This is a genomic window from Flavobacterium sp., from assembly GCF_050696275.1.
Taxonomy (GTDB): domain Bacteria; phylum Bacteroidota; class Bacteroidia; order Flavobacteriales; family Flavobacteriaceae; genus Flavobacterium.
Genome location: NZ_JBOGUT010000004.1, coordinates 57,672 through 102,656 on the forward strand (window position 1 = coordinate 57,672; position 44,985 = coordinate 102,656).

Consider the following 44,985-nt stretch of genomic DNA (forward strand, 5'->3'; position numbering starts at 1 on the left):
TATCTTTGACCCGAGCACTAACGAACTGACGAAGTAATTTTTAAACGTAAAATGAAATACATAAAATACATACTTGCCTTAACGATTCTTTTCACCTTTAGCGGCTGTTCTGTGTACAACTTTACCGGAACGGGAAAAATTGATGCAAAAACTTTTCAGGTTAATTATTTCCAAAATGTTTCGGAATTAATAGAACCGGGTATTGACCGTGATTTTACCTTACGATTACAGGATTTAATTCAAAATCAAACCAATTTGAGTTTAACCAACAACAATGGAGATTTGGTTTATGAAGGTGAAATTGTAGACTACAGGGTTTCCCCAATGACGGCAACTGCAGAATTAACAGCAGCGCAAAGCAGATTGATGGTCACTGTAAATTTACGTTTTTCGAATAAAAGCAAACCTGAAGAAAATTTTGAGAAGCGCTTTTCATTTTACGACGATTTTTCAGGCACCAGCTTACCTTCCGGTGCGCAATTAAAAAAATCGCTTGACCTTATTTTTGAACGTATTACTCAGGATATTTTCAGTGAAACTCTAGCCAAGTGGTAAAACAATCTTGAGTACGATTATTTACTGATTATCATCTGACCGAATAAAATAGAAATTACACAATTCAATTTAAATGACTGTTGCCGAATATACATATTTACTTAACAAACCTGATGCGGTACATGACAAACAGGTAAGTGATCTGGAAAAGATTCTGGATGATTTTCCGTACTTTCAAAGTGCCAGAAGCCTGCATTTGAAAGGTTTGTTCAATCAGGACAGCTTTAAATACAATCAGGCATTAAAAAGTACAGCCAGTTACACGACTGACCGAACTGTTTTATTTGATTTTATTACTTCAAAAGGTTTCAACAGCATTCAGAAAAAAGAATTCGAAGAAAAAGAAGCTCAACTACTGAATATTCAGGTAGCAGATGACGATGCAGTTTCCGAAACAGCAAGCCCTATTTTGGAAAACACACTCGAAAAATCAATTATTTCTTCTATAAATGAAGCTGCACAACATGAAGGAGAAAAAATAATAATTGAAAAAAAGGAAGAAGAATCCAACTCTGGTTTAGAAACATCTCTTGTTTCTGAAAATATTTCTGAAAATCCGGTTATTTCATCTGAAAACGAGGAAGAACAGAATGAGGAAGAAGCAATAATTCCGGAAGTAATTGCCTTCGAAACAGAAAGTGTAGAAGAAAAACTGGAAATAGGAAAACCGATTCCATTTGAAAATTCCGAAACACATTCTTTTCAGGAATGGCTCCAATTAGCCAAAGCAAAACCGATTGCCCGTGAAGAAAATGAGGAAGAAGAAAAAAAAGAAGATACTAATTTAGCTTCAAAATTAGAAATAATAGACAAATTTATAGAAGCAAATCCTAAAATTTCACCTGTAAAATCGGATGCTACAGCGCCTAGTTTCACTATCAAAACCGAAGACACATCTTACTTAATGACGGAGACTTTGGCCAAAGTATATCTGGAACAAAAAAAATACAACAAAGCAATTCAAGCATATGAAATATTAATTTTGAAATATCCAGAAAAAATTACTTTCTTTGCAGACCGAATTTCAGACATTAAAGCGTTACAACAAAATAATAATAATTAGACAATGAGCACATTCACAATTTTTCTAGTGTTAATCACTATAGTTTGTTTTTTATTAATCGTAGTTATCATGGTTCAAAATCCTAAAGGAGGAGGTTTATCTTCAACTTTCGGAAGTTCTCAAATGATGGGTGGTGTACAGAAAACGACAGACTTTTTAGATAAGAGTACTTGGTATTTGGCAGGTGCATTAATCGCATTAATCTTATTATCAAGCTTAAGTTTTACAGGAACTTCAAGCGACACAGGCTCTAAAATCATAGACGAAAGCGCTACAGCTGCGCCAATCCCTGTTGCGCCACAAGCCGCACCTGCAACTGCTCCTGCTGCTACTGAAGCTCCTGCAAAAGAAGAAGCTAAAAAATAATTTTATTTGAAATTCAAAACCAGATGCCAGCATGACAACGCTGGCATTTTTTATAAGAAAAAATGTCAGTTTTAAAGACTTGGCATAATTTCTGAAAACAAGAAAATATCAATTATATAATAACATAAATACATACAATTATGGCATTAAACATTAAACCGCTTGCAGACCGTGTTATAGTGGAGCCAGTTGCGGCAGAAACACAAACGGCTTCAGGGATTTTTATTCCGGATACAGCAAAAGAAAAACCGCAAAAAGGAAAAGTGGTTGCTATAGGAAACGGCAAAAAAGACGAACCTCTTACTGTAAAAGTTGGAGATACCGTTCTTTATGGAAAATATGCTGGTTCTGAATTAAAATTTGAAGGCAAGGATTACTTAATTATGCGTGAAGAAGATATTTTAGCAATAATATAACAGTTTGAAGCTATAGTAAGCAAAAAATTCAAATTAACGAATTACAAATAAACACAGAAATGGCAAAAGATATAAAATTTGATATAGAAGCACGTGACGGATTAAAACGTGGTGTGGATGCATTGGCAAATGCCGTAAAAGTAACGCTAGGTCCAAAAGGACGTAATGTAATTATTGGAAAATCATTTGGCGCACCAAATGTGACTAAAGACGGTGTTACTGTAGCAAAAGAGATAGAATTGAAAGACCCGTTAGAAAATATGGGGGCACAAATGGTAAAAGAAGTTGCTTCTAAAACCAATGATTTAGCTGGAGACGGAACAACAACAGCTACCGTTTTAGCACAAGCTATCGTAAAAGAAGGTTTAAAAAACGTGGCCGCCGGAGCCAATCCAATGGATTTGAAACGAGGAATCGACAAAGCGGTAGAAGCTATTGTAGCAGATTTAGGCAAACAAGCAAAAGTAGTAGGAAGTGATTCCGAAAAAATCAAGCAGATTGCATCTATATCAGCTAACAATGACGACGTAATTGGCGATTTGATTGCTGTTGCTTTCGGTAAAGTAGGCAGAGAAGGTGTTATCACCGTAGAAGAAGCTAAAGGAACTGACACTTATGTTGATGTAGTAGAAGGAATGCAGTTTGACAGAGGTTATTTATCTCCATACTTCGTTACTAATACTGAAAAAATGGAAGTTGAATTAGAAAGACCTTACATTTTATTATACGACAAAAAAGTATCTTCATTAAAAGAATTATTACCTATTCTGGAACCGGTAGCACAATCAGGAAAACCATTATTGATAATTGCCGAAGATGTTGACGGAGAAGCACTTTCAACCCTAGTAGTTAACAAATTACGTGGTGCCTTAAAAATCGCAGCGGTAAAAGCGCCTGGTTTTGGAGACAGAAGAAAAGCTATGTTGGAAGACATTGCTATTTTGACTGGCGGAACCGTAATTTCTGAAGAAAGCGGATACAATCTTGAAAATGCCACTTTGGAAATGCTGGGAACTTCAGAAAAAGTAACTATCGACAAAGACAATACAACCATTGTAAACGGTGCTGGTGAAGCGGAAATGATTAAAAATCGTGTGAACCAGATTAAAGCTCAAATGGAAAGCTCTACTTCAGAGTACGATAAAGAAAAATTACAGGAGCGTTTGGCTAAATTAGCCGGAGGTGTTGCTGTTCTTTATGTAGGTGCAGCTTCGGAAGTAGAAATGAAAGAGAAAAAAGACCGTGTTGATGATGCTTTACACGCTACACGCGCAGCTGTTGAAGAAGGAATCGTTGCCGGAGGTGGAGTTGCTTTACTACGTGCTAAAAAAGCGCTGGACAAAATTAAAACGGACAATGCTGATGAAGCAACAGGAGTCCACATCGTTTCCCGCGCTATTGAAGCTCCATTAAGAACTATTGTTGAAAACGCAGGCCTTGAAGGTTCTGTTATTGTAGCAAAAGTTGCAGAAGGCAAAGACAATTTCGGATACAATGCAAAAACTGACGAATATGTAGACATGCTAAAAGCCGGAATTATCGATCCTAAGAAAGTAACCCGTGTAGCCCTTGAAAATGCTGCTTCAGTATCAGGAATGATCTTAATAACGGAATGTGCTTTAGTCGAAATTAAAGAAGAAAACGCAGGAGGAATGCCAATGGGCGGAGGAATGCCAGGCATGATGTAATCCTTCTTCCGAATACAATTTTCATAAAAAACCCGATTAGTACATCACTAATCGGGTTTTTATTTTATTCTTTCTTTTTAGAAAAATCAAAACTGGTAACATAAGACAACCTGATTGTTGGGTTGCTCTCCTGCAGCGTATTGGAAAAATTCCAGATATACTGATGGATAAAAGCCAATTGAACCTGATGCTGTTTGTTAAATTGATAACCGGCACCGGCTATAATCCTATTTTGATTTAAAAACGTTTTTCCTGCGTTGCTCCCTACATTCATAAAAACCTCATCTCCCAAAATCACAAAGACAGTAGTTACATTTTCCTTTTTAACCAATGGATAATTAATTAGGAACATATACCGCAGTCGATTTCGGTAATCGTAGCGCCCTATCTCAAAATCATCTCCGGACGGATTCCTGACAGCAACACCTACATACCGCAGTTCGTCACGCAAACGGTGTGTAAACTTCCATGCGCCCGAATGATGCACATAGGTTCCTTGAAGCCATATATGATCCTCAGGTGTCTCTATCCTATTTAAGGAAGGATTTCCGTAGACATAGGTGTTATAGTGGCTGTACCCGATACTTCCTGCAAATGATTTCGTGAATTGATAATCAACAGACGGACGGATAAACCATTGCTGCTTTTCAGAAAATCCTTCGGTATAACGCATTGTTCCTTCCAAAGTCAGGGAAAGTTTTTCGGTCAAAAGATTTTTACCCGAATAATGAAACCAGATGTTCTCATTATGGGTTTTGGTTTGTGAATGCGAAATAACAGGTAAAAAACAAAGAAAAAGAAAGACAATTGCTGTTCTTTTCATCTTATTTTTAATTATTCGATATGTACTCTTTTCTTTAATATTTTCCACAGCACAGGCAACGTAGTGACTGCTACAATTCCAATTACAATATATTCGATATAATGCTTTAAGTCAATCCCGAATTTATCCAGAAAGAAAGCATAAAAATAATGCCCAGCAAAAATCATCGAAAAAGACCATAATGCCGAACCTAAAATATTGTAAAACATGAATTTCTTCTTATCCATGGAAACAATACCGGCAATAACTGGAGCGAAAGTCCTTACAATAGGCAGAAAGCGGGCAAAAACGATAGCTCTGTTCCCGTATTTTTCAAAAAAAGCCTTTGACTGGTATAAATACTTCTTCCGAAACAAAAAGCTGTCTTCTTTGTTAAACAGATAATTTCCGCTTTTGGCACCAACCCAATAACCCACCATATTCCCAAAAATACCCATAAGGGAAACTAATAAGGCGAATACTGTGACGTTCAGAAAATCGCTGCCCAATGAAATTTGACTCATCAAGGTCTCGCTATAAATTCCAGCCAAAAAAAGCAGACTGTCACCTGGCAGGAAAAACCCGGCCAACAAACCTGTTTCGGCAAAGATGATAAACAATACAACGAATAAACCTATCTTGATTCCGCCGAATTCCAATAAAATATAGAATTCCGGATTTAATAACTGCAGCCAATTGAAGTCTTCCATGCTGTAAATATAATCTTTTTATTAAAAAAACGAATGTACTACAATTAGTACATTCGCCCTATTTATTCTGATTAAATTAATCTTAAATATCCAATTGATATACTTCAGGTAAATCCTGATTTGAAGAATAATTTACTTCCAGATCTGTTACATAACCGGAATTCAAACCATAAACCCAACCGTGTAAAGATAATTCCTGTCCGCTTTTCCAAGCGGTTTGCACAATTGATGTTTTAGCCAAATCAGAAACTTGCTCTTTTACATTGATTTCGACGAATTTATTAAAACGTTTGTCTTCATCATGAATATCGTTCAATTCTTTTTTGTTCAAACGATATACGTCTTTAATGTGACGAATCCAGTTGTCAATAATTCCGAAAGATCCGTTGCTCATTGCAGCTTTAACACCACCACAACCGTAGTGTCCGCAAACAATCACGTGCTTTACTTTCAAAACATTGACTGCATAATCCAAAACACTCAGCATATTCATATCACTATGAATTACCATGTTTGCAATATTTCTGTGGACAAAAACTTCTCCCGGTTTTGCTCCTATAATCTCATTAGCAGGAACACGGCTGTCTGAACAACCAATCCATAATAATGGCGGGCTTTGGCCTTGAGATAAATCTTTGAAATAATTTTCGTCAAGAGCTAACTGACTTTCAACCCATTGTTTGTTATTTTCTAATATTTTTTTATAAAAATCACTCATCTTTTTTTATTTTTTAAATTAATTATACCGTCTTATGTTCCACGAAAACGTGTTTTTCTTCTTCTCCGGTATTCACTAAATCATAGGCTTTTTTGAAACCTACTAATTTTACTTTAATATTTTCTTCTTTTGATCGTATCTTTTTAAATTCTTTTATCAAATCTAATACATCATGGGCAATATATACCGTATCAAAGGCATTAATAACCACTTTTGAGTTTTCCGGAATAGAGGCTAATGTCGATTTTATGGCTGCTTTATTTAAGAAAGACACTTCTTGCGCTAAGTCAATATGAATGACATCACCATCCAAAAGCGCTTCTTTCCTGAACGAATAGGCCCGTTGCATATTCCCTTTCAAGATAAAGATAACACTTATTACAATTCCCAAAGCTACTCCTTTTAACAAATCTGTAAAAACAACAGCTAACAGAGTACATATAAAAGGAATAAACTGGTACTTCCCTTTTTCGTAAAAATGCTTGATTATTTTCGGATTGGCCAATTTATAACCCACCAATAATAATATCGCAGCTAATGTTGCTAAAGGAATTCTATTCAACACGAAAGGAATCGCCAAGGCACTAGTCATCAATAAAACACCATGAATAATGGCTGACATTTTAGATTGAGCTCCTGCATTTGCATTTGCCGAAGTTCTGACTACAACCGAAGTCATCGGCAAGCCTCCTAATAAAGAACTTATCAAATTTCCAACCCCTTGCGCTTTCAACTCAACATTGGTATCAGTATACCGCTTATGAACATCCATCCTGTCAGCAGCTTCAATGCAAAGCAATGTTTCAATAGAAGCTACAATAGCAATGGTAGCCGCCACTATCCAGACTTGCTTGTTTCCAATAGCTGTAAAATCCGGCGTTACTAATATATTTCTGAATTCTTCAAAAGTAGTCGGAACTGGTAAAGAAACCAGATGTTCCGCTGAAATTGCCAAAGAACTGCCGGATCTGATAAATAATTCATTGATAATAATTCCAACAATTACGGCAACCAAAGCAGCCGGAACCAACTTCAGGTTTTTCAGGAATTTGATTTTATTCCATACAATTAAAATAATCAGTGAAACTGCCGTGATAATTACCGAACCCAGATTGATATTTCCAACAATAGATGCAATTTCTGTGAATGTGTTTTTACCATCATTTTGCATAAAAGACAAATCGCCTAAGAAATCCTTATCCATACCAAAAGCATGTGGAATCTGTTTTAAGAAGATAATGATACCAATGCCGGCAAGCATACCTTCAATCACGTTTGTTGGAAAATAATTCGAAATACTTCCCGCTTTTATGAATCCTAAAATAATTTGAATGATTCCGGCAATAAAAGCCGCTAATAAAAAAACCCTAAAATCCCCAAAAGCTGTAATAGCAGTAAGAACAATAGCTGTTAAACCTGCTGCAGGACCCGAAACACTTAAATGTGATTTACTTAAAAACCCAACTACAATACCTCCTACAACTCCTGATATTATTCCAGAAAACAATGGCGCGCCAGATGCAAGGGCTATGCCCAGACACAAGGGTAATGCAACCAAAAAAACCACTAATCCAGCTGGAAAATCTGAATTAAGGTTGGCAAAAAGATTTATTTTTTTTGTCATGACCTTGAAAATTTAAAACGATATTTTACTACAGACTTTGGTCTATAGCTTGAATTCTATGTTTTAAACCTGTTCAGGCGGAGGAAGAAAAATAGTAGCATTAGCCACATAGTGTTTTAACAAATAGTAGTCGTGAACTTTTTTGGAAGGCATTTCATCAAAAAGTATATTAAGCTTGTTATTGTGAACAACAAATTCTGACTTTACCTCTTTAATTTGCTTGGAATGAGAATGTTCCTCTTCCTCCGTAATATTATAAGTGAAATTAGTCTTACTCCTTTCATTAATCACACAAACTATGATTGATGAAAATTGGAATAAGATAAAAATCGCCAATACTATTTTGGTCAAAAATTTCATGGTGCGAATTTAAAAAATAAATTTTCTTTCAACGACACATTAACATTCATTTATTAAAAAAAACTCCCCGAAATCAATCAGGGAGTTTACAGTTTTACTTTCTGTCGTATTTGCAGCAACTGTGCAAATTTTCATAATCAGCCTCTGTAGCTTTAACTTCTTTTGTGTCGTGACCTGCTTTGGCAATTGCTTTTTCCACGTCTGACAAAGAGCATTTTTCTTCATTCAGGATCAAACTAAGCTGATGCGTTTCTACATTCCATGAAGCAGATTTCACGCCGGAAACAGTCAATGCCGCTTTCTGAATTCGTCTTTGGCATTGCTCACAATTTCCATTTACCTCAATGGTATGTTTCGCGTTTTTCTTTGCTTGCTGTGCTTGAGCTGAAAAGCCCGTAAAAGCAATCAGCAACATTAAAATTATTGTACTTCTCATCGTTCTGTTATTATTATTCTATTTGTATCAAAATTAATCTATTTTATCTTAAATCGTAATCCGGCATAATACATTTGCCCAAAAATTGGCGCATACACTATAGCACTGTCAAAATTTGTTCCAAAAGGATTGTCAGCTCCTAAAATAGCCTTATCCTGTTTATAATTTCCAAAATTTTCAGCTCCGACATACATTTCGAAGGTGCTTGAAAAAATCTTGGTAACCTGGGCATTCATCACTGCAAAAGAAGGTGAAAATTCAGGCAATCTGTCTTGTGCAGGATTTGATACCGTGTTTGGCAATTGCTGTTTTCCAATCCAGTTTAAAGTATAGTCGAATTTCCATTGACGCTCTTTTTCATCTTTATTGGTTTCAAATTCCAGATTTCCGAAAAACCGGTGTTTTGCCTGCAAAGGCCTTTGAAAACTACCTGAAAGATAATCGGTTTTAATATCGTAATATTTATACGCAGATCTCATATTCAGGTTTTTGATGATTTCCATATTGAATTCAAGCTGAAGGCTATTAGCGAACGAATCTCCTTTCAAATTATAGAAATTGGCTTGCTGTGGGCTTTGGAACAAATCGACCACAATCTGGTTTTGAAAATCAGTTCTGTAGAAATCTACCGAGACATCGGCATTTTTAGAAAAAATATGGAATTTCTGCAAAAAACCAACCCCATAATTCCATGCAATTTCAGGGTCTAAGCCATAAATTTTTCCTCCCGAATCCAGAATAGTAAAATTCCGTGAACTTCCGAAAAGCTGCTGATTTTCGGCAAAAATATTCGCCAGTCGTTTTCCTCTCCCGGCAGAGAAGCGCAAAACACCGTCCTTCCACGGATTGTAGCGTGCATGCAATCGCGGTGTTGCGAAAAAGCCCAGACGATTATGATAATCTAATCTTCCGCCTAAAATGATGCTGAAATTATTAGCATTATCATAGGTATATTCAAAAAAAGCGCCTAACGAATTATCTCTTCGGCTATAATTGGAAACATTGACAAACTCCTGATAATCATCGGAAGTAAAGTTCAAACCCGCAGCAAATTTATTAAGTGTATTGCTGATAATCGAATTAAAAATCAAGTTCGAGTAATAGCTTTGCTGTTTAATATTGTATTGGTTTAAACCAAAATACGAATTCTGGTTGTGGGATGTAAATGCATTTTGAAACCCGATACTCTGGTACGGAATTTCAGGCCAGACATAGCCTATCTTTGAAGAAAAATCGAATCGTTCGGTATTAATTTCAGAGCCCCAGAAATTAGAGGTCAATTTATCCCTATTGGGCAGAAAATCAACCTGACCGGTTTGCTTCTCATCATTCATATATCTGAAATTCAGAAAACTCACCCAGCCTTTTTCAGCATCTGTATATTGCCATCGGTTCATGACATTAATTTGGTTTCCTAACGGATTATCGAGAAAGCCATCCTCATTCATGTCTTTTTTTGAAAAGCGGCCGTTTCCATGCACAAAAAGGCTTGCGGCCCATTTATCCGAAACTTTTTTATTAAGATGTGTATTGATTTCAAAGCGGGAATCAGTAGAACCGTATACATTCAGAAAAAACGGAATATCGTTTACCGGTTTTTTTAATTCTGTATTTATTTGTCCTGAAATGCTTTCATATCCGTTGATAACACTCCCTGCTCCTTTTGTAATCTGGATACTTTCCACCCAGGTTCCAGGCGTAAATGACAATCCATATGCTTGTGAAGCTCCCCGGACGCTGGGGATATTCTCTTCCGTAATTAACAGATAAGGGCTGGTAAGCCCTAACATTTTAATTTGTTTGGTTCCTGTCAGAGCATCGGAAAAATTCACATCGATGGACGGATTGGTTTCAAAACTCTCTGCCAAATTGCAACAGGCAGCTTTCAGTAATTCTTTACTGGTCAAAACCGTTGTATTTGTGGTTTTAAGCAATGATTTTTGAAGTTTTTTTCGCTGTGCTTCAACCTTTACTGTCTGCAAAGTATCCTGAGAAAAGACCGGCAACGAAAATAAAACAACAAAAAACAAAATAGTATTTTTCATTGTGGAATTATTTTAATGTTTAAAATTCGATTTAAGACGATTTAAACAAAAAAATCAGGCATAAAACAGGTATTGGGAATATAATTTGTAAAGCGGCGGAGCGTTACTGTTACAGTAAAATGCTGTTATCTGATTGCTTTTGAAACAAACAGAATCCAAACAGGCAACAGGTTTCCAGTCGAAGGAAGCAAATGGAATTTCTAATTGAAACGAAAAAGTCTTTACAACCGAATTATCTGCTTTCTTTTCCAGCTTTATCTTCTTGTCTTTACAACAAGGCGATTTTTTTTCTGCTTTTCCACAGCAGTCTTTTTCAGAAGCATCTTTTAGCGAAACAAAAGAAACCGATGCAATCTTGTCACCGCAATAATGCACATTGAAAGCCAGACCAACATTGGAAACCAATATCAGCATTGTAAGAAGGATGGCTATGTGCTTATTTATTTTCACATGACAAAGTTAAATAATTCCTTGAATGGCAAAAGCTAATGAATTGTTATTTTTTTTGTGAGCGCATCTGAAAGTAAAAACCGGGGATAAAAAGCAATATAAAAATGGGTTGAATTAAAAACCTTCGGATGTAAAAAAGGGTCATTCTATGGGTTTCATCAAAATAATTCAGACAATAACAAAAACCAATCAGCAGTACTATAAAAAAGAACAGGTACAAGACAGCCGAAAACCTGACCAGGTCCGCATCTTTAAAAACAACATATAAAATAGCCAACGAAATAAGAGTATTCAGAAGATACCTTAAAAACAGGTTCAGGCATAATTTTACAGAATTGATTTCCGGGTAAGCCAACGTACTTTCTGCTTTGAAATAATTCAGAAAGGGATCGTAAAACAATTGGTTTTCAAAAGCCCTGACTAATGCCAGCATTCCAACCAGAAAAATCAGCTGAACTATTTCCTTCTTATTACTTAGCAGTTTTTGAAGCATATTTAGAAAATTTATTAACCCAAAATACCCATAAGATAAAAACTGTTCCGTAAATAATTAATGGAAAAAGCACATCATGCAAAATATGTTCTTTTTCTGGAAATTTATACGTAAGAATTACCAATAGGGCAATTCTGAAAATATTCAGAATATAAACAAACAAACTTCCGCCAAGAATAAAAAACAAAGTAGGTTTCCATTTTCCGGAGAAAGCCACCACAAAAGAAACAAACAGAATAATCACACTTATTGCATTACAGCCTTCAATGACCCGGGCAATGTATTGTTTTTTATAGAATATTTTAAAGTAAAACTGCCTTTTTTCTTCCTGCGTAAACGAATTAGGGTCACTTAGTTTAAGTACCTGTTCGGTTAATCCGGCTACATTGCTTGTTATAGCGTCTGTTTTATTTTCTGCGAAACTGCTCAAATAATACTGATAAACCAATGTCAGTAAGAGATACGTCAGAAAAAACTTTGCCAGAAAGAGCAAAAAAGGTTTATAAAGAGTAAAATAGTTTTTCAAACTTTGATTTTTAACAAATTTATATAAAAATTAAAATCAACATTAAATACTTTTGCATAAAAACAGGAAAGTATGATTTTCGAAACATTAAAACCAAAAGTAATCGAAATTACAAATAGTGAGTCATTTTCAAGTTCAAGAGAAGAAAAACTCGGTAAAATTTGCGAGCTTTTGGAACAGAACATAAGTTATTACACTTGGGTTGGGTTTTATTTTGCCAACCACGAAACAAAAACACTGCATTTAGGGCCTTATGTTGGCGCACCTACAGATCATACTGTAATTCCTTTCGGAAAAGGCATTTGCGGACAGGTAGCTGTTTCCAATGAGAACTTTGTAGTCCCTGATGTTGCTGCACAGGATAATTATATTGCTTGCAGCTTTACTGTAAAATCGGAAATTGTAGTTCCACTTTTTGTGAATGGAGAAAATATTGGCCAAATAGACATTGACTCTAATATCCTTGACCCATTTACAGAAGCTGACGAACGCTTTTTAGAGTTTGTAAATCAGGAAGTTGCAAAACTTTTTTAATGGAATATCAATATTATATTTGCCATTCTAAAAAATAAAATTACCTTTGCACACGAATACGAAAAACGTATTCATACATAATAATCATTTAAAGGATATTAGCATGTACTTAACTAAAGAAGTTAAAGCAGAAATCTTCGCTAAACACGGAGAAGCTACAAACACTGGAAAATCAGAGGCTCAAATCGCTTTGTTCACTTTCAGAATCAACCACTTAACAGAACACTTAAAAAGAAATCGTCACGATTACAACACAGAGCGTTCGTTAGTGAAATTAGTAGGTAAAAGAAGATCACTTCTTGACTACTTAAAAAATACGGAAATCAACAGATACCGTGAGATTATCAAAGTATTGGGTATTAGAAAATAATCAATATAAGAAAGAGGTGCCTACGCGCCTCTTTTTGTTTTTACGCATTTACACAAAAAGTTTGGTTTTTCATTGGGTTTTAGACAACAACTACACACAACAACTACAACACAACTAGAACCCTTTGTTTAACTTAGAGAATTAAATTATGATTCCACAATTATTCGTAGAAAAAATCGATTTAGGTGATGGCAGAAGCATCACAATCGAGACAGGTCGTTTAGCAAAACAAGCTGACGGTTCTGTAGTAGTAAGAATTGGAAAGACTGTAATTTTAGGTACAGTTGTTTCCTCAAGAAAAGCAAGTCCAGGTATCGACTTTTTACCTTTAACGGTAGATTATCGTGAAAAATTTGCTGCAGCAGGTCGTTTTCCTGGTGGTTTCTTCAAAAGAGAAGCTCGTCCGAGTGATAGCGAAGTATTAACTATGAGATTAGTTGACCGTGTTTTGCGTCCGCTTTTCCCGGATGATTACCATGCTGAAGTTCAAGTTATGATTCAATTGATGTCTCATGACGAAGATGTTATGCCAGATGCATTAGCAGGATTAGCAGCTTCGGCAGCGCTTGCATTGTCTGACATTCCTTTTGAAACTTTGATTTCGGAAGCTAGAGTTGGAAGAATTGATGGGAAATTCATCATCAACCCCTCTCGTGCTCAATTAGAATTGTCTGATATCGACATGATGATTGGAGCTTCAACAGATTCTATCGCAATGGTAGAAGGTGAAATGAAAGAAATTTCAGAAAAAGAAATGGTAGAAGCCATTAAATTCGCACACGAACACATTAAAGTACAAATTGCAGCTCAAGAAAGATTGGCTAATGCTTTTGGAAAAAAAGAAGTTCGTACGTACGAAAAAGAAAAATCAGATGACGCTATTTACGCAAAAGTAAAAGAAGCGGCTTATGATAAAATTTACAACATTGCAAAAGTAGGTTCAGCGAAACACGAACGTTCTGCTGCATTTGATGCTGTAAAAGAAGAAGTAAAAGCATTATTTACTGAAGAAGAATTGGCAGAAAACGGAGATTTAGTTTCTAAATATTTCTACAAAACCAATAAAGAAGCAGTTCGTAATGTAACTTTAGATTTAGGAACTCGTTTAGACGGAAGAAAAACTACAGAAATCAGACCAATTTGGTGTGAAGTAGATTATTTACCATCAGTTCACGGTTCTGCATTGTTTACTCGTGGAGAAACTCAAGCATTGGCAACAGCAACTTTAGGAACTTCCAGAGAAGCAAACCAAATTGATTCACCATCTGAACAAGGAGAAGAAAAATTCTATTTACACTATAATTTTCCACCATTTTCAACAGGAGAAGCTCGTCCGTTAAGAGGAACTTCAAGAAGAGAAGTTGGTCACGGAAACTTGGCGCAAAGAGCATTGAAAAACATGATTCCTGCTGAAAATCCTTATACCATCAGAATCGTTTCTGAAGTATTGGAATCTAATGGTTCGTCTTCTATGGCAACAGTTTGTGCTGGAACATTAGCATTAATGGATGCTGGAGTTCAAATGATACGCCCAGTTTCTGGAATTGCCATGGGATTAATTACAGATGGAGATCGTTTTGCAGTTTTATCTGATATTTTAGGTGATGAAGATCATTTAGGAGATATGGATTTCAAAGTAACTGGAACTTCAGAAGGAATTACAGCTTGTCAAATGGACATCAAAATTGACGGATTGAAATATGAAATCATGGAGCAAGCTTTAGCTCAAGCTCGTGACGGACGTTTGCATATCTTAGGAAAATTAACTGAAACTCTTGCTCAACCAAATGCAGATGTTAAAGTTCATGCTCCAAAAATCATTATGAGAACTATTCCAGGAAACTTTATTGGTGCCTTAATTGGGCCTGGTGGAAAAGTAATCCAGGAATTGCAAAAAGCTACCGGAACTACCATCGTTATCAACGAAGTGGATGAGCAGGGAGTTGTTGAAATTTTAGGTACAGATCCTGATGGAATTGCAGCAGTATTGGCTAAAATAGATTCAATTATTTTTAAACCGGCAATGGGCGAATCTTATGAAGTGAAAGTAATTAAAATGCTGGATTTCGGAGCAGTAGTAGAATATACCGCAGCACCAGGAAACGAAGTATTGCTTCACGTATCTGAATTGGCTTGGGAACGTACTGAAAACGTTGCTGATGTTGTAAAAATGGGCGATGTGTTTATGGTAAAATACCTTGGTATCGATCCAAAAACAAGAAAAGAAAAAGTGTCTAAAAAAGCACTTTTGCCAAGACCTCCTCGTGAAGAGAAAAAAGAGGATAAAAAAGAGTAATCAGAATCTTATAGTTTACTAAAGGTAATTTTTATAGAAAACCCCGCTTCAATTTGAATCGGGGTTTTTGTTTGCATTGAAATTTTTAGATTTCATATACTTACAAAATAAAAACTGTTCCAAAAAAAATTAAAAAAAGCGTAACTATCAAAAATAATTCTTCAGCTAACTGAAGTGCATACAATTTAAATTTTGACATACAGCACCGGAAATTATTTTTTGAGAATTGCTTCAGACAAAGGAAGTCAATCTGTACAGATAATAAAAAAATAACTGCTAATTATAGTCTATTTCAAGATTATTATTCTAGTACAATAACCTCACGTTCGTAATGTAAACGTGAGGGTTATTTTTTTAAACTAAACACTTGAGCTATGTAATCAGAAAATCCTTTTGTTTTAAAAGTAAGAAAAAACTTATTTCTAAATGGTTAAATTTTGGCTTCTAAACCAAACACCCGGCTATTTGTGAGATTTTATTGTATTTTTAGGATCTTTTAATCCCAACCAAACCAAATTGATTACTTACATGAAAAGCAGAAAGTTAATCTTCAACCACCTGTTCTTAGTTCTATTTTTTCTAGGGCCAACTACTATTCTTATTGGCCAGAATACTGAAAACACTTCATTATACAACTGGTTTGACAACAAAACAAACAAAGAAAACTTGCCTATAAGCAATGGTACGCTTCATGCTAATTATGACCGGACCATTAATAATGAGAACCGATATTACTATTCGGATAAATTCAGCAAGGGAAGCGTAACTTACAATGACCAGAATTACTACGACCTTTCTCTAAAATATGATATTTACAAAGATGCCATAGTATTAAATCTCAATAAAGATTCTGACAATGTAGGAATTAATCTGATTAAAGAGAAAACAACCGGTTTCACACTATGCGGAAGAAAGTTTGTCAATTTGAGTATCGGCAACAAATTACCAAGTGATTATTACCCGGGATTTTATGAAGAAAACGTTGTTGGCAAAGGTTTTATCTTTTACATCAAATATAGGAAAGAGGCCAAAGAAATAGTAGAAACCAAATTTGTAAGTATCGATTATATCGTAAAAAATGAATTTGTACTGTATTATAAAAATGCTTTTGTGAAAATTAATTCCAAAAGAGATCTCACCCAGTTGTTTCCTGATTATAAAAACAAAATTGATGATTTCTATGTGATGAACAGAACAATGGAAACCGCAAATGAGGTGCAATTTATGGAGAATCTAATGCGTCATATCAACAGTTTTCTGCTAACCGAATCCAAGTAAAAAAAATGAGAAACCTTATCTTTACCCTGTTCTTTTTATCCGTTTCCCAATTGCTTTTTTCTCAAGACAATGACGATAAAATTACGATAGAATACAGCAATGCCAGCAGAAAATCCGTTTTAGAGAAAATTGAAAGCCTGACAGATTACACTTTTTACTTTGATGAAAAATGGCTAGAAGCAGAAAACAGCCTGATTTCGGGAACTTATAAAGATGAAAAAATCAGCACTGTGCTGGATGCTGTTTTCAGCAGTACCAACTTGAATTTTTTCATTGACAAAAACAAAATAATCCTGACCAAAAACAGTATTGTTTATGACAAACTGCCTGCTAATTATTTTCGTGATCAGGAAAATGCTGCTAATCCGGTTACTGTTTCAAAACCCGTATTTTTCCAGCAGTATGACAGCATAAAAAGCGGTAATGAAAAAGAAGGAAATACCATCACTCTGGTAGGAAAAGAAACAGCAAATCAGGAAGTTGATTTATACACACTTTCCGGTTATGTAAAGAATTCGAAAACAGGAGAATTACTGCCTGACGTAACCATCCGAATTAAAAACAGTAAATTCAGTACCAGCAGTAATCAAGAAGGCTATTATATTTTACAGCTTCCCGCTGGAGTCAACATTGTAGAAACCGAATCTTTAAATCATAAGAAAACCTCCCGAAAAATTATGGTTTACAGCAATGGGAAACTAGATTTGGCTATTACTGAAAAAATAAATCAATTGGATGAAGTCGTTGTAAAAGGCAAGAAGAACAAGACCATACGAACTGCCATAACAGGCGTTACTACTATTGAAGCCGAAGGAATAAAGAATATTCCTTTAGTTCTGGGAGAACGAGATGTATTAAAAATAGCGCTGACGATTCCCGGGATAAAAACAGCAGGAGAAGGATCGGCAGGATTTAATGTCAGAGGAGGAAAAGAAGACCAGAATTTGATTCTGCTTGACAATGCGACAATATACAATCCGGCCCACTTTTTCGGTTTTTTCTCAGCTATCAATCCGTATACAACCAGTAAAGTAGACATTTATAAAGGCGGAATCCCATCAGAATTTGGAGGAAGATTGTCATCTGTTTTTGATATCACATCCAAAAACGGAAATATGCAGAAATTTGCCGGCGAAGGTGGCATTGGCCCTGTAACTAGTAATCTGGCCATTTCAACCCCAATTGTAAAAGACAAATCCAGTTTATTAATAGGAGGAAGAGCTACCTATTCTGATTGGATTTTAAAAAACCTGAAAGACGAAAAGCTGAAAAAAAGCGAAGCTACCTTTTATGATCTTTTTGCCAAATACAACCACAACATCAATCTGAACAACAGCATTGAAACTACACTTTATTACAGTAAAGACGCTTACAGTATTACATCGGATTCACTCTATAAATACAGTAACCGTCTGGTTTCTTTAAAATGGAAACATACGTTTAACCAAAAAAACAGAGGAGAATTAAACTTTACCAACAGTGAATATAAATTTGGAATTGATTATGATTCAACTAACCTGAATGCTTTTGACTTTGGTTATAAAATAAATGAAAGTCAAGTGGTTTTAAAATTAAGTCACCTGTATAATGAAAAGCATAAATTCACCTATGGTCTTTCCAGCAAATTATACGGTATTAATCCCGGAACCTTAGACCCTAAAAAAGAAGAATCCTTATTAGCTCCTGTAGATATTGACAAGGAAAGAGGATTAGAATCTGCCGTGTTTATTTCCGACAACTTCAAAGTCACTCAAAAACTTTTACTGGACATTGGAGTACGCTATTCGGTATTTACAGCTTTGGGAGCATCAACACAGCGAATCTATCAGGAGGGACTTCCTCTTAGCGATGCTACTGTCGTAGAAGAAAAAGAATTTGGAAAAAACAAAGCCATCAAAACATTTGGCGGATTTGAGCCTAGATTTGCTTTGCGTTATATGTTAACAGATGATTTTTCTGTAAAAGCAGGTTATGACAAGACCTTCCAATACATTCATTTATTGTCGAGCAATACTACGCAATCGCCAACCGATACTTGGAAATTATCTGATTTGAATGTAAAACCACAAAGCGGTCATCAGTTTTCTTTAGGCCTATTTAAAACCATAGATTACGAAGATCTGGAATTAAGTCTGGAGGGATATTATAAGAAATCCAATGATATTTTAGATTATAAAGTAGGTGCTGAATTACTGCTCAATGAAAATATAGAAACCGAATTACTGCAAGGAAAAGGAAAATCATACGGAATTGAATTTCTTGTGCGTAAATCAGCAGGACGATTGAACGGATGGGTTGGATATACCTATTCCAGATCGTTTGTCAAATTGGACAGTCAATTTAACGAAGAAAAAGTCAACAATGGCGAGTACTTTGCTGCAAATTTTGATAAACCACACGATGTCAGTGCTGTTTTAAATTACAAATTTACCAAACGTTACAGTTTTTCAGCGAACTTTGTATATCAAACCGGAAGGCCAATAACCTATCCTATCGGGAAATATATGTATGGTGGTGCAGAATACACGCTGTACAGCGACAGGAATAAGTTTAGAATTCCTGATTATTACCGATTGGATGTTGGGTTAAATATTGAAGGAAACCACAAGATTAAAAAGCTGGCGCACAGTTTTTGGAACATTTCAGTTTATAATCTTTTCGGAAGAAACAATCCTTATTCTGTTTATTTTGTGACAGAAGGCGGCAAAGTTAAAGCTTATAAAACATCGATTTTTGGAATCCCTGTACCTACTATCACTTATAATTTTAAATTTTAAGTAATTATGAAAAGGCACTTTTTACATTATCTCTTTTTGCTCCTTATAGTATTGGCCAGCAGCTGCACGGAACCTTATGCACTGCAGACAAATACTTATGAAAATGCGCTTGTGGTAGAAGCTACTATTACAAACGAAGTAAAAAAACAAGAAATCAAGATCACCAGAACAACTCAATTGGAACAAAGCGGACCTGCATTTGAAGCTGATGCCATTGTTTATATTACGGACAATATGGGCAATACATATGATTTTGAAGAACTAAACGAAAAATATGTTTCTTCTGTAGCATTTGAAGCTTTGCCCAATAGAATTTACCAATTGCACATAACTACTGCAAATGGCAAATCCTACACCTCAACAAATGAGAAACTGACAACGGTAAATGAAATACAAAGTATCATTCCATCCGTTGTTACAAGAGACGGAGTTCGTGGTGTTGAAATTAATGTCAACAGCTACGATCCCACTAATACATCAAAATATTACAGATACGAATACGAGGAAACCTATAAAGTAATTGCTCCGGAATGGGATGATGAAAAAACCATTCTTGCTCCGCCAGTACCTGGTGAACCACATCAAGGAATTCTTATTATACCCAGAGTTGGAGAAACCAGAACCTGTTTTACAACAAAAAACTCAGATAACATTCTTTTGACTTCTACTACAGGATCATCTGAAGATCGTGTAGCTTATCCGATACGTTTTATCAGCAATCAAAATTACATCATAACACATCGTTATAGCATTTTGGTTCGTCAATATGTTCAAAATCTGGCAGCCTATACCTTTTACAAAACATTAAAAAAAATATCGGGAAACGGAAGTATTTTATCCCAGACACAGCCCGGTTATTTCAATGGAAATTTAAAATCAGTTGAGAATCCGGACGAGAAAGTCATTGGTTTTTTTGATGTCTCTACTGTTTCTTCCAAAAGAATCTTTTTTAATTATGTTGATTTATTTCCAGGCGAACCACTTCCTCCCTATGTTACGGATTGCAGGATACGGGAATTTAAGAATTGTTATGACCAAAATGTTGATCCAGCTTGTAAAGGAGCCGCATTGCTTTCAGTAATCGGATCAGGTGATTTGGTTTATGTAGACAGCGACGGCAACCAAACCTTCTTTTTTATGGTCGCTCCTCCCTGTGGGGACTGTACCCGAATTTCATCAAACATAAGACCTTCTTTCTGGATAGATTAAACGATAAAAATATGAAACCTTTTTTTACTCATAAAATTACATTTCTGCTTCTGTTATGCCTGCTTGGTATCAGTTGTACGGAACCCTATGCATTACAGACCAATACTTTTGAAGACGCCCTTGTTATTGAAGCAACTATAACGAATGAGTTTAAAAAGCAGGAAATCAAACTTTCCAGAACTTACCGTTTTGAGGAAGATGGTCCAACGTTTGAGGCTGGCGCAACCGTTTATATTACAGACAATCTGGGAAATCAGTATAATTTTGATGAACTTGGAGAAAAATATGTTTCTGCTTCGGAATTTCAGGCATTGCCAACCAGAAACTATACCCTTCACATTACCACCAATGATGGGAAAAGATACAGTTCGACCACTGAAATGCTGACAACAGTCAATGAGATACAAAATATTGTCCCAACAGTTGCTACAAAAGAAGGCGTTCGAGGTGTCGAGATTAACATAAACAGTTTTGACCCTAATAATACCTCAAAATACTATCGATACGAATACGAAGAAACATATAAGATAATAACTCCTTTTTGGGATTCTGAAAGAGCCATCATCATACCGCCGTCAGAGCCTGGAGGTGAAAGAGGAATTGGGCTTATTCCAAGAGTTGGAGAATCAAAAACATGCTATAGCACTGACTCTTCCAACACCATTATACTGAACAGCACAGTAGGATTGAACGAAGACCGCGTGCATTTTCCTGTTCGTTTTATCAGCAATAAAAATTCAATCATCATGCACCGATACAGTATTTTAGTTCGTCAGTATGTTCAAAATCTGGCTGCTTATACCTATTACAAAACCATGAAAGATTTATCCGGATCAGGAAGCATCCTTTCCCAGAACCAACCTGGTTTCTTTAGTGGAAATATTCGGTCGATGACCAATCCAAATGAGAAGATAATTGGTTTTTTTGATGTCACTTCGGTTTCGTCCAAGCGGATTTTCTTTAATTATGAAGATATTTTCCCGGGAGAACCACAGCCACCGTATTTTGACGAATGTGAAATACGTGTTTGGGGATTCTGTTTTATCTCTGAAAATCCGGAATGCAAAGGAGCCAAATTACTTTCTGCAATAGAAAGCAATAGCCTTCTTTATCTGGATCATTATTATAATACCGCCGGAGGCTACAATGTGTATAAAATGGTTCCTCCTCCCTGTGGTGACTGCACCACTTTTTCGTCTAACATAAAACCTTCATTTTGGATAGATTAAAACATCACTTACTTAGTGCCTTTCTGATGCTGAACATTTTAATTGTATCAGCTCAAGGCACAGTTTCTCCCAACAATATCAGTACATCAAATGATGAGAGTCTGTTTATTCATTTAAATACCTCCACTTTTCTTACAGGAGAGACACTTTACTATAAATTATATTGTTTAAATCCAAAAAATAACTCCAGCAGCCTGATTAGTAAAATAGGCTACATTGAGCTTATAGACAATAACAAGCAAGTTGTTTTTAAAAACAAAGTTTATTTGGACAATGGCAAAGGATACGGTGATTTCTTTATTCCTACTACTCTCAAAACAGGCAATTACAAATTGATTGCTTATACAAAGTGGATGCTTAATAAAGGCCAAGTTTCTTTTTATGAGGCGGATGTTGCTATCGTGAATCCTTTTCTTCCGAATGAATTCATCAACAAAGAACAGAATGGCAGTATTTCAGCAAAAAAAGATGAAACGGGAGCTGATTCTAACTCTCAAGCTACGGTAAATCCAACGGCTGAAAAATCAATTGCTTTAGAGCTGAATCAAAAAACCTATACCAATAGAGAAAAAGTAAATCTTAAGGTAAAAATGCTGTCCAATAAATTGAAAACAGGTAATTTCTCCGTTTCGATCAGAAAAACAGATGCTCTTCCGACAAAAAAACAAATCAATGCTGAAACATTTGTCAGACAACAATCTGCACGGTTGGCTTCAAACCCTTCGAATTCAAAAATCACATTTCTGCCTGAACTCCGTGGAGAATTTATTTCCGGCAAAGTTGTTTCTACAAAAGGATTGCAGGAAGTAAGCGACAAATCGGTTTCTCTTTCCATTCCGGGCAAACCATTTATTTTTAAGTTGGTTAAAACAAATCAGTCAGGTGAATTTAAATTTATATTGGATAAAACCCCAGACAATACCGATGCAGTCATTCAGATTGTAGACAATGCCAAAGAAAATTTCAGTATTGTTCTTGATGATGCAACTGCTGTTGACCTATCCCAATTGGATTTTTCATCCAAATTCAATGTAAGCCCAATCGATAAAAAAACCATAGAAGAGCGATCTGTTGCCGCTCAACTTGAAAACGCCTATTATTCAAAAAAGAAAGACACAACAGACCGAAAATCAAATCCTGATATTTTTATTGGTTCGACAGCAAAAGAATATGTCCTTGATGATTATACCCGATTTCCAACATTAAAAGAAACCATAACGGAAGTTCTTATTGAGTGCCATTCAAAAAGAAAAAATAATAAATCGATGATTTACTTATCTAATGACAAAGTAGTCCTTGACAATTTCGGTCCTCCGTTAGTGCTCGTAGATGGTTTATTGCTGCAGGACACCAATGAAATTTTCGAATACAACGTGGCTAACATCCACAAAGTAAGCCTCATTAACGAAGCGTATGTGTATGGCCCGAAAAGCTTCGGCGGTGTAATTAGTTTCGAAACCAAGACGGGTGATTTTCAAAGCAAATCGGAAGGAAACTATATAAAGAAAACAGTCCTTCAGATTCCTTCATACGGAAAAAAATACTATACCCCTGATTACAATTCAGGCCATCTTCTGGACAGAATTCCAGATTACAGGTATCAATTGCTTTGGGTTCCAATCATTACAACAGAAAATAACGAAACCCAACTTTCTTTCTTTACCTCTGATATCTCAGGAGAATTTGAGATTGCAATTGAAGGCTTTACGGACAACGGAAACCCAATATCTGTAAAAGAATATTTCGAAGTAAAATAAAATTATTGTATCGACGCAACCTTTTTCAGCTTTTTTGACTATTAAATATAAACAAGTAAAAAAAGTAAAAAATGACAAAGGTAATATCGTTTTTCCGTTTATCGTTACTTCTATTTTTGGTATTTACCATTAATGGCTGTACTGATTTAGATGACAATTTAGCACAGGAAGATCCTATAGGAATCAAGAAAGAAAATCTGATAGCAAAAGATTCTGAACTATACAATCTCATCACACAGGTTACAACGACAACGAACAATCCTATGCAGGATATAGTTTGTATTGATTTTATTTATCCATTGGAATTGATTGTTTATGATACTAATTTATCTCCGATAGGCACAGTCTCTATTATTGGTGATGCTAATTTTAGTGCTTTTTTAGGAAATCTTGCGCCAGATCAGTATATAAGTATCAGTTACCCGATGTCTACTACCTTGAGTAACGGTACAGTTTTTACAGTCAATAATAATACTGAATTAAAACTGGCACTGGACAGCTGTACAGAAGAAGATATTATCCAACAGTGTAATGGGGCTTGTTCAGGCGGTGGCGGACCTGGTTTTGGGAAATGTTATTGGAAAATACCATATACTGAAGGCAACGATAATAAGTACACCAGCGGTATTTTTGAAATGAATCCAGACGGATCGCTTACTTTTAAATATGATGATGCAAGTTATAACGGCACATGGAATTTCTTGTTGATTAACCATGCACTCCATATCAATATTAATCTGGAAGGAACTTCTGAAACCGCCCAATATTGGAATTTTAACGGAGGCGCCTCTTTAGGTCTGAATGAAATGAGTGTTTATAATCCAAACAGCCAAAAAATTATACGAATGACCAAAGAATACGAATATCTTATCCCTTATCAGATAGGAGCCACAGGTCCGGGAGGCGGAACAGTATTTTATGACAAAGGAAGTTACAGCAAAGGATGGCGCTATTTGGAAGCAGCTCCGTACGATACCTATTATTTTGAATGGGGATGCTATGGCTCATCAGTTTTAACTGCCCAGCATCCGGAAATAGGAAGAGGACTTTTCAATTCGGCTGCCATCGTGAACTATCACGACAGTTTATTGAATTACTATACTACTCCATCGGTTTGCAATGCCTCCAATGACGGAAGTGTTATTGCTAAAAAAGCCCTTCTCTTTATGAATAATAATTACAAAGACTGGTTTTTACCATCCAACGATGAACTTAATCTGATGTATCAGAACTTGCATTCACAAGGATTGGGTGATTTTGCAAATTCGGTTTACTGGAGTTCAACAGAAATAGACGCCAATGATGCAAAAGTTATTGATTTTGGCACCGGGAACAGCATAGCAGGTCCAAAATTACCAGCAGCTGGCAACACAAAAGCCCGAATGATACGATCATTCTAATCCTACCATAATTAAAATCATCCTTTGAATTTAGACCAACTTATAAAAGGCTGCATCAAGCAGAATCGTAAGGCACAGGAAGAGTTATACAACACGTATAAGAAAACTCTTTTTGTGCTGTGTCTAAAGTATTGCTCCAATGAAGCCGAAGCCGAAGACAATCTCCACAATAGTTTTATAGAGATTTTTGGCCGTATTAAGGACTTCAATAATAAAGGTTCGTTTGAAGGATGGTTAAAAAGAATTACGATTAACAAAGCGATTGACAGTTATAAGAAACATTTTCAATTGGTCCCCATAAAAGATGATTTTATGCAGGAAATACACATTGATGAAAATGAAATCGATTTTTCTTTAGATTATATTTTGCAGCTGATACAGGAATTACCCAATCAGTACCGTTTGGTTTTTTGCCTTTATGAATTAGATGATTACGGCCATCAGGAAATTGCAGCAATGCTTTCTATTTCAGAAAGTACCTCAAAATCGAATTTGCACAGAGCCAAGGTTATTCTGAAAGAAAAAATAAAAGCAAAAAATACATTCCATAATTACACTATACGACATGGAAAACAATAAAGAAATAGGAAAAGCATTCAGGGAAAAGCTCGATCAGTTAGATCGAACACCAAACGATGCCTTATGGTCAAAAATAGACCGTGATTTAGATTCGAAGAAAAAAAAGCGGCCTGTTTTCTGGTTCATTCCTCTATCAATACTTTCCGGTTTGCTTTTGGGCGGACTGTCTTATATTTATCTGACGGGAAATAATGGAGTTTCAAATCCTGAAAACGCAATGCAAAACGAAGTAGTCAGGAGAGAAAGTCAGGAGAAAAACAAGATCGCTGCCACTTCCACAGAAAGAAGAAATGCTTCCACAGAAAGAAATAATACTTTCACAGAAGGAAAGAATGCTTTCACAGAAAGAAAGAATACTTTCACAGAAAGAAAAAATGCTTCCACAGAAAGAAAGAATGCTTCCACAGAAAGAAAAAGTGCTTCCACAGAAGGGAAGAATGCTTTCACAGAAAGAAAGAATACTTTCACAGAAGGGAAGAATGCTTTCACAGAAGGAAAGAATGCTTCCACAGAAGGGAAGAATGCTTTCACAGAAGGAAAGAATGCTTTCACAGAAAGAAAGAATACTTTCACAGAAGGAAAGAATGCTTCCACAGAAAGAAAAAGTGCTTCCACAGAAGGGAAGAATGCTTTCACAGAAAGAAAGAATACTTTCACAGAAGGAAAAAGTGCTTCCACAGAAGGAAAAAAAGCACTTTCAGAACCAAAGAAGACCATTGCCGGGCAAAAGAAAACCCCGACAGAAGGAAACAAGACAAAAACGGGCAACAGCAATGCTTCGTATAAAACAGTACCGTATTCTGAACAGACCCGAACGATTAAGAAAACAAAAAGACTAATCAAATCTACTGACGAATATGATGAATATGAAGTAGTTCAGAAGTATACTTATGTCGTGAAAAAGAAGAAAAAGACGTTTCATGTTCCGAATAAAAAAACGTACCATTCCAAAAATAAAAATCAAAGCCATTTCAGCAAGAATAAGCGAACATTGAAAAAACCTTTGAAATCAGATCAAAAAATAACCAATAAAACCGAATTTGCTTTAATTGAAAATAAAAAAGACAGCCCGGAAATCATCGAGACAAAAACAGATTCTGTAATTGTCCCGGAGCCTGTTGCAATCGTTGAACCGAAAATCATTCCGAAAAAAAAGCTAAAAAAAACAATTCCTGAGGATTCTGTCAAAATAGAAATCCAAAAAAAGCGTAACATCTATATTTCTCCTTATTTTGGGCCAACTCATTATGAAAGCTTTGGCAAAGGAAATTCCGTTTCCGGCCAATATAAAAATGACAAAAAAAAAGGAGCCCTAACTTATAGTTACGGATGTTATGTACGATGGATGTTTGATGACAAAATCGGTTCCAGAACAGGCGTTGGAAAAACAAATCTGGAATACGTTACAAACATTCGAAAATCAAGACACGACTTTATCGACACGAAAAATATTAATCTGGTTTCCAGCATGACTTCGGAGGAAATAAATACTCAGTTTGAAAATGATTCTGAAGTAATTATGACCCAAAAACTAAGTTATTATGAAGTTCCACTTGAAGCTTATTATGTGCTTAGAGATCGTAAAATAGGAGTTGCGACTTCCTTTGGTTTTAGTTTTCTTTTTTTGGATGAAAACGAATTGACTTTAAAATCTAATTCGGTAAATGAATATAAAATAGGCAGTGCTAAAAATGTACTCTCTCAAAGCATAACCGGGAATCTCAGACTAATTCTGGATTATAAGCTGGCCAAATCATTGAGACTGGAAGTAAGTCCTTCTTTTCAATATCATGCGATAGGATTTAAAAATGTTTCCGATTTCAAACCATACATACTTACTTTACAAGCGGGTTTTAGTTACAGATTCTAGTTATTTAGTTAGTTAAAAAGCCCGTTTCATTAATTTGAAACGGGCTTTTTTTTGAGTGTCTTTATGCTTTTTTCAGCAATATTTTCTCCTGCGTAAACTGATAAGCGGCATCCAGAAACAACACCATTTTATTCCAGTTGCTGTTGGGCTCAAAATAATTTCTGTACTGTTTAGATGTTTTAATCGTCAGTTTATTACCGCTTAAACTGGCTTCACTAACGAATTGTCCTGTTTCATTCGTTACTTTTTTGTTCAGTTTTTCAATTCCCGAAACGGTATATCCTTCCGGAATTTCGAATATGATTTCATTTTCAAAAGCCCTTGGATAAGCCATGTAAATATTATTTTTTCTTTCCTTTTCTTTTTTATTCACTTCAATTTGAGAAGTCAGCATTTTCCCGATTTCTATGATATAATTGTCTCCTGCTTTTTTGATTAGGTTGTTCTTTATCAAAAACTGCTCTTCATAAATCATTGGTGATTTGCTGCCAAATCTTCCGGTACTTTTAATAACCAGAGAATGGTCATCAACTTCAAAACCGTATTCATTAGAGGTGTTTTTCTTGAACTCTTCTTTTTGTCTGTCTTTTAATTTATTGATTAAAGCATCAAACTCTTTCTGATATTGTTTCTGTTTGCCTTTATTTCTTACTTTATCCAATAATTTAACCGATTTGTATTTTTCATAATCTTCATAAACATAATCGAAGAAATAGAATTTATCTTTTTGCTCAGCCGGCTTAAACTGACCGTAAAGCGATGATTCTTTTTTTATTTTCAAACCTGAGAAATCCTCATTGAGCGTCATGCTTGTAATTTCTTTCGTCACATTATCATTTACTGTTGTTGATGGCAGTAAAATGCTTTCCGAGTCAACTACCTTTTTACCTTTAGACACCTGAAGCGCATAGGCTTTCGTGTTTTCCAAATTATAATTAAACTGGTCTGCGTTTGTAAAAGGCGTGAAAAACTCCAGATAAATCGGGTTTGCCGTGTTTATTTTTAAAAGAATAGTTACGTTTTTCTGAATCAGTAAATCGTCAATAGAACCATTGTATCTTTCTGTACCGATAACGATGTCATAATCGATTTTCTCATATTTCAGATATGCCATAAAATGGTTTATGAATTCTCTTTCTGTTCTGAAAAAGATAGGATCAACATACAAAGAATACGGTGAAAATATTTTAGCTTCATCCGCCACGAAAGCTTCAATATATTGCGTTAAATAATTGTGTCTGGTAAAATAGTAGACTTCACGGATTTTTTCTTCGTCATTAGCGAACTTTTTCCCTTTCAGGAACGTTTTAATTGTTGATAAATCTCCGAACGGTCTGAATTTATCATTGTAATATTCGAAAATATCTTCTTTGGAAACCGTCGATTTGATTACACTTTCTTTCTTAGATAAAAAGGCATCCGCTCTTTCTTCAAATTTTCCTGATCGGGCAAAAAACACCTGAAATTTATAACATGGCATTTCAGACAAAGGATTAAACCATTTTGGAAATTCATTTTTATCGATATCATGCGCTTCCAGTTCGTATTTTCTTTCTCCTCCTTTTTTTGTTGGAATTTCTTTTATTTTTGGCGCTCCGTTGTAAGTATTAAAGTTGACAAAAAAATCATTTTCCGTTTGAAAAACCAATTTCATTTCCATTGTAGGATAGATGTCTCCAAGTGTTGTCTCCACTGGTTCGAAACCTAATTCTAGGGCAGATTTGAAAGGTTCAACCGAGTAAAAATAAAAATCGATAATATCTCCTTCTTCAAGATTTGCAATGGCAATTTTCTTTTCATTATCAATTTCCTTTGCTTCTTTTTCAACATCAATTTCTATTTCTTTTCCATCTGATTTTACAATCTTAATCCCGATGGTATTAGTCCCTTCCCTGAAGGAATAACCTTTGTTGGAATAAAATTTATTCTTAAACGAAAATTCAGAGAATTCCTTTACCGCAGCCGCATCCAGTAATTTAATTCTTTTTCGGATGGCTGAAGTATACGTTACATTGACACCAAATTTATGGTAGTCATAAAACTCATTTTTATAGATAATTACTGCCGATTCGTTTTTCCATTTATCAGGAACCGTATTAGCCGTTTTGAAACTGTCATTTTTTCCCCAGAAAAATTCTTTTATTTCGGCTTTGTCCTGGGAAAAGACATTGATAGAAACCGATAAAAGCAGTATCGTAATTATTTTATTCATTATTTAGACAAGGTTATTTGTTGGTTATAATTATTCGCAAGGTTTTTAATAAAAGTATTCCATTTATCCATTTCAGAAGCTTTGATTACACCGTTTTTAAATTGAAAAACTTTTTTGTAAACAATAGCATTTCCTTTATTCTGAAAAGTAATACTGACATCGAAATTAGCTTCTTTAACAACTAAATCCTGAGGGATTTTAGTCACTTTATATCCTTGAGGGATGTTTAGTGTAACTGTCGATTCGTAATTTGTTTTAAAATCAAATTCATAATCTGTTTTTCGGTCTTTCAGTTCGAAGTTTTTATATTCGTTCATAAATTCCAAATCGATATAAATATCATTGTCAAAACCAGTCACTTTGTTTGAGACAACTATAGAGTAATCGATACTTAATTTTTGATCTCTGTTTTTTAAATCTGACGTTTTGATATTATCCACATTGATATTCTTATCACTTTTAGACAGGTAATTTTCCAATGTTTCGCTTTTCTTGTCATTCTTAAACGAATTAAAAATATACAGAAACTGTGCAGCGCTTTCTCCTTGATAAGTGCGGGAAACACTTCCGGTAAGTTTTTCGTTTTCGACTGAAAGCGTCATTTCTCTTGACTCTTTATTAAACGCAGCAACAGTACTTGGCACTTTTTCGATAATAAATTTATCGCCGTCTTCAATCATTACTTCCTTATTTTGTATCCTTTCGGCGTACTGACCGAATGAATTAAATTTTTCAGTTCCATCCAGAAAATATTTCTTCCCTTTATAAAACAGCGTACAAATCATATGATTATCGACAGCTAGTGAAGGCGTAGTGTAATCGTATGCAATATGTTTGGTCCCAATCCAGGTTAATCTTGCATCAAAACCTGCCAGAATAAGCATTTGTTTGATCAGATTGGCCATACCTTTGCAATCGCCATATCTTTTTTGAAAAACATTATTGGACTCATCCGGCTTGAAACCAGCAATTCCATCTTCAAAAGCGATGTACCTGATGTTGTCCTGAACCCAGTAATAGATGTTTTTGATTTTTTCTTCGTCAGTTTTTGCGTTTGAAGTCAATTCGGTCACTTTATCTTTAAAAACGGATGTGTCATCTTTCATTAAATCGACAAGAGACTTATACCATTTGTACAAATCGGCAGCAGAATTAAATAAAGTAACTTCCTTCCCGTCATTTTTGAATGATTTTGCAATGATTAAAATGTGCGGGTACAGGTAACTTCTTCCCGGAGTACTTTCTTCTTTGTAATAGGCAGGGACATTTTCCAAAGTAAAAGTATAAACAGTCGTTTTTGCCTTTACATCTTTCTTTTGAGATTTGACGATTTTAATTCCTTCAAAATTAAATTCTTTCAATTCCACGTTAAGCCATTCCGGAACCGATATATTAATCGTTTTTTTAATTACCGGAAATTCATCATTAAAAAACAAGGATGTAAAATACTTTACATCATCGTATTTTTTCTCCATTTCATATTTGTAAGTGTATCCCTGAACCGGAAAATCAAAACTCATGTGTTTCACACGCGCATCATTGTAAAACAAATCATTGTCTTTATAAAACTCATCGATAATATGATAATTTGCTATTTTATCGTTTCTGTATTTAAGATTGAAAGTTTCAATTTTTGATTCACTGTCGTAAAACTCATACTTGCTGATGTCAGCACGATGATTTATATTCATCAGTAATTCATTTATTGAATTGGTAACGGTCACTTTCGACTTGTCCTTATTTAATCCGAAACTGATATTTTCTTCGCTTTGCAGTATGGCAACATCGTCTTTGGAATAAGTATCACGCAAAGATTTTGCTTTTTTAATATCCTCAACTGTTGGATCTAAATTTTTTTGCGCAAATGATTGAGCAGCAAACAACAGGACAATTATTAGTTTGACAGATAGTTTCATTTTGGGTAATTTTTCGCAAACATAATGGATTTATTCAGTTTCAAAACAAATTTTAATACAATTATTATTTTTTTTTAACTTCTTTACCTTTTTATTCATTTATCATAAGAAAAATTAGAGTTATTACTTTATTCTATACCGGTTACTTTATAACCGATAATGAAGACAGCTGTAAAAATGCACATCAATTTTTTAAGCAGCAAATCAGGAGTTCGAAAGCGTTGAGTCAATCAGGACTAAAGGATCAGAATTTATCTTTTAACAAAACAATTCGCAAAATTGACTATTATATAGGACAGCTAAATCAACAGGAAGATGTTTCGTTTTGATTTTTTTTCATATTCTTGTAACTTTTTAGTAACTCAATACGTATAACTATTTCACACACTTAAAATTTAAGGAGAAACTTACATGAGACAACTTAAAATTACCAAGCAGGTAACGAATCGTGAAACTGCATCGTTAGACAAATATTTACAGGAAATTGGAAAAGTTGACCTTATTACAGCTGATGAGGAAGTAGAATTGGCACAACGTATTAAGGCTGGAGATCAACGTGCTTTAGAAAAATTAACCAAAGCTAATTTACGTTTCGTTGTTTCGGTAGCAAAACAATATCAAAATCAAGGATTGACACTTCCGGATTTAATTAATGAAGGAAATTTAGGTCTTATAAAAGCAGCGCAGCGTTTTGATGAAACTCGTGGTTTCAAATTCATTTCGTATGCTGTATGGTGGATTCGTCAATCTATTTTACAGGCTTTAGCAGAACAATCCCGTATTGTACGTTTGCCTTTGAATAAAATTGGTTCTATCAATAAAATCAATAAAATGTATGCTTTGTTAGAGCAATCTAATGAGCGTGCTCCTTCAGCAGAAGAAATTGCAAAAGAGCTTGACATGACTGTTAATGACGTAAAAGAGAGTATGAAAAACTCTGGTCGTCACTTGTCCATGGATGCTCCTCTTGTAGAAGGTGAAGATTCTAATTTATATGATGTATTGCGTTCAGGTGAATCACCAAATCCTGACAGAGAATTGATTCACGAATCATTGCGTACCGAAATTGAGCGTTCTCTGGAAACATTGACACCAAGAGAAGCTGACGTAGTCCGTTTGTATTTTGGTTTAGGTGACCAACACCCAATGACTTTAGAAGAAATTGGAGAAACTTTCGATTTAACCCGTGAGCGTGTGCGCCAGATTAAAGAAAAAGCAATCCGCAGATTGAAACACACATCAAGAAGTAAAATCTTGAAAACATATTTAGGGTAATCACTGAGTCAAGCTCAGCACAAGCCTAATTACGGTAACAACAGTCCAAGACTGTTCGTTTTTTGATTGATGATTGAAACTCCGGCTGATTACCGGAGTTTTACTTTTTTAATCTGAACTTGTTTCAGATTAAAATGAACTTGTTTCAGATTCTTTTGGGCGTGACACTTTCATCGCTTTGTCGTTCCTCCTTGCGACTTCAGGTCAGGCTTTCGGCTTTATCTCTTCGTTGCACTACGAGGATACCGCCTTAATCCTTCACGCATACCCGGAATAAATACTGACATTATTTTCTAAGAGAACATTGTGCTGAATACAGTTAAAATTTTACCTTTGCCTAAACAACACTAACAATTTTCGGCATTAAAAGATGCTGAAATAAATTCAGCATCAATGAAGAATACTATCATAGCACCATCAGTGCTTGCGGCAGACTTTGCCAACTTACAACGCGATATAGAAATGATCAACAATAGTGAGGCCGACTGGTTTCATATTGATGTAATGGACGGACTATTTGTGCCAAACATTTCTTATGGTATGCCGGTAATTGAAGCCATTAAAAAACACGCAACAAAACCATTGGATGTTCACTTGATGATTGAAAAACCGGAAAGATATATTGAAACTTTTGCTAAAATAGGTGCTGATATCATAACCGTTCATTATGAAGCAACAGTTCATTTGCATCGAACACTCGCTCAAATAAAAAACGCAGGTTGTAAAGCTGGTGTGGTTTTAAACTTATCAACTCCTGTATCCGTTTTGGAAGATATTCTACCTGAATGTTACATGGTCCTGATCATGTCAATTAATCCAGGATTTGGGGGACAAAAATTTGAAGAAATGACCTATGAAAAAGTTCGTAAGCTTCGCAAAATGATTACAGAACAAAACCTAGATACATTAATAGAAATTGATGGCGGTGTGACTAATAAAAATGCAAAACAGCTGATAGAAGCCGGAGCAGATGCTTTGGTTGCCGGAAGTTATATCTTCAACGCTGAAAATCCAGTCGCTACAATTGCTGATCTGAAAAAAATCACAACTTTATAAAACCAAAAAGCTCCGACAATTAATCGGAGCTTTTTTATATTTAAAACTTAATATTCCCGGTTATCTCATTTAAAGAAACTTCGGATATTTTTGCCTGAAACTTCGCATTGCTGTTTCTCGCAATAGCATTAATATAATTTTGCTGGGCACTTCTGAATTCCAATGTAGTAATTGTTCCAATTTTGAATTTTTCCAAAGTGATTTCCAAATTCCTCTTTGCAATAGCTTCGTTACTTTCTTCCAGTTTTGCCAATTCTATATTTGTTAAATAGGTTTGAAAAGCAGTTGCCAGCTGAGCATTTATCGTTTGCTTTTGCTGTTCAATGGCTAAGCTTGAATTTTCAATCTGCATCTTGGCAATCCTTACATTTCTGTTTTGCTGAAAACCATTAAAAATATTCATCGTAGCCGAAACACCATAATTAAATCCGCGGCTTGATGATTGTGATGTAAAGCCCAAACTCGATTCGGTTTCATTAAAAATATACCCTGCATTCAGTTTAACAGTTGGATATCGGTTGGCTTGAACCTGCTTTAAATCCAACTCGACAACTCTTTTATTTATTAGTGCCAATTGCAGTTGCGGGTTTTGCTTTTCAACCAAACTATTCAAATCTGCTAATTGCAATTTGTCATTGAGAGCAACTTCTTCAATTACTTTAAAATTAGTCCTTAAATCTCTCGCTAAAAGTTCATTTAACCTAATTTTAGTTGTTTCAAAGAGCTCTTTCTGCCTTACCAAATTTGAAGTATCCGTATTTAAATCAACCTGTGCATTTAGCACTTCCAACTTTGATGCTTTCCCAATAGTAAACCTGTTTTCAGCGGTTTTTAACCGTTGTTTGGAAATCACGATAGTTGTATCCAATGCTTTTAACAATTGCTGTTGCTGTACCAAATCATAGTAGGTTGTCATCACATCTCCAACTTTTGTCAAAATCGTCATCTTAAGCTCCGTCTCGCCTTGCTTTTGCAACTCTTTCAACTGATCGTAACGAGCAAACATCCGCAAACCGTCGAAAACTGTCCAGCCTAATGTAACGCCGTAATTTAAACTGTTGTTTTTAGCATTATCCAATTCGCGGACTTCCCCACTGGATTGGGTTTGTTTTGAGTTCTGAATATTGTTGTTTTGTGTTACTGTTGCATCTAATTTTGGCAGCATTCCCGCATTAGCAATACTCACTCCCATTGAATCTATCTTTACCGCATTTGAAGCTATCTTGACATCATAATTGTTTTTTAATGCAATTCCTACGGCATCTTCAATCGTTAAAATCTCTTGTGCCTGAATTTCAGGAAGAGCAATAAATAGCAACAGGATTTGAAACAGAATTTTTCTCATGGCATTATTCCTTTTCATATTCGTTAATATGGTCAAATTCCGGACTGTGTTTTCTCTCTTTCGACCACATAAAATAAATAGCCGGGATGATGAACAATGTGAGCAATAATGAAAATAAAGTCCCTCCAACAATTACAACTCCCATTCCTATCCTACTGGTAGAAGCAGCTCCGAGCGACATAGCGATTGGTAATGCTCCAAGTGCAATGGCTAAACTGGTCATTAAAATAGGACGTAAACGGGATTCAGCGGCTTCCATAATAGCCTCGTATTTTGGTTTGCCTTGTTCTCGTAACTGATTAGCAAATTCGACGATTAAAATTCCGTTCTTCGTTACAAGGCCAATAAGCATAATAGTTCCAATCTGGCTGAAAATATTCCAGGTCTGACCAAAAAGCCACAGGGAGAATAAAGCACCTGCCACAGCCATTGGCACTGTTAAAATGATAATAAACGGATCGATAAAACTTTCGAATTGAGCCGCCAGAATCAAAAAAATCAACAACAAAGCCAATCCGAAGGCAAAAGAAGTATTGGAACTACTCTCTACAAAATCACGAGATTCTCCACTTAGATCGGTTGTGAAAGTATCATCAAGAACTTTTGTTTTGATCCGTTCCATGGCATCAATCCCATCACTGATACTTTTTCCCGGAGCCAAACCAGCGGAAACTGTAGCCGACATATAACGATTGTTATGATACAACTGTGGCGGACTGCTCTGTTCATCAATAGTAACCAGATTATCCAGCTGTATTAATTGCCCCATTTTACTTTTTACAAAAATGGAAGTCAAATCCATAGGTGCATCACGATCTTTTTTGTCGAATTGCCCCATAACCTGATACTGTTTTCCATTCCTCATAAAATAACCAAAACGCTGTCCGCTCAATGAAAGCTGCAAGGTTTGTGCAACATCTATTACAGAAACTCCAAGGCTTTGCGCTTTTTCTCTGTCGATCGTCACATAGATTTCTGGCTTGTTGAATTTTAAATTTACATCTGAATTGGAGAACGTTTCATCTTTGGAAACTTCATCCATAAACTGCGGTATTTTTTCCTCCAATTTCTTGAAGTTTGGAGCCTGAATCACAAACTGAATTGGCATTCCACCTCTTCTGTTTACAGCAATTGTGGGAGATTCTGAAACAGAAACTTTAGCTTCAGAATATTGCTTTGTCCATTTCGTCAAATTTTCCGCAATTTCTTTTTGAGAATGCTTCCTTTCATCAGGCTGAACCAAAGAAATTCTGGCACGACCTGTATTTGTAGCCGAAGAACCAAATCCCGGCGAAGTGATAATCAAACTGACTTTTTTCTCCGGAATAGAATCATTGATCAGCTGGGTCAATTCACTCATGAACCTGTCCATATAATCATAAGAAGCCCCTTCCGGTGCTGTTACGTTCATCCCTATAAAACTTCGGTCATCATACGGCGCAGTCTCTTTTTGTATAGAATTGAAAAACAAAACAATCAAACCGATACAACCTATAAGAATTGGAAAACTCAACCATTTTCGTTTCATGAAATTTTCCAATGCTCCCGCGTAAGACGTGTTCATTTTTTGAAAATAGGGCTCTGTTAAATCATAAATTTTGGATTTCTTCTGCTCACCGCCTTTCATAAGATACGCATTCAACATCGGAGTTAATGTAAGCGACACAAATGCCGAAATTAACACTGCAGCGCCAATAACCACTCCAAATTCCCTAAACAGCCTTCCCACGAAACCTTCCAGGAAAATAACGGGCAAAAACACTGCCGCTAAAGTTATTGAAATGGAAATTACAGCAAAGAAAATCTCATTTGACCCTTTAATGGCAGCTTCAATTGGCGACATTCCTTCTTCCACTTTCTTGAAAATGTTCTCAGTCACCACAATTCCGTCATCTACCACTAAGCCCGTTGCTAAGACGATGGCCAATAATGTCAGTACATTTACCGAAAAACCGCATAAATACATGATGAAAAACGTAGCAATCAGCGATACCGGAATATCGATTAACGGTCGGAAAGCAATAGCCCAATCCCGAAAGAAAACATAAATAATCAGCACCACCAAAATAATTGACAGCAATAATGTTTCGGCTACTTCCAAAACCGCCTTTTTAACGAAAACGGTATTATCTATAGCGATATTCAGTTTAAAATCTTTAGGCAGGTCTTTTTTGAGATGATCGTATTGCTCATAAAATTTTTCGGCAATATCCAGATAATTCGTTCCCGGCTGCGGAATAATAGCCATTCCAACCATTGGCTGACCGGAATCGGAAAGTTTTGTCTCCAGGTTTTCGGCCTCTAAAGAAGCTTTCCCAATATCGCTCAAACGAACAATTTTATCTCCTTCAGCTCGAATAATAATATTGTTAAATTCTTCCTCTGTAGAAATATTCCCCACTGTTTTAACCGTCAATTCGGTATTTGCTCCAGTTAGTTTTCCGGAAGGCAATTCGACATTTTGCTTATTTAACGCATCACGAACATCAGCAACTGTGCAACCGTAGGAAGCCAACTTTATGGGATTAATCCACAAACGCATGGCGTATTTTCTTTGGCCCCAAATCTGAACGCTGCTCACTCCCGGAATAGTCTGCAATCGTTGTGCTATGACATTATCAGCATAATCTGAAAGTTCCAGAACATTTTTGTTATCACTCTGAACCGTCATGGTAATAATAGGCTCTGAATCTGCATCGGCTTTCGAAACAACCGGCGGAGCATCAATATCCTGAGGTAAACTTCTAACAGCCTGCGACACTTTATCACGCACATCATTCGCTGCTGCTTCAAGATTTTTATCCAAGTTAAATTCAATCGTAATATTACTTCTGCCTTGGTTACTCGACGAAGTTATATTTCTGATTCCATCTATAGAATTGACTGCTTTTTCTAAAGGTTCGGTTATCTGTGATTCAATAATATCTGCATTGGCCCCAGAATAATTTGTTTGCACCGAAATCTGAGCGGGATCAATTGATGGAAATTCACGAACCCCCAAAAAAGTATACCCAATGATTCCGAAGAGAATTAACATCAGGTTGAGCACTATTGTGAGGACCGGTCTTTTTATACTTAAAGTGGATAAACTCATTTCTACTATCTTACTTTAAAGTTACTTTTACTGGTGAATCCTTTTTTAATGTCATCACTCCGCTGGTTAACAAAGTATCACCTGCTTTTAAACCGGAAATCACCAAAACATTTTTGTCTGTTCTGGCTCCTGTTTCTACCATAATTTCTTTGGCTTTTCCATTGATGGAGACAAATACTTTTTTCCCGTTTTGAACAGGAATCAATGCTTCGGTTGGAGCCAATAACGCATCATTAATTTTTTCCAATGGCAATATAACGTTTGCAAAAGTTCCCGGAATTAGTTTTCCGCTTGGATTTTGAGCAATTGCACGCATTTTTAAAGTCCTTGTTTCTACTTCTATTCCCGGTTCGATTGCGTAGATTTTAGCCGAATATGTTTCTCTTGAACCTGCAACTGTAAAGGAAATCATCGTATTGACTTTCATCTGAGTTGCATATTTTTCAGGAATGGAAAATGTAATTTTTACTTGCGTGGTGTTTACCAAATTTGCTACAACAGAAGTAGGAGTGACATACGTTCCTTTCGAAATGGAACGCAAACCTATTTTCCCCGAAAAAGGCGCTTTGACCGAAGTTTTTGCAATTTGGGCTTGAATTAATTGTGTTTGCGCTTGTGCAGAACGGAAATCAGCGCTGGCAATATCGTATTCTTCTTGACTAATAGCCTCTTTTTGAAGCAATAATCTGGCTCTTCTTTCGTTTTCCGAAGCCAGTGCCTGTTTTGTTTTTGCTTGTGAAAGTTGGGCACGAAGTTCTAAATCATTAATTTTAAAAAGCTGCTGTCCTTTAGTAACGACAGTTCCTTCTTCAAAATTAATGCTTTCTACAATTCCTGAAACTTCACTGCGAATTTCAACCTGTTCGTTAGCATCAATTGAACCCGAAAGCGAAAGATTATCGGAGAAAACCTGCGTTTTTAAAACAACTCCGGTTACTTTTGCCGGTTTTTTATCTCCTCCTCCTTTGCCTTTTCCGTTACTTTCCTCTTTTCCTTTATTTTCAGTTATTCTGTAAAAAATCATTCCACCTAAAACTATCGCCAGTAATAGATATATAATATTCTTTAATTTCATAATGGACGCTATGTAATGTTATTGCAAACTGTAAGATTATATAACAAAACTAATTTTTAATATCCAGTATAGCTAAAGATTGCCTTTTATTTAACACTAAATTCAGAAATAGTCCCTAGTTTTTTATTCTTTATAATTGATCATTCGCTTGACGTTTTGATACAGTTCGGGGAAGTATAATTTGAATTTTTCAGGGGTTTCAAAAAAATGTTCTAAAATAACCGCAATAAATTCCAACTGGTTCGAAAAGGCATACTCCCTGAAATAACCGGATTCAATTAAGCGGTCATGATTGGGTTTATGGTTCACTTCTTTGAGCAGTTTTTCATAATTGACCCTATAAATGATAGCAGAAATGCTGGTATTCCTTAAGCATTGAAAGTGCAAAGTATGCGCGAATTCATGCAAACCCAAATTTAAATTGTCGTTTTCGAATTCAAATCCTTCCTGAAAATGCTTCCATGAAAAAACCAGTGTTTTCAGCTTTGGATTAAACTCTCCTTTGTGATAAACTTTATTAGTTTGTGAATAATAAATATCTGGATATAAAATTATTTTATCAAAAACCGTGTAGAGGTATTTTTGCATCCCGAAGGTTAGCATCGCAGAAGTAGCCGCTATTTTAACTTTCATTTCATCAGTAACGGTCAATCCTTCCCGTCCATAAAAGAGATATTTTTCAAGAAACGCTGCCACGCGATGTTCAAAATATAGTTGCTCATTTTGGGGCAGTTTTTTAAAAAATTCAAATTGCCCACTCAAAATATCAAGCTGATTGCCTGGAAGTTTTTTTAACTTTAAATAAAAATGCACATAAAACGGCTTCTGAAAAAAAGCACCGTAAATATATTCCAATACGAGGTAAAAAGAGCCAAAGAAGAATACCGACGTTGCCAAGATAAAAAGAGTGGCAATAATTATGACAGGGATACTTTCAATCATGATGGGTTCTTTTATTGCTTCTTAAAATCCTATTTGAGATTTTTAGGATTGAAAATAAAATACGGTGGCTAATATAAAATTTATTATTCAAAGAAAACGCAAGACATCAAATATTACACTAGTTAGATTGGTTTTCAAAAAAAAAGCATCCGAAGTTGCGGATGCTTTTGCTATGCTATTCAAACCATTACATGGCTGTGATGATGAATTCACTTCTTCTGTTGAGCTGGTGTTCTTCTTCAGAACAATTTACTCCATCGGCGCAATTATTTATAAGTTGCGATTCGCCGTATCCTCTTCCGGTGATACGATCTGGTGAAATTCCGTTTTTGACCATCCAGTCTATAGTGGATTTTGCCCTTTTATCAGATAGTTTTTGATTGTAATCATTTGTCTGACGGCTGTCGGTATGAGATCTGACATCGATTTTCATGGTTGGATTGTCTTTCATCACCTCGACAATTTTAGCCAAATCAACCGCGGCATCCTTTCGTATTACTGCTTTATCCAAATCAAAATAAATAATTTTGATATCAAAAGTTTTCGCTAAATCGGAACCAATGGTCACTTCTTTGATTTTCTTCTCCAAAGCAATATTCAAATCCGTTTTCCCGGTAACATTCGGTATTTCAACTGGCGTTTCTTTGGTGTTGTACGCTTCTTTTTCAGTCCTTACATAATATTTATTTCCAGCATTGACATCAAAATGGTATTTGCCTTCTTTATCAGACGTCACTTTTCCTACTTCGTTAAAATTGGAATCAAACAAAGTAACGGTAGTGTTTGGCAAGGTTTCTTTTGTTTCCAAATCGACAATTTGACCATCTAGCTCTTGCTTGATTTCAACTGGCAATGGCTTTTTCTCTTCGAAAGCATAAATATCATCGAATCCTTTTCCTTTTTCTCTGTTGGAAGAGAAATACCCTTTTTTGGTCGTATTATCAATAATAAAAGCAAAATCATCCAGATTGCCATTTATGGGCGCTCCAATATTCAAGATTTGCCCCGGCATGCCATTTCCGTCCAATTTGGTTACAAAAATATCCAAACCACCTAATCCCTGATGTCCATCGGTTGCAAAATACAATTCGTTGTCACTGGTGATAAAAGGAAATGTTTCGCGGGCTTCTGTATTGATCGAACCGGTTAAATTTTGCGGCACTCCGTATGTGTCATTTTCCAAGATGGCAACTTTAAACAAATCTGATTGTCCTTTTGTTCCTGGCATATTGGAAGCAAAGTACAGTGTTTTTCCATCTGGACTCAACGCTGGATGCGCCACACTGTAATTGTCACTGTTAAACGGAAGTTCTTTAATGTCGACCCATTTGCCTTCTACTAAAGTAGCTTTATAAAGCTTTAAAAGTATAATGCTGTTTTCATCTGTTCCCGTCTTTCTTTTATTGAAATTATTCCGGGTAAAATAAACCGTCTTTAAATCTTTGGTGAAAACCGGTGTATCTTCATTAAATTTGGAATTGATTGCTTTTGAGAATTTTTCAGGATTGGACAGCTCTCCTTCTTCATTTTTGGAAGCTACATAGAGATTTGTGAAGGAATGATTGGTCCATTTTGTCTTAACTTTGGCAAAACCGATAGTATCCCTTGACGTGGAAAACAATATTTTATCTCCGTAAAAAGCAGTACCATAATCTGACATTTTTGAGTTTATTCCAGTTGGCTTTATTTCGTACCTGCCAGAATTTTTAGCAATAATATCCAAGTATTTTTTTTCTTTATTGTATTCGTTTCCTCTGATATCAGAAGCTGACATTTGATGAAACTTATCCATATATTCATTGGCTTTCGAATAATTCTCTACGGCTTTCAGCGTTATTGAATACCTGTAATAGTATTCCGGATCGACTTTTTCATTTAAGGCAAATAATTCCGTGTACCATTTGTTGGCTTCTTTTAATTTTGCATTGAAAAAATAAGAATTCCCCAACTTTTGGAATAAGTCAACTGATTTATACCCTTTATTGGCCACTTTTTCATAGGTAGCAATGGCATCAACATAGGCCAAATCTCCATACTTTTTATCTGCTTTCTCTATTTTTTTCGTCTGTGAATGCGCATCAATTGCCAGAGAAGCTACAAGTAAGATATATATAATTTTTTTCATACTGTACATATTAGAAGAACCTAGGTGAAACCACTTTTTTATAATTTTTGAACAATTCATACCTCAAAAATACTTCATGCGAACCCGAGTTGAAATTACCAAGTCTACTGGTGTCTTTATCATAAGCATAACCTATTAACCAGGAATCTGAAATTTGGAAACCGGCCATACCGCTGACTGCTGCACTCCATCTGTAAGCTGCGCCTATCGAAAATTTTTCAAAGAACCAGAAATTGGCCGATACATCTACCTGCAAAGGCGCTCCTTTGACAATTTTAGTTAAAACTGCTGGTTTAAATTGCAAGTTATCGCTCAAATCAAATACATGACCCGCAATGGCATGAAAATGCATTCTGTCGCTGGCAACATATTGTATATCATTGTCATAATAACTATTCTCCAACATATAAGGAATGGACAATCCTACGTAAGTTTTATTGGAGTACCAAAAAACTCCCGCGCCTATATTTGGCGTAAACCTGTTATCGATATTTTGCCTGTTCAAATTGTCACTAGGATTGAATATCTTCAGTTTATTAAAATCTACATTAAAGAAGTCTGCAGAACCTTTTACACCAAAAGCCAGCTTAAAATTTTCTGAAGTTGGAATGGTGTAGCTAAGATCTATGGAAACTACATTCTCATCTGAAGGTCCTAATTTATCATTAACCACAGAAAATCCCAATCCAAAGTTACTGTTATCACCCAGCGGCGAATGTATTGTAAGTGTATTGGTTACTGGCGCTCCCTCTAGCCCAACCCATTGATTCCTATGCATTATCAAAGCACTTAAAGCGCCACGGGATCCTGCATACCCAGGATTTATATTGGACGTATTGTACATATATTGTGTGTACTGGGCTTCTTGTTGCGCACTTGCAAAAGCACTTATTAGAAAGAATCCGAATAGTAATAATTTCAATTTCATATTTTCAATTTTAAAATTACCCCCAAACTTAAAGTCTGGGGAAATTATATTTATCTATTAATATACAAATAACTTGCTTTTTCTTTGGCTTCACCGCTAGGCTTCTTATATCTTAAGATATAGTAATAAGTTCCTTCGGGTAAATCTTCAAGTCTGTTAACTGTTACTCGTCCATCAGATACTCCTCTGAATGCTTTATCCGTATTATTATAACCCGAAACTTCAAATACTAAAACGCCCCATCTGTTATAAATTTCTACAGTATTATCCGGATATTTATTTATCCCGTCAATAAAGAACACTTCATTATCACCATCTCCATTTGGAGTTACGTGATTGTAAATGTCAAGATCTTCATTAGTACTCACAATAATCGTTACCGTTGCAGTATCGCAATTCGCTGGAACTGCTCCGTTTTCACAAATTTGATATGTAATGGTGTAGGTTCCTGCCGGAGTTCCCGGTAATACATCTACAGTTCCATTCGGGTTTAAAACTATGTGTCCTGTTGGATCTGGTGTTACGACTGTTAGTGTTACTTGTGTCAAATCAGTGCTAGCACCGCTAAGAGTATCATTGCCGAGTATATTAAGAATACCTACAACACCAACAGATCCCGCTGTGGTTGTCTCTTCATCATCATCAGCATCGATTGGATTCAATACAATAACTGTAGCTGTAGTCGTATCACAATTCGCAGGAACGATGTTCAGTCCTGTGCCTGGATCGGTTTCACACAATTGATACGTCACAACATACGTACCCGATGGGGTGTTTGGTGCAACTGTAATCACGCCATCCGCATCCACACTTAGTGGTCCTGCAATAACAGGAGTTACATTCGTATTGGTAGTAGTAACCAAAATACCGTTTAAAGTATCGTTGCCAATCACACTGCCTGGTACAACAGTGACACCTGCGCCGGAACTTACCGTAACAGCTGGGTCAATCACTGCATCAATTACACTTATTGGTATTGTTATTGCCGTAGAAGTATTGTTGCCAGGGGTAGGATCATTCTCCACGCCTGTGATCGTAGCCGTATTGGCATAAGGGCCTGTAGCATTCACCGTAGCGGTGATCGTTAGCGTCGCACTAGCTCCATTGGCCAGATTGCCGATAGTCCAGTTCGGAGCCGTCCACGTGCCTACCGATGGAGTCGCGCTCACAAAAGTATACCCTGCCGGGAGTACATCGTTCACACTCACTCCTGTAGCAGCGCTTGGTCCTGCATTGCCTGCGGTGATGGTAAAGATCACCGTACCACCTACATTAGGGGCCGGGTTATTCACCGTTTTAACCACACTAAGGTTTGCCTGAGCCACTGGGACTGGGGTAACCGTAGAAGTATTGTTGCCAGGGGTAGGATCATTCTCCACGCCTGTGATCGTAGCCGTATTGGCATAAGGGCCTGTAGCATTCACCGTAGCGGTGATCGTTAGCGTCGCACTAGCTCCATTGGCCAG

Annotated in this window: 37 protein-coding genes; 18 read left to right on the forward strand and 19 right to left on the reverse strand. The window is 35.9% G+C overall.

Translation table 11 applies throughout. The features are described 5' to 3' along the window. Nucleotides 1–51 precede the first annotated feature (51 nt). The 5 genes from lptE (at nucleotide 52) to groL (ending at nucleotide 4,088) form a co-directional block, all read left to right on the forward strand. Nucleotides 52–555, forward strand: a complete 504-nt coding sequence (gene lptE / locus ACRDEC_RS03675; RefSeq protein ID WP_431496984.1) for an LPS assembly lipoprotein LptE — start codon at nucleotides 52–54, stop codon at nucleotides 553–555. Between the two features lie 73 nt (nucleotides 556–628). Continuing rightward, on the forward strand, nucleotides 629–1,618 hold the full coding sequence (locus ACRDEC_RS03680; protein WP_431496985.1) for a tetratricopeptide repeat protein: 990 nt from the start codon (nucleotides 629–631) through the stop codon (nucleotides 1,616–1,618). Nucleotides 1,619–1,621: 3 nt separating this feature from the next. After that, entirely contained in the window at nucleotides 1,622–1,984 is a 363-nt protein-coding gene (gene secG / locus ACRDEC_RS03685; RefSeq protein WP_431496986.1) for a preprotein translocase subunit SecG, read from the forward strand. 140 nt (nucleotides 1,985–2,124) lie between these two features. Further along, nucleotides 2,125–2,400, forward strand: a complete 276-nt coding sequence (locus tag ACRDEC_RS03690; RefSeq protein ID WP_431496987.1) for a co-chaperone GroES — start codon at nucleotides 2,125–2,127, stop codon at nucleotides 2,398–2,400. 59 nt (nucleotides 2,401–2,459) lie between these two features. Beyond that, the gene (gene groL / locus ACRDEC_RS03695) at nucleotides 2,460–4,088 is read left to right on the forward strand and encodes a chaperonin GroEL (RefSeq protein ID WP_431496988.1); all 1,629 of its coding nucleotides are present in this window, start codon (nucleotides 2,460–2,462) and stop codon (nucleotides 4,086–4,088) included. Between the two features lie 64 nt (nucleotides 4,089–4,152). Here groL and ACRDEC_RS03700 read toward each other — a convergent pair whose 3' ends face one another. The 10 genes from ACRDEC_RS03700 to xrtF all read right to left on the reverse strand — a co-directional run bounded on the left by ACRDEC_RS03700 (nucleotide 4,153) and on the right by xrtF (nucleotide 12,252). Further along, nucleotides 4,153–4,911, reverse strand: coding sequence for a DUF2490 domain-containing protein (locus ACRDEC_RS03700; RefSeq protein WP_431496989.1), 759 nt, complete (start codon nucleotides 4,909–4,911; stop codon nucleotides 4,153–4,155). A gap of 11 nt (nucleotides 4,912–4,922) precedes the next feature. Next, the gene (locus ACRDEC_RS03705; RefSeq protein WP_431496990.1) at nucleotides 4,923–5,600 is read right to left on the reverse strand and encodes a DedA family protein; all 678 of its coding nucleotides are present in this window, start codon (nucleotides 5,598–5,600) and stop codon (nucleotides 4,923–4,925) included. Between the two features lie 82 nt (nucleotides 5,601–5,682). Continuing rightward, a complete protein-coding gene (can, locus tag ACRDEC_RS03710; protein WP_431496991.1) occupies nucleotides 5,683–6,318 on the reverse strand; it encodes a carbonate dehydratase in 636 nt (211 codons plus the stop codon). 22 nt (nucleotides 6,319–6,340) lie between these two features. Continuing rightward, a complete protein-coding gene (locus ACRDEC_RS03715) occupies nucleotides 6,341–7,942 on the reverse strand; it encodes a SulP family inorganic anion transporter (RefSeq protein ID WP_431496992.1) in 1,602 nt (533 codons plus the stop codon). A 63-nt stretch (nucleotides 7,943–8,005) separates the two neighbouring features. Then, nucleotides 8,006–8,302, reverse strand: a complete 297-nt coding sequence (locus ACRDEC_RS03720) for a hypothetical protein (RefSeq protein ID WP_431496993.1) — start codon at nucleotides 8,300–8,302, stop codon at nucleotides 8,006–8,008. Nucleotides 8,303–8,396: 94 nt separating this feature from the next. Further along, a complete protein-coding gene (locus ACRDEC_RS03725; protein WP_431496994.1) occupies nucleotides 8,397–8,738 on the reverse strand; it encodes a heavy-metal-associated domain-containing protein in 342 nt (113 codons plus the stop codon). Nucleotides 8,739–8,776: 38 nt separating this feature from the next. Next, nucleotides 8,777–10,783, reverse strand: a complete 2,007-nt coding sequence (locus ACRDEC_RS03730; protein WP_431496995.1) for a TonB-dependent receptor plug domain-containing protein — start codon at nucleotides 10,781–10,783, stop codon at nucleotides 8,777–8,779. 54 nt (nucleotides 10,784–10,837) lie between these two features. Further along, nucleotides 10,838–11,233, reverse strand: coding sequence for an HYC_CC_PP family protein (locus ACRDEC_RS03735; protein ID WP_431496996.1), 396 nt, complete (start codon nucleotides 11,231–11,233; stop codon nucleotides 10,838–10,840). Nucleotides 11,234–11,279: 46 nt separating this feature from the next. Continuing rightward, nucleotides 11,280–11,726 carry an exosortase F system-associated membrane protein gene (locus ACRDEC_RS03740; protein ID WP_431496997.1) on the reverse strand — a complete coding sequence of 149 codons (447 nt, stop codon included), beginning with the start codon at nucleotides 11,724–11,726 and terminating at the stop codon, nucleotides 11,280–11,282. Further along, a complete protein-coding gene (gene xrtF, locus ACRDEC_RS03745; protein WP_431496998.1) occupies nucleotides 11,704–12,252 on the reverse strand; it encodes an exosortase family protein XrtF in 549 nt (182 codons plus the stop codon). Before xrtF ends, ACRDEC_RS03740 begins: the two co-directional genes overlap by 23 nt. A 72-nt stretch (nucleotides 12,253–12,324) precedes the next feature. On the opposite strand from xrtF, the gene ACRDEC_RS03750 reads away from it, so the two are divergent. The 11 genes from ACRDEC_RS03750 (at nucleotide 12,325) to ACRDEC_RS03800 (ending at nucleotide 27,551) form a co-directional block, all read left to right on the forward strand. After that, nucleotides 12,325–12,786, forward strand: coding sequence for a GAF domain-containing protein (locus ACRDEC_RS03750; protein WP_431496999.1), 462 nt, complete (start codon nucleotides 12,325–12,327; stop codon nucleotides 12,784–12,786). 103 nt (nucleotides 12,787–12,889) lie between these two features. Further along, the gene (gene rpsO, locus ACRDEC_RS03755; protein ID WP_431497000.1) at nucleotides 12,890–13,156 is read left to right on the forward strand and encodes a 30S ribosomal protein S15; all 267 of its coding nucleotides are present in this window, start codon (nucleotides 12,890–12,892) and stop codon (nucleotides 13,154–13,156) included. Nucleotides 13,157–13,304: 148 nt separating this feature from the next. Continuing rightward, complete coding sequence (locus ACRDEC_RS03760; protein WP_431497001.1) at nucleotides 13,305–15,452, forward strand: polyribonucleotide nucleotidyltransferase; 2,148 nt, start codon at nucleotides 13,305–13,307, stop codon at nucleotides 15,450–15,452. Nucleotides 15,453–15,980: 528 nt separating this feature from the next. Beyond that, on the forward strand, nucleotides 15,981–16,730 hold the full coding sequence (locus tag ACRDEC_RS03765; RefSeq protein WP_431497002.1) for a hypothetical protein: 750 nt from the start codon (nucleotides 15,981–15,983) through the stop codon (nucleotides 16,728–16,730). 5 nt (nucleotides 16,731–16,735) lie between these two features. Next, nucleotides 16,736–19,507, forward strand: coding sequence for a TonB-dependent receptor (locus tag ACRDEC_RS03770; protein WP_431497003.1), 2,772 nt, complete (start codon nucleotides 16,736–16,738; stop codon nucleotides 19,505–19,507). A gap of 6 nt (nucleotides 19,508–19,513) precedes the next feature. Continuing rightward, nucleotides 19,514–20,716 (forward strand): DUF4249 domain-containing protein, encoded by a 1,203-nt coding sequence (locus ACRDEC_RS03775; RefSeq protein WP_431497004.1) that lies wholly within the window; start codon nucleotides 19,514–19,516, stop codon nucleotides 20,714–20,716. Nucleotides 20,717–20,727: 11 nt separating this feature from the next. Then, on the forward strand, nucleotides 20,728–21,945 hold the full coding sequence (locus tag ACRDEC_RS03780) for a DUF4249 domain-containing protein (RefSeq protein ID WP_431497005.1): 1,218 nt from the start codon (nucleotides 20,728–20,730) through the stop codon (nucleotides 21,943–21,945). Beyond that, a complete protein-coding gene (locus ACRDEC_RS03785; protein ID WP_431497006.1) occupies nucleotides 21,933–23,702 on the forward strand; it encodes a hypothetical protein in 1,770 nt (589 codons plus the stop codon). The genes ACRDEC_RS03780 and ACRDEC_RS03785 overlap by 13 nt, the downstream gene beginning before the upstream one ends. 71 nt (nucleotides 23,703–23,773) lie before the next feature. Next, on the forward strand, nucleotides 23,774–25,102 hold the full coding sequence (locus tag ACRDEC_RS03790; protein WP_431497007.1) for a hypothetical protein: 1,329 nt from the start codon (nucleotides 23,774–23,776) through the stop codon (nucleotides 25,100–25,102). A 24-nt stretch (nucleotides 25,103–25,126) separates the two neighbouring features. After that, nucleotides 25,127–25,681, forward strand: a complete 555-nt coding sequence (locus tag ACRDEC_RS03795) for an RNA polymerase sigma factor (protein ID WP_431497008.1) — start codon at nucleotides 25,127–25,129, stop codon at nucleotides 25,679–25,681. Further along, the gene (locus tag ACRDEC_RS03800) at nucleotides 25,668–27,551 is read left to right on the forward strand and encodes a hypothetical protein (RefSeq protein WP_431497009.1); all 1,884 of its coding nucleotides are present in this window, start codon (nucleotides 25,668–25,670) and stop codon (nucleotides 27,549–27,551) included. Before ACRDEC_RS03795 ends, ACRDEC_RS03800 begins: the two co-directional genes overlap by 14 nt. Before the next feature lie 61 nt (nucleotides 27,552–27,612). Here the strand turns inward: ACRDEC_RS03800 and ACRDEC_RS03805 are convergent, their stop codons facing one another. Continuing rightward, nucleotides 27,613–29,763 carry a hypothetical protein gene (locus ACRDEC_RS03805; protein ID WP_431497010.1) on the reverse strand — a complete coding sequence of 717 codons (2,151 nt, stop codon included), beginning with the start codon at nucleotides 29,761–29,763 and terminating at the stop codon, nucleotides 27,613–27,615. Next, nucleotides 29,763–31,679 (reverse strand): transglutaminase-like domain-containing protein, encoded by a 1,917-nt coding sequence (locus tag ACRDEC_RS03810; protein ID WP_431497011.1) that lies wholly within the window; start codon nucleotides 31,677–31,679, stop codon nucleotides 29,763–29,765. Before ACRDEC_RS03810 ends, ACRDEC_RS03805 begins: the two co-directional genes overlap by 1 nt. A gap of 411 nt (nucleotides 31,680–32,090) precedes the next feature. On the opposite strand from ACRDEC_RS03810, the gene ACRDEC_RS03815 reads away from it, so the two are divergent. Together ACRDEC_RS03815 and rpe are read left to right on the forward strand one after the other, a co-directional pair. Then, the gene (locus ACRDEC_RS03815; protein ID WP_026711939.1) at nucleotides 32,091–32,954 is read left to right on the forward strand and encodes a sigma-70 family RNA polymerase sigma factor; all 864 of its coding nucleotides are present in this window, start codon (nucleotides 32,091–32,093) and stop codon (nucleotides 32,952–32,954) included. A gap of 393 nt (nucleotides 32,955–33,347) precedes the next feature. Beyond that, a complete protein-coding gene (rpe, locus tag ACRDEC_RS03820; protein WP_431497012.1) occupies nucleotides 33,348–34,010 on the forward strand; it encodes a ribulose-phosphate 3-epimerase in 663 nt (220 codons plus the stop codon). Nucleotides 34,011–34,050: 40 nt separating this feature from the next. Here rpe and ACRDEC_RS03825 read toward each other — a convergent pair whose 3' ends face one another. From ACRDEC_RS03825 to ACRDEC_RS03855, 7 genes are all read right to left on the reverse strand, one after another. Further along, nucleotides 34,051–35,355: a TolC family protein gene (locus tag ACRDEC_RS03825; RefSeq protein ID WP_431497013.1), complete on the reverse strand. Its 1,305-nt coding sequence runs from the start codon at nucleotides 35,353–35,355 to the stop codon at nucleotides 34,051–34,053. Nucleotides 35,356–35,359: 4 nt separating this feature from the next. Next, complete coding sequence (locus tag ACRDEC_RS03830; RefSeq protein WP_431497014.1) at nucleotides 35,360–38,449, reverse strand: efflux RND transporter permease subunit; 3,090 nt, start codon at nucleotides 38,447–38,449, stop codon at nucleotides 35,360–35,362. A gap of 10 nt (nucleotides 38,450–38,459) precedes the next feature. After that, nucleotides 38,460–39,524: an efflux RND transporter periplasmic adaptor subunit gene (locus ACRDEC_RS03835; protein WP_431497015.1), complete on the reverse strand. Its 1,065-nt coding sequence runs from the start codon at nucleotides 39,522–39,524 to the stop codon at nucleotides 38,460–38,462. Nucleotides 39,525–39,647: 123 nt separating this feature from the next. After that, a complete protein-coding gene (locus ACRDEC_RS03840; protein WP_431497016.1) occupies nucleotides 39,648–40,466 on the reverse strand; it encodes a zinc-dependent peptidase in 819 nt (272 codons plus the stop codon). A gap of 187 nt (nucleotides 40,467–40,653) precedes the next feature. Continuing rightward, complete coding sequence (locus ACRDEC_RS03845) at nucleotides 40,654–42,591, reverse strand: OmpA family protein (protein ID WP_431497017.1); 1,938 nt, start codon at nucleotides 42,589–42,591, stop codon at nucleotides 40,654–40,656. 10 nt (nucleotides 42,592–42,601) lie between these two features. Continuing rightward, a complete protein-coding gene (locus tag ACRDEC_RS03850; protein WP_431497018.1) occupies nucleotides 42,602–43,519 on the reverse strand; it encodes a PorP/SprF family type IX secretion system membrane protein in 918 nt (305 codons plus the stop codon). Nucleotides 43,520–43,569: 50 nt separating this feature from the next. Then, on the reverse strand, nucleotides 43,570–44,985 hold a 1,416-nt coding region (locus tag ACRDEC_RS03855; RefSeq protein WP_431497019.1), incomplete at its 5' end, for a gliding motility-associated C-terminal domain-containing protein.

Coding starts and splice junctions, on each gene's coding strand:
- ACRDEC_RS03810 (WP_431497011.1), bottom strand. CDS start 31,679: ATGAAACTATCTGTCAAACTAATAATTGTCCTGTTGTTTGCTGCTCAA.
- ACRDEC_RS03740 (WP_431496997.1), bottom strand. CDS start 11,726: ATGCTTCAAAAACTGCTAAGTAATAAGAAGGAAATAGTTCAGCTGATT.
- can (WP_431496991.1), bottom strand. CDS start 6,318: ATGAGTGATTTTTATAAAAAAATATTAGAAAATAACAAACAATGGGTT.
- ACRDEC_RS03770 (WP_431497003.1), top strand. CDS start 16,736: ATGAGAAACCTTATCTTTACCCTGTTCTTTTTATCCGTTTCCCAATTG.
- ACRDEC_RS03765 (WP_431497002.1), top strand. CDS start 15,981: ATGAAAAGCAGAAAGTTAATCTTCAACCACCTGTTCTTAGTTCTATTT.
- ACRDEC_RS03730 (WP_431496995.1), bottom strand. CDS start 10,783: ATGAAAAATACTATTTTGTTTTTTGTTGTTTTATTTTCGTTGCCGGTC.
- ACRDEC_RS03715 (WP_431496992.1), bottom strand. CDS start 7,942: ATGACAAAAAAAATAAATCTTTTTGCCAACCTTAATTCAGATTTTCCA.
- ACRDEC_RS03705 (WP_431496990.1), bottom strand. CDS start 5,600: ATGGAAGACTTCAATTGGCTGCAGTTATTAAATCCGGAATTCTATATT.
- ACRDEC_RS03720 (WP_431496993.1), bottom strand. CDS start 8,302: ATGAAATTTTTGACCAAAATAGTATTGGCGATTTTTATCTTATTCCAA.
- ACRDEC_RS03850 (WP_431497018.1), bottom strand. CDS start 43,519: ATGAAATTGAAATTATTACTATTCGGATTCTTTCTAATAAGTGCTTTT.
- ACRDEC_RS03800 (WP_431497009.1), top strand. CDS start 25,668: ATGGAAAACAATAAAGAAATAGGAAAAGCATTCAGGGAAAAGCTCGAT.
- ACRDEC_RS03825 (WP_431497013.1), bottom strand. CDS start 35,355: ATGAGAAAAATTCTGTTTCAAATCCTGTTGCTATTTATTGCTCTTCCT.
- ACRDEC_RS03700 (WP_431496989.1), bottom strand. CDS start 4,911: ATGAAAAGAACAGCAATTGTCTTTCTTTTTCTTTGTTTTTTACCTGTT.
- ACRDEC_RS03760 (WP_431497001.1), top strand. CDS start 13,305: ATGATTCCACAATTATTCGTAGAAAAAATCGATTTAGGTGATGGCAGA.
- ACRDEC_RS03790 (WP_431497007.1), top strand. CDS start 23,774: ATGACAAAGGTAATATCGTTTTTCCGTTTATCGTTACTTCTATTTTTG.
- groL (WP_431496988.1), top strand. CDS start 2,460: ATGGCAAAAGATATAAAATTTGATATAGAAGCACGTGACGGATTAAAA.
- ACRDEC_RS03690 (WP_431496987.1), top strand. CDS start 2,125: ATGGCATTAAACATTAAACCGCTTGCAGACCGTGTTATAGTGGAGCCA.
- ACRDEC_RS03835 (WP_431497015.1), bottom strand. CDS start 39,524: ATGAAATTAAAGAATATTATATATCTATTACTGGCGATAGTTTTAGGT.
- ACRDEC_RS03840 (WP_431497016.1), bottom strand. CDS start 40,466: ATGATTGAAAGTATCCCTGTCATAATTATTGCCACTCTTTTTATCTTG.
- ACRDEC_RS03805 (WP_431497010.1), bottom strand. CDS start 29,763: ATGAATAAAATAATTACGATACTGCTTTTATCGGTTTCTATCAATGTC.
- rpsO (WP_431497000.1), top strand. CDS start 12,890: ATGTACTTAACTAAAGAAGTTAAAGCAGAAATCTTCGCTAAACACGGA.
- ACRDEC_RS03830 (WP_431497014.1), bottom strand. CDS start 38,449: ATGAGTTTATCCACTTTAAGTATAAAAAGACCGGTCCTCACAATAGTG.
- ACRDEC_RS03780 (WP_431497005.1), top strand. CDS start 20,728: ATGAAACCTTTTTTTACTCATAAAATTACATTTCTGCTTCTGTTATGC.
- ACRDEC_RS03815 (WP_026711939.1), top strand. CDS start 32,091: ATGAGACAACTTAAAATTACCAAGCAGGTAACGAATCGTGAAACTGCA.
- ACRDEC_RS03680 (WP_431496985.1), top strand. CDS start 629: ATGACTGTTGCCGAATATACATATTTACTTAACAAACCTGATGCGGTA.
- ACRDEC_RS03750 (WP_431496999.1), top strand. CDS start 12,325: ATGATTTTCGAAACATTAAAACCAAAAGTAATCGAAATTACAAATAGT.
- secG (WP_431496986.1), top strand. CDS start 1,622: ATGAGCACATTCACAATTTTTCTAGTGTTAATCACTATAGTTTGTTTT.
- ACRDEC_RS03845 (WP_431497017.1), bottom strand. CDS start 42,591: ATGAAAAAAATTATATATATCTTACTTGTAGCTTCTCTGGCAATTGAT.
- lptE (WP_431496984.1), top strand. CDS start 52: ATGAAATACATAAAATACATACTTGCCTTAACGATTCTTTTCACCTTT.
- ACRDEC_RS03775 (WP_431497004.1), top strand. CDS start 19,514: ATGAAAAGGCACTTTTTACATTATCTCTTTTTGCTCCTTATAGTATTG.
- ACRDEC_RS03725 (WP_431496994.1), bottom strand. CDS start 8,738: ATGAGAAGTACAATAATTTTAATGTTGCTGATTGCTTTTACGGGCTTT.
- rpe (WP_431497012.1), top strand. CDS start 33,348: ATGAAGAATACTATCATAGCACCATCAGTGCTTGCGGCAGACTTTGCC.